The organism is Tenacibaculum ovolyticum DSM 18103, from assembly GCF_000430545.1.
Taxonomy (GTDB): Bacteria; Bacteroidota; Bacteroidia; order Flavobacteriales; family Flavobacteriaceae; genus Polaribacter; species Polaribacter ovolyticus.
Window position 1 is genome coordinate 1 of the sequence record NZ_AUMF01000018.1, and the last position, 57671, is coordinate 57671.

The 57671-nt window shown below is 29.1% G+C and carries 52 protein-coding genes and 1 tRNA gene (1 of these 53 running past the window's edge); 44 read left to right on the top strand and 9 right to left on the bottom strand.

What is annotated here, in order from left to right; all coding sequences use genetic code 11:
• Positions 1–118: 118 nt before the first annotated feature.
• The 25 genes from H518_RS0106665 (at position 119) to H518_RS0106790 (ending at position 23313) form a co-directional block, all read left to right on the top strand.
• Positions 119–577, top strand: coding sequence for a hypothetical protein (locus H518_RS0106665; RefSeq protein WP_028888335.1), 459 nt, complete (start codon positions 119–121; stop codon positions 575–577).
• Positions 578–672: 95 nt separating this feature from the next.
• On the top strand, positions 673–1083 hold the full coding sequence (locus H518_RS0106670; protein WP_028888336.1) for a hypothetical protein: 411 nt from the start codon (positions 673–675) through the stop codon (positions 1081–1083).
• 82 nt (positions 1084–1165) lie between these two features.
• Complete coding sequence (locus tag H518_RS19415; RefSeq protein WP_240472498.1) at positions 1166–1318, top strand: hypothetical protein; 153 nt, start codon at positions 1166–1168, stop codon at positions 1316–1318.
• A 13-nt stretch (positions 1319–1331) separates the two neighbouring features.
• The gene (locus H518_RS0106680; RefSeq protein WP_028888337.1) at positions 1332–2363 is read left to right on the top strand and encodes a hypothetical protein; all 1032 of its coding nucleotides are present in this window, start codon (positions 1332–1334) and stop codon (positions 2361–2363) included.
• Between the two features lie 11 nt (positions 2364–2374).
• On the top strand, positions 2375–3229 hold the full coding sequence (locus H518_RS0106685) for a leucine-rich repeat domain-containing protein (RefSeq protein WP_028888338.1): 855 nt from the start codon (positions 2375–2377) through the stop codon (positions 3227–3229).
• 1304 nt (positions 3230–4533) lie between these two features.
• Complete coding sequence (locus H518_RS0106690) at positions 4534–7770, top strand: hypothetical protein (protein WP_028888339.1); 3237 nt, start codon at positions 4534–4536, stop codon at positions 7768–7770.
• 8 nt (positions 7771–7778) lie between these two features.
• Positions 7779–8246, top strand: coding sequence for a hypothetical protein (locus H518_RS0106695; RefSeq protein ID WP_028888340.1), 468 nt, complete (start codon positions 7779–7781; stop codon positions 8244–8246).
• 88 nt (positions 8247–8334) lie between these two features.
• Positions 8335–8544 carry a hypothetical protein gene (locus tag H518_RS0106700; protein WP_028888341.1) on the top strand — a complete coding sequence of 70 codons (210 nt, stop codon included), beginning with the start codon at positions 8335–8337 and terminating at the stop codon, positions 8542–8544.
• Between the two features lie 41 nt (positions 8545–8585).
• Positions 8586–9548: a hypothetical protein gene (locus tag H518_RS0106705; RefSeq protein ID WP_028888342.1), complete on the top strand. Its 963-nt coding sequence runs from the start codon at positions 8586–8588 to the stop codon at positions 9546–9548.
• Between the two features lie 249 nt (positions 9549–9797).
• Positions 9798–10421, top strand: a complete 624-nt coding sequence (locus tag H518_RS0106715; RefSeq protein ID WP_155995176.1) for a hypothetical protein — start codon at positions 9798–9800, stop codon at positions 10419–10421.
• A gap of 204 nt (positions 10422–10625) precedes the next feature.
• Complete coding sequence (locus H518_RS0106720; protein WP_028888344.1) at positions 10626–10967, top strand: hypothetical protein; 342 nt, start codon at positions 10626–10628, stop codon at positions 10965–10967.
• Between the two features lie 356 nt (positions 10968–11323).
• Positions 11324–11539 carry a hypothetical protein gene (locus H518_RS0106725; protein ID WP_028888345.1) on the top strand — a complete coding sequence of 72 codons (216 nt, stop codon included), beginning with the start codon at positions 11324–11326 and terminating at the stop codon, positions 11537–11539.
• Between the two features lie 3 nt (positions 11540–11542).
• Complete coding sequence (locus tag H518_RS0106730; RefSeq protein WP_028888346.1) at positions 11543–12019, top strand: hypothetical protein; 477 nt, start codon at positions 11543–11545, stop codon at positions 12017–12019.
• Between the two features lie 20 nt (positions 12020–12039).
• Entirely contained in the window at positions 12040–12615 is a 576-nt protein-coding gene (locus H518_RS0106735) for a DUF6046 domain-containing protein (protein WP_028888347.1), read from the top strand.
• Positions 12608–13957, top strand: coding sequence for a hypothetical protein (locus H518_RS0106740; RefSeq protein ID WP_028888348.1), 1350 nt, complete (start codon positions 12608–12610; stop codon positions 13955–13957). Before H518_RS0106735 ends, H518_RS0106740 begins: the two co-directional genes overlap by 8 nt.
• Position 13958: 1 nt before the next feature.
• Positions 13959–14741 carry a hypothetical protein gene (locus tag H518_RS0106745; protein WP_028888349.1) on the top strand — a complete coding sequence of 261 codons (783 nt, stop codon included), beginning with the start codon at positions 13959–13961 and terminating at the stop codon, positions 14739–14741.
• Between the two features lie 5 nt (positions 14742–14746).
• The gene (locus H518_RS0106750; protein WP_028888350.1) at positions 14747–14995 is read left to right on the top strand and encodes a hypothetical protein; all 249 of its coding nucleotides are present in this window, start codon (positions 14747–14749) and stop codon (positions 14993–14995) included.
• Between the two features lie 4 nt (positions 14996–14999).
• Complete coding sequence (locus H518_RS0106755; protein ID WP_028888351.1) at positions 15000–15293, top strand: hypothetical protein; 294 nt, start codon at positions 15000–15002, stop codon at positions 15291–15293.
• Positions 15280–15723, top strand: coding sequence for a hypothetical protein (locus tag H518_RS19420; RefSeq protein WP_051263695.1), 444 nt, complete (start codon positions 15280–15282; stop codon positions 15721–15723). The genes H518_RS0106755 and H518_RS19420 overlap by 14 nt, the downstream gene beginning before the upstream one ends.
• Positions 15724–15791: 68 nt before the next feature.
• Positions 15792–16829, top strand: coding sequence for a hypothetical protein (locus tag H518_RS0106765; RefSeq protein WP_028888352.1), 1038 nt, complete (start codon positions 15792–15794; stop codon positions 16827–16829).
• Positions 16830–16841: 12 nt separating this feature from the next.
• Positions 16842–17642 (top strand): hypothetical protein, encoded by an 801-nt coding sequence (locus H518_RS20445; protein ID WP_155995177.1) that lies wholly within the window; start codon positions 16842–16844, stop codon positions 17640–17642.
• 38 nt (positions 17643–17680) lie between these two features.
• Entirely contained in the window at positions 17681–20257 is a 2577-nt protein-coding gene (locus H518_RS0106775) for a PKD domain-containing protein (protein WP_028888354.1), read from the top strand.
• Between the two features lie 369 nt (positions 20258–20626).
• Positions 20627–21079: a hypothetical protein gene (locus H518_RS0106780; RefSeq protein ID WP_028888355.1), complete on the top strand. Its 453-nt coding sequence runs from the start codon at positions 20627–20629 to the stop codon at positions 21077–21079.
• 11 nt (positions 21080–21090) lie between these two features.
• The gene (locus H518_RS0106785) at positions 21091–22041 is read left to right on the top strand and encodes a hypothetical protein (RefSeq protein WP_028888356.1); all 951 of its coding nucleotides are present in this window, start codon (positions 21091–21093) and stop codon (positions 22039–22041) included.
• 627 nt (positions 22042–22668) lie between these two features.
• Positions 22669–23313, top strand: a complete 645-nt coding sequence (locus H518_RS0106790; RefSeq protein ID WP_155995178.1) for a hypothetical protein — start codon at positions 22669–22671, stop codon at positions 23311–23313.
• A 127-nt stretch (positions 23314–23440) separates the two neighbouring features.
• Here H518_RS0106790 and H518_RS19430 read toward each other — a convergent pair whose 3' ends face one another.
• Together H518_RS19430 and H518_RS0106800 are read right to left on the bottom strand one after the other, a co-directional pair.
• The gene (locus tag H518_RS19430; RefSeq protein WP_051263697.1) at positions 23441–24199 is read right to left on the bottom strand and encodes a hypothetical protein; all 759 of its coding nucleotides are present in this window, start codon (positions 24197–24199) and stop codon (positions 23441–23443) included.
• Positions 24200–24233: 34 nt separating this feature from the next.
• Positions 24234–25301, bottom strand: a complete 1068-nt coding sequence (locus H518_RS0106800) for a hypothetical protein (RefSeq protein WP_028888358.1) — start codon at positions 25299–25301, stop codon at positions 24234–24236.
• 139 nt (positions 25302–25440) lie between these two features.
• Between H518_RS0106800 and H518_RS0106805 the strand changes: the two genes are divergently transcribed.
• The 17 genes from H518_RS0106805 to H518_RS19455 all read left to right on the top strand — a co-directional run bounded on the left by H518_RS0106805 (position 25441) and on the right by H518_RS19455 (position 44938).
• Positions 25441–25965, top strand: coding sequence for an RNA polymerase sigma factor (locus H518_RS0106805; RefSeq protein WP_028888359.1), 525 nt, complete (start codon positions 25441–25443; stop codon positions 25963–25965).
• Positions 25966–26016: 51 nt separating this feature from the next.
• Complete coding sequence (locus H518_RS0106810) at positions 26017–26922, top strand: FecR family protein (protein ID WP_028888360.1); 906 nt, start codon at positions 26017–26019, stop codon at positions 26920–26922.
• Positions 26909–29416 carry a TonB-dependent receptor gene (locus H518_RS0106815; protein WP_028888361.1) on the top strand — a complete coding sequence of 836 codons (2508 nt, stop codon included), beginning with the start codon at positions 26909–26911 and terminating at the stop codon, positions 29414–29416. The genes H518_RS0106810 and H518_RS0106815 overlap by 14 nt, the downstream gene beginning before the upstream one ends.
• 187 nt (positions 29417–29603) lie before the next feature.
• A complete protein-coding gene (locus H518_RS0106820; RefSeq protein ID WP_028888362.1) occupies positions 29604–29789 on the top strand; it encodes a hypothetical protein in 186 nt (61 codons plus the stop codon).
• The gene (locus tag H518_RS0106825; RefSeq protein WP_155995179.1) at positions 29786–30295 is read left to right on the top strand and encodes a hypothetical protein; all 510 of its coding nucleotides are present in this window, start codon (positions 29786–29788) and stop codon (positions 30293–30295) included. Before H518_RS0106820 ends, H518_RS0106825 begins: the two co-directional genes overlap by 4 nt.
• 83 nt (positions 30296–30378) lie before the next feature.
• Complete coding sequence (locus H518_RS20450) at positions 30379–31104, top strand: tetratricopeptide repeat protein (RefSeq protein ID WP_051263699.1); 726 nt, start codon at positions 30379–30381, stop codon at positions 31102–31104.
• 512 nt (positions 31105–31616) lie between these two features.
• Positions 31617–33134: a pyridoxal phosphate-dependent decarboxylase family protein gene (locus H518_RS0106835; RefSeq protein WP_028888364.1), complete on the top strand. Its 1518-nt coding sequence runs from the start codon at positions 31617–31619 to the stop codon at positions 33132–33134.
• Positions 33134–34456 (top strand): lysine N(6)-hydroxylase/L-ornithine N(5)-oxygenase family protein, encoded by a 1323-nt coding sequence (locus tag H518_RS0106840; protein ID WP_197474534.1) that lies wholly within the window; start codon positions 33134–33136, stop codon positions 34454–34456. The genes H518_RS0106835 and H518_RS0106840 overlap by 1 nt, the downstream gene beginning before the upstream one ends.
• Before the next feature lie 3 nt (positions 34457–34459).
• On the top strand, positions 34460–35635 hold the full coding sequence (locus H518_RS0106845; protein ID WP_240472499.1) for an MFS transporter: 1176 nt from the start codon (positions 34460–34462) through the stop codon (positions 35633–35635).
• 6 nt (positions 35636–35641) lie between these two features.
• Complete coding sequence (locus tag H518_RS0106850; protein WP_028888367.1) at positions 35642–38059, top strand: GNAT family N-acetyltransferase; 2418 nt, start codon at positions 35642–35644, stop codon at positions 38057–38059.
• A gap of 2 nt (positions 38060–38061) precedes the next feature.
• Positions 38062–38652, top strand: coding sequence for a GNAT family N-acetyltransferase (locus tag H518_RS0106855; protein WP_051263700.1), 591 nt, complete (start codon positions 38062–38064; stop codon positions 38650–38652).
• Positions 38642–40459, top strand: a complete 1818-nt coding sequence (locus tag H518_RS19440) for an IucA/IucC family protein (RefSeq protein ID WP_051263701.1) — start codon at positions 38642–38644, stop codon at positions 40457–40459. Before H518_RS0106855 ends, H518_RS19440 begins: the two co-directional genes overlap by 11 nt.
• 1 nt (position 40460) lies before the next feature.
• Entirely contained in the window at positions 40461–41045 is a 585-nt protein-coding gene (locus H518_RS19445; protein WP_043706669.1) for a nitroreductase family protein, read from the top strand.
• A gap of 4 nt (positions 41046–41049) precedes the next feature.
• Entirely contained in the window at positions 41050–42156 is a 1107-nt protein-coding gene (locus tag H518_RS0106870) for a heparan-alpha-glucosaminide N-acetyltransferase domain-containing protein (RefSeq protein ID WP_028888369.1), read from the top strand.
• A 3-nt stretch (positions 42157–42159) separates the two neighbouring features.
• Positions 42160–43209, top strand: a complete 1050-nt coding sequence (locus tag H518_RS19450; RefSeq protein WP_081411161.1) for an alpha/beta hydrolase — start codon at positions 42160–42162, stop codon at positions 43207–43209.
• Positions 43193–44017, top strand: a complete 825-nt coding sequence (locus tag H518_RS0106880) for a crotonase/enoyl-CoA hydratase family protein (protein ID WP_028888370.1) — start codon at positions 43193–43195, stop codon at positions 44015–44017. The genes H518_RS19450 and H518_RS0106880 overlap by 17 nt, the downstream gene beginning before the upstream one ends.
• Before the next feature lie 15 nt (positions 44018–44032).
• Positions 44033–44938 (top strand): sterol desaturase family protein, encoded by a 906-nt coding sequence (locus H518_RS19455; RefSeq protein ID WP_051263703.1) that lies wholly within the window; start codon positions 44033–44035, stop codon positions 44936–44938.
• Positions 44939–44972: 34 nt separating this feature from the next.
• Here the strand turns inward: H518_RS19455 and H518_RS19460 are convergent, their stop codons facing one another.
• The 7 genes from H518_RS19460 to H518_RS0106920 form a co-directional block, all read right to left on the bottom strand.
• A complete protein-coding gene (locus H518_RS19460) occupies positions 44973–45938 on the bottom strand; it encodes a helix-turn-helix domain-containing protein (protein WP_051263704.1) in 966 nt (321 codons plus the stop codon).
• A gap of 458 nt (positions 45939–46396) precedes the next feature.
• Positions 46397–49006, bottom strand: coding sequence for a M16 family metallopeptidase (locus tag H518_RS0106895; RefSeq protein ID WP_028888371.1), 2610 nt, complete (start codon positions 49004–49006; stop codon positions 46397–46399).
• A gap of 169 nt (positions 49007–49175) precedes the next feature.
• Entirely contained in the window at positions 49176–50408 is a 1233-nt protein-coding gene (locus tag H518_RS0106900) for a DUF4929 family protein (protein WP_028888372.1), read from the bottom strand.
• A 28-nt stretch (positions 50409–50436) separates the two neighbouring features.
• Complete coding sequence (locus tag H518_RS0106905; protein WP_028888373.1) at positions 50437–51795, bottom strand: RagB/SusD family nutrient uptake outer membrane protein; 1359 nt, start codon at positions 51793–51795, stop codon at positions 50437–50439.
• An 18-nt stretch (positions 51796–51813) separates the two neighbouring features.
• Entirely contained in the window at positions 51814–54900 is a 3087-nt protein-coding gene (locus H518_RS0106910) for a SusC/RagA family TonB-linked outer membrane protein (RefSeq protein ID WP_028888374.1), read from the bottom strand.
• A gap of 415 nt (positions 54901–55315) precedes the next feature.
• A tRNA-Ile gene (locus tag H518_RS0106915) sits at positions 55316–55392 on the bottom strand.
• 51 nt (positions 55393–55443) lie between these two features.
• Complete coding sequence (locus H518_RS0106920) at positions 55444–56415, bottom strand: polyprenyl synthetase family protein (RefSeq protein ID WP_028888375.1); 972 nt, start codon at positions 56413–56415, stop codon at positions 55444–55446.
• Positions 56416–56540: 125 nt separating this feature from the next.
• Between H518_RS0106920 and H518_RS0106925 the strand changes: the two genes are divergently transcribed.
• Positions 56541–57152 (top strand): TetR/AcrR family transcriptional regulator, encoded by a 612-nt coding sequence (locus tag H518_RS0106925; protein ID WP_028888376.1) that lies wholly within the window; start codon positions 56541–56543, stop codon positions 57150–57152.
• 5 nt (positions 57153–57157) lie between these two features.
• Positions 57158–57671, top strand: partial view of a TolC family protein gene (locus tag H518_RS0106930; RefSeq protein ID WP_051263705.1) — the start only. 836 nt of this gene lie beyond the right edge of the window; the window shows 514 of its 1350 coding nt (coding positions 1–514); it begins with the start codon at positions 57158–57160; the stop codon falls past the right edge of the window.

Consider the following 57671-nt stretch of genomic DNA (forward strand, 5'->3'; position numbering starts at 1 on the left):
AATGCTACACAAAGAGTCGGAGAAATAGGAAAGGGAGGTAAGTATGATTTAAATCTTATCTCCTGAGTAAGTAAAATCGTTAAAGGATGCTTTTAAAAATGAAAAAAGAAAAGTTGAAATGGGTACGTGGAATGATTTTGGGGCAGGATTGGAGAAAGGTAGTAAAAACCAATATAAAAAGTTTAGACCTGCTGAAATAGATTCTTTTATAGCAGTTGAGAATAAATTTAAATTAAAAACAGTTGAAGCACCTAAAGGTCAAAATGGAGATATAAAAGTTATATCTGGACCTAAAGAGTGGGAAGGGAAAATTATTGACACATCAGGTTTGCGTAAAGAGGCTATTTCAGCGTGGAAGCGTAAGCCAGGAAGATCTTTAAATAAGTTTAAAGAAGCAATAGATGATCATTTTATAAAAATGACTAAATCACCTCCTTTGGATATTTATATTTTATATTTAAAATACTTTGATGAAATTGACCCCCTGTTGAGGAAGAAAGTTTTAGAGTATGTTTATGATTCAAAATATAAGTTTAGTAAGTTTGTTAATGAAAAGCACTTTAAAATAATTAATTAAGTTATGAGAAGGGATATATATATATAAAGTATAAGAAAGGAAAGGGTTTCTGGCTGGAAGAAAGGTTTATAGAAGTGTTAAGTTATTATGTGTGTTTGGTTTTTGAAAAAAAAGGATTAGAAAATAAACCAGATTGGTATTTAAATGTTTATGACGATTTTTTAGTGGTTACTCATGGGTATAATACAGGAATACAATCATTCTTGTTCAAGGAAGACTTAGGGTTTAAAAAGGATAGAGAGCAAGAAATAATTAATATTTTAGAAGAAACAAAGAAAATTTTACTACAGAAAGGAAAGGAAATCAGTCTTGAAGAATTAAGAAATGTAACTGAAAGTAGAAAAGTAACGGAAGATTTAAAAAATGGATGGGATTTTCCAGTACAAGTAAAAAGTTTAATTACTGTTACAAACTTTATGATTCAATTATTTAAACACGAATGGGAGGAAGAAAGAGAAGTTTGGTTTGAAGGTTTTGATCATCCAGAGAACGCAGATGTTATATAAAAAATAATGAGCCACTTTTTGTGGCTTTTTTTTATGGTTATAAAACTTTATTATTCGATCTGCAGTATTACAAGCCTCAAAAATGGATGAGTTTAAAGCTTTAGAAGTGCTATTTAAAAATTGTTTTTTAGGAGGCGATCATGCTATTGAAGAAGAAGATGACTTGCGATTAAATATTACTACGTCATTTTCTGAATTTATTCAACCTAAACCTGTTAAGATAGAGGTTTTGTAATGCTGCATACTGTATGTATATAGAAAAGATACAGCTTAGAGGACGTACATTAGATGAGGCTATTCTTCGGTACAAAGTAGAATTAGAATCTAAAATGATTACTGTTGATAAATTTCCTATTAAAGTCGTTGATGGGGAAAAGTATATTAACATAGATGGTGTTGTTGCTCCGAGTACAGAAATTGTAGAAGAATCAAATTATTATCCATTTGGACTTAAACATAAAGGGTATAATAATGTTACAAACTCTTTAGGAAATAGCATTGAGCAGAAGAAAGGTTTTATTGGAAAAAAGCATCAAGAAGAGCTAGGGTTGGGTTGGAGAGATATTACAGCACGTAATTATGCGTTTAACAATCCTATTTATTTTATGAATCCTGATGGGATGATGCAATATGGTCCTGGTGACCTACCTAAAAAAAATCCAATAGGTAAAAAAATGATTAGCAACTTCAGGAATTCTAATAATAAAAGCCCAGGGGGTGATTGTTTTGCTGTCTGTAAAGGAAGGTTTGCTAAAGCGTATAAGCAAGTGATTGGAACATCGCTATATGGAGATTTACCAAAAAGCAGTAAATCTACTTATTATAATGCGAAGAAAACATTTAATAATCTTTTTGCAAGTGCTACTGGAACTCATGTAGGTTGGAAAGGCTTGCCTAAAAATTTAAGAGGCAAAGGAGGTGCTGGGGCTATTGTTAATGCAAGTATGGGAGAAATGGTGAACAAAGAAGGTATTTGGCGTGGAGAGTTGCAAGAAGGAGCAGTAATGCAACTTTATGCAACTGAAGAAGATTTTAATAATGTGGTTGAAGGTACAGATGAAGGAGCTTTTGGTCATTCGGTTATATTTCTAAATTATACATATAATGAAGATGGTAGTATATCTGGAGTGGATATTGCAGATCAATATGGATTAAATGGATATGCTGTTACTAGAGAAGAATTTGCTGTTTGGTTTGAAGCTAACATAACAGTAGGAGAGTCTAGAGAAGAAGTAAAACCTATTAATTTACCTTCAAATGGTATTCAATCTGTTAATTAAAAAGAAACAAAATGAAAATAGATATTAAAAACCTAATCGTTATTATAACTTTATTTCTATTTACAAATAAAATTATTAGCCAAAATGATGGATACTATAGTACATATTTTAATGCTAAAAAAGAAAGTAATAAGGTCAAAATTTTAGATATTACAGATGAAGTTATTGATAATAGTTTATATACGTTTACAAACCTTAAAGAGTTACGATTAATTGATTGTAAAATAGATAGTATTAAGGACGGTATTATTAACCTATCTAATTTAGAGGTTATAAGCATAAGAACAAGTCAATTAAAATTTATAAGCGATAATTTATCAGGCTTAAAAAAAATAAAGAAAATTCAAATTACAGGAAGTCAATTAGAACTTTTAGATTTTTCTAATAATAATATCAGTAAATTTAAATTAAACTTGTCGAATTCTATAGAATATATAAATTTGTCAGGTAATGATATGAATTATATACCTAATGAAATATTTGATATATGTAATTTAAAAATATTGAATCTTAGGTTCAATAAAATTAAAACTTTGGATTCTAATATTAGAAAATTGACTAAGCTTCGAAAATTATTATTAGGAAAGAATAACATATCTTTTTTACCAAACGAATTATATTTAGTAAAACAGCTAGAAGAACTTGAATTAAGAGACAATTCTTTAAGTCAAGTATCAGAAAAGTTAACTAAAATGGAAAGTTTAAAGTATTTAGATCTTTCAAGAAACCCTTTGGAGAGTTTACCCTCTATTAATCATTTTGAAAAAATGGATTTAAGGAAGATAAACCTTATAGATACAAATATAAATCTTAAAGTTTTGAACTCTTTAAAAAGAGAATTAAATAACACTAAAGTTATTTTTTAAAAGTTAAATTGTGAAAGTTTTTTCACTCTTTCTAAATTTTTTAAAGGATAATTGAAAAGGAAGTAGGTAATAACCACTCCTTTTCTTATATGGAAAAAGTATCATACAATTCGTATTTTTTTTAGATGGAAGTGTTAATATCAAAGATGTACTTCCCCCGTACCTTGACATTTTAGCGCTAGCGCTAACGGTAAGTTTTTAAAGGTATATTAAAAGAAACGAGAATATTATTAGCCATTTGTAATGGCAAAACGAAAAGCTTCAATAGTAACATGTTGAAGTTTTTTTGTGTTTTAGAAAACGATGAGTAAATGAACCACGCTAACGCTAGTGTTCTGGTATTGATAGTGTTAGTAGACTCTTTGGGTGTGTTAATAATAGAGAAAGTACGAGCGAGACGCTAGTATTAGCGAGCAAGAAATAGAAGTGATAAATATGAGTAGAAAATAAAGATTTCATAATGAATTGGCAGCATGTTTTATAAGTTTTGCTACTGTGTATTGGTTAGATATTTTTACTTATCAATGTTATTTTGATGTATTAGAAGGGAGTATATATTATTGCAAAAAAGAAAAAAGAATGGAAGTATCTATATGTTGTTTTATGTTAAGTCATATATATGATTTTTAGAGCAATAAATGAAAATCCTTCAGATTTAATAATAGGTTTTAAAGGATTTAGAACAAGAAAATTAATAGAAAAGAATGGCTGTTTTGAATGCTATAAGGAATTGGAACCAAGAATAGTGATGTTGAAAAACGTCAATTTTGGCAACAGCATAATAAACCCGCTCTGCAAAGTCTCCTGACTTAGCGAAAAACCTTAAGCTAATGTTTGTGTAAAAAAGAGGAATATTAAGTGTTAAAAAGTATTTTTTTTAATTAAGATCCAAATTGGAAAGAGAGAATAAAGAAAACTCAAACTGTAAGTCAATATAGTTTAGGTTTTATTTTGGTTGAAAAATAAAATTTATCTTGTCTTTGCAGTAGATAAATTTTAAAAAAGGTTTAAAAAATAGGTGAATTACTAAGTTTGTTAGTGAATATGTGTAACCTTAAGTATCTAAGGTGATTAAGGTGAGCTTTAATAAAAAAAAATGCTAGGAGATACCGGTAACTATAAAAATAAAAACTTTTGATATAGCTATAGAAGAATGGGCGCCTCACGAATCTAAAGAATATGTACAGCAACGTATTATTCAAGCTACTGAAGAAGTTTTAGATAAACTGGAAAGAAGAAAAGAACTAGAAGCATATTTAAATAGTGATGAGGAAGAGGTGACTAATAATTCATCTTCACAATTTTTGGAGTCTAATAAAAAAGAAAAAGCAAATATAAAGAGGAGTTCTTCTAATTATTCAATGAGTTCAAGTACGCCAGCTATTTCTAATTTTTCAGAAACAAACACTTTTAATTTAAATGAAAAGATACTACCTGTTGAGGCGAGGAGGCAGGTAAAAGAACTAAATAATTTAACAAGTAGTATTAGTGATATTGATACTGGCAGTAGAAGTTCAACTAAAGTGACTACTAAACAGCAGTTATTTAATACTGTTCAAGAGTTTAGTCATGTAAGTAGTAGTAATGATTCTATTATTTCAGTAATAAAAGAGAAAATAAAAACGCTTAATGTTGAGTTAATTTCTAATCCTTTTGATGTAGTATTAATAGAAGAAAAAACTTATTGGTATTCAGTATTAAAATCACTAGAGGATAATGAATCCATAGTTAAGTTTTATAATAAGCCAACTCATGAACGTTTTACTGAATTGTATGATACATTAAAAAAAACACAAAGTTTTGATATAGAAAGTTACAGAGAAGTGTTAGTCAAGCAATTTAGTAAAATTACTACAACTAGCAATTATCCACATATTACCAAAGAGCAGTTAACGCATTTATTAACTATAAAAGAAAAATTACAAAAGAAAAATTTTAGCATAAGTAATTTATTGAATGAATATCCTGAAATTTTTGAACTCTTAGGGTTGTTGGATTTTTCATTTGACGAAGTTTTTGAAACATTAACTAAAAAAGGGATATATCCTACATTAACTAATATATATCAAAAAACGCAAACCTATCCAAGTAACTTAGGTGTTAAAGCTATATATGCGTTATACAAATCCAATACAAATAATTTACTTGAAGAAATTATAGTGTATGCAAAGCCTAGTTATGTCATAGATATTGGAAAACATCGAATAGGGCAACATAGTATATATGCTGAGCATATTATAGAGTTTTTAACTATCTTTAAACATCAGCGAAGCATTAGTTTCAAAGAAGTATCAACTGTAAAAGATCAGGTTAATCCATTATTGATTTATGATACGGTAAAGAAAGCTGTACCTAGCCTTACAATTGTGTTAAATAGTTCTTTGGGGCATAGTAGTAATGTAACTGAAATTCTATCTAAAAAAGTAGATTTAATTCCTGAAAACTATATTTTCAGTGTTAAAACTAAAGGTCTTTTTAGTACTACAAAATTTGAATACACCTTAACAATTTTAGATAAAGAAGGTAATGAATTTGTACAGTTTGAAACTTCCCATTATGAAATGTTTGAAGAACTTATAACAGCCTTTGACTATAAAATACCAAAAGCTCAAAAAGAACAAGTTATACAACAATTTTTAACAGGAATTGGTAAAGGAAAAGATAAAAATACTATAGATGCTTATTATAGTAGTTTGCCATCATTTTTGTATGTAAATGATAAAGGCTATCAATTAACGGGAGCTAATGAACTATTAGCTGCCAATAATTTAGAAACTGATTTAAGAGAGTTATTAAATGGTTCTGTTAATGACAGTGGTAGTAGTGAAGAACTCGCTATTGTAAATATTATAAAAGCAATGCCTTATGATAAGTTGTATAGCTTATTGTATAAGGATACTCAATTGCTATATCAAATTTTTGACCAATTAGATGGTGATGAATACAAGGCTTTTACAACTTATCTTACTACAATAATAAATCATCTTAATAAAAAATCAAAAGGGACTATCTTATTTAGTAACGAATATTGGATGTTTAGAAATATTCATGTTAGTACATCTAATTGGAGTGGCGGAAATAATATAAGTTTTGAAACTTTCCAAAATATAAGAAATGGATTTGAAGATGATGGTAAAGGTGGCACAAAAGTTAATTTTGATAAAAGAGTTTTAAATAGTATTCAAAGATGCCATCCTTTAGATATCGTAACATTATCTACGAAATACCCAAATAAAAATGAAGTGCCTTCTATGAATGTGTTGGCTTTTGAGCTGTATAGTAAAGTATATAAGCAAAAAGTATGGGATTGGGTTAATATCACTACAGACGTTATTGGTGTATTAACCATTGTAGGCGGTACAGCTACTTTAATAGGAAAAGGACTTGCTGTAGGTACACGTATAGCTATAGGAGCTGGTATTGCAAAAGAGATAAGTTCTATTCTTATTCAAAATCAAAAATTAACAACTTGGTTGAAAAAAGACCATAAAGAAGTTTATAAAGTTTGGTCTACGATGGATACCACTGGTAATGGGGTTTATCTGGCAATGTCTTTACCACAACTAGCAAGATTTATAAGCAAGGGAGGTAAGGCTATTGCAGGAATGACAGCTAAAGGTTATAAATCTGTAGCATTATTCTCTAAAAGCTTAGCACAAGCTATTAAAACGTTTTACTATAGATTACGTTTTATAGCGACTGATATTGTAAATATTTCTAAAAATTACTCATCAGTCAATAAAGTTATTGATGAAACGGAGTTGATTATTAAAGAGCTTAAAAATATTGAATCTGTAAAAATTAAATGGAATACAGGAATAAATAAGACAATAGAAGCTTTTCATAAAAATCAAAATTCTGTTAAATCTTTGATTAAGCAGTTAAAAATCAGTACGAATATTATTGAGGTAAACTTGAAAGAGTTAAAATCTATTAAGTCAAATTTAAATAATAATTTAATAAACAATGATTTAATAAAGAAAGTTGATAAGCATATCGCAAAATTATCGAATCTTAAATTTCAGAATATAGAGTATCTAAAAAAGCTAAATAAGATTCATGACAATATCGAAAATAAATATGTCAGGGTTGTTTCAAAAATTAAAACATCAATTGTTTACAGAGTTCAAGGAGGAGTGTTACCAAATGCAAGTAGGACTAGAATACTACCAATTGGAGATGGAAGTATTAGTATATTAGGAGATAAAAAATTGTATATAACTATTGATGATGCTAAATATCAGATATATTATTATAATAAGAGAGGAGGTCAAGCAAAAGGGGCGGAAATTATTACATTTAAGGTTCCCAAAAAGTTTTTAGATGAAATTAAAAGAACCGCAGTTACTCAAGATCAATTATCAGAATATAAAAAATTAGTAAATAATAAAAGTAAGTACGATGCTTACAGAAGTAAACATCCAGAAGCGGCTGATTTAACTAAAAGTAAAAGTGCTTATGGTCTATATGGAGAGGAGTGGTTTAATAAGTTGAAAAATAATATGATTAAAGGTACTTTTGAAATTAAAAAACCTAAATAAAATATCAAATGACTAAATATAAAATTAATAATATTCAGGAAGTACAAGATAGAATTGATATGGATGATTTACTAGGATGTATAAAATATAAAAATAAATATCATTTTTTTTTAAGTGATATTACATCTTGGGTTTTAAATTATAGTAAATATGATCCAACAATTAATATTAGAAATAAAAATTTTAAAAATGGAATATTAAATGTTGAACAAGAAAATAAAACTTCATATTTAGAGTACTTAAAAGATGATTTTTTTAAAAAAGATTTGTTAGATGAATATCAATCTAAAATGAAGTTTATGGATTTACACCTGTATTTTTTCATAGATTTTGATATAAATTTTTATGTAAATGGTTATCCAGAAAATTTAAGTCCAGAAGAGTATTTACCAAATGAGAGTTGGAAGAGCGTAATTAATGATCCTGTTCTTTATTTACCTGAATCGCTAGCTAGATATTGGGGAAAGGATAGTTAAATAAAAAAAACTCAGAAATATATTTTCTGTTATCGTGTTTTTATTCATCCTTTCTTTTCATGAGAAGGAAGGATAGAGATGTAGATTTATGAAAAAAAAAGCTGAACTAGAGATTATAGCAAATATAGAAGCCAAGAATCTTGTCGGAAAATCTATTGAAATTCCTGTTGAAAAAGCAAGAGCTATTATAAAATATATATATGGATATGATATGCCTACCATTGTTGATGTTAAAGAGATAAATTATATACTCAAGAATGAAGTACCAAAAATCAATCTACAGGAAGGAGTCTTATAAGCTTTATTTATAAGTATTTAAAGGGTTATAAATTATAATACATGAAAAGACCATTAATATTAAGAATTTTATCTCTCTTATTGGAAAGATCATCTGGGAATATATTTTTAGATGTGCATTTTCGAATCCATAAAAATGATTTTAACAGGCTTTGTTTAAAAAAAGAGAAGTTTGAAAAAGGAAAATTTGAGTTTATATATGTATATGTTACGGATATTAATATTCCCAAAGGACAAGAATTTAATTTTGTTTTTTTAAGAGAAAATCCATTAAATTACGTTAAAACCCAGATGAAAGTTTTAGAAATTTATGACTCAAAAACAGGTAAGGAAAGATTTAATATTGAAGGTTTTCATAATAATTGCTTAGTTGAATTTACAGAAGGAGTTCCTAGTAATTGGAATAGAGTAGCTTATGTTAATTCTGATTATGTTGCTCCAAAAAGAATGGAATATACATTTACTAATCAAGAAACGATGTCTCGAATTGTAAAAATGTATAAGATTTTTCTGTTTTTTAAAAAATTAGAAGAAGAATCTTCTGATAATATTATTGTTGCAATAGATAGTATTGCAACAAATGAAAATAATAAACTTCCTGAGAATCTTTTACAAAAAGAAAATAATGCTTTTGTATGTATAAAGGATATAAGAGGAATAGAAGTGAATAAAGGTACCATGTTTGATGTCATTTTTACACTGAATGGTATTTATGATTTTATAGAATGTAAAACCAAAATTATTGATTTTTATAAAGAAGATGGTACTACTAAGGCTAGTATTCCTAAAGATATTTCTACACTAGAATTTTGTCATTTAGAATTTAAAGATGAAAGGCCTGTCATTTGGAAAGAATTGTGTTTAGAGACAGACCTTAAAGAAGTCAAAGCTAAAAAAGAAGTACTATACCTTGCATCAAATCATACAATGCTAAGACTACTAGAGTTATTAGAAGAGGGTGGTTTTTTAAACATCAGAATACTAAAAATAAGATTAAATAACTAAAAACAAATATCTATGCTCTCGTCTTTACTTTTTGTAATTATAATGTTTTTGTTTTTCACAATAATATTACCATTGTTTCTTTTGTGTTTTCTTACCATATCAAACAAGCTTATACAAACGAAACTTAAAAAAGGAAATTCAGTTTTTGAAGCGTCTTTTAAGTTTGCTTATCAGGCAAATTTTGTTGTGTGGTTTGGTATTTTTATACTTATCAATTTTACCGGTATTAAAGATATACAATTTGATTTCTTGGATGGATTATATGTCTTTTTAATCATTTATGTAATAGGAACATTCATTACAACATTTACAACGGGGCTTGTATTAGGGGCTTTAGCAAAAGCTAATTTAAAAATTAAGAAAGAAATTAAAGCAATTATTACGCCAGAAGAAGATCATGAACTAATAGAAAAAGATGAAGAAAAATCACCATTATTAGATAAAAAATACTCAGGTGCTTTTATTCTAGAAAACGAAGAAGAAAGGTTTAATTATATTGTAATTCAATATATAAAAGATTTTGTAGCTTCTAAAAATGGTAAATATATAGGAATTATTTTATCGGTAATCTATGGTCTTATTTATCATTTTTCTTTTAAAAATTTTCAAGGTTATGACTTTTTGTATGTAGTGTTAACTGTTGTAATTCCTTCTTTAATAGCTGTTTTACCAGGTTTGTTAAATCAGAAGGAATTTTTAAAACGGACATCACTGCAACTATTTTTTCCTTTTTTTAGTAATTTAATTTTTGTAATGTTTGCTATAAAAAAAAAGGAAGAAATAGTTGCACTTTTTCTTTTTGGTTTTCCTTATTTTATTCTTGTAAGCATAGCAAGCGTTATTTTGTGCATCATAAGAAAAAAAACGAACTAAATAAATTTTCCTAGATAACGTGAGTTCGATGTAAGCAAAACGTGTCAGTTCGAGTGAAATTCTGGAGGAATTTAGTATGGAGAACAGCATTTTTTGTTTTTTAAATATATAGTTTTCTAAGGAAATCCAATCGAAGGGATAATGTATAATAGTTTGAAAAGAAATTGGTATGTTTTTTGTTGCAAATAAATTAAAAAATAATAGATGAAAATAGCTAGTATCATAGTAGGTTTAGTAATGACACTCTCATTACTATTTGTTAATAAGACAACAACAAGAATCGTAAAATTAGAATCTTGCTATTATAAAGGTAAAAAGTTATACGGTAAAATAAAACTGGTAGAAAACCAAAATGATGCAGATCTTAAAGTGAAAATAGTAAATAGTTTTCCCGATTTAAAAGTGAAGTTTGTAGAGAACTTTGCAGATGAATGTGGTGAATGGCAAATTGTAGAGAACAATGAAGATTTAAAAGTGTACATCACCGAAAGTTTTCCAGATATTAAAATTCAACCAGTAACATCTTCGCCTGGCTTGGTTAAATAACATTTAGTATAAAATAGTAAAGAGATATATACGCTCTCGATATTTATTCATTTCGGATACATATCGAGAGCTTTTTTTTGAACCTTTCCTAAAAATTTTAGAGACTTAAATTGTGAAAAAAATGTAAGTTGGTTTGTCTTTTACAGATATTACAATTCGAACAGTATACCCGATTAATGTGGTTGTTTTATGTAAGGGGAGATTATTAACTAATAATTGAAACTCAAAAAAAGACAAATAAACAAAAAATGACTGACCTATAAATTTACTGCAAACACAGGAAATGGAGCCTCTAAAAATTCGTGTTACAAAATCATCTTTTTATTTTTATAACTCACCAAAGAAGAAGATGAAATATGAGTTTACTTACAGATAATGATAGCTTTTTTGACTTAAATGAAAATCCAAAAATACCAGATGTTTCGGTTGTAGGTAAGGCATTCATGAATATTCAAAATCAACAGCCAAAAGTAGTAATAGGTAGTTTAACAGTAGCGCAAGTGGTGAAAGAAACGCCACGTAAAACGCTAAGAGAAGAGTTAGAAACAATACGAAGAGATACTCAAATATAATTTATGGCAGAAATAACATTGAAAATAGCAGAGTGGAAAAAACAATATAAAGAGGTAATAAAAATAACATCAGAAGAAGAGGTTGCCTATTTAAAGAAACCAACAGTAGCTACTGTACAAAAATTTAAGGAGTTAAAAGAAGAAGATCAATACAAAGCATTAGCTTTTCTTTTTAAAGAATGTGTGTTAGAGAATAAAGAGTATGAAGATGAATTTATGCTATCGGCAAGTAAATCGTTATTAGAAAAAATACCACAGGCGGTTGAAAGTACTATAAATAAAGAAGCAGGAGTAGACGAAATTAAAAAATCGGCAGCTTTAGTTCGACATTATTTTAATAAAGACCCGTACGCTTTACCAATAGATGAATTTCATCAATTAGTAGGAGAAGCTTTGTGGTTACAAGAGTATAAAAACAAGCAATTAGAAATGACATTATCAAATGTATTGGTAAAAACTTTTGCAAATAATTCATTTTAAAAAAAGAAAAGAAAAAGAAAATGGCTTTTAATATAAAACTAAAAAATGCATTAAGTCAGTACGAAACCCTTATTGATTATGCAGCACAAGAAGTAGTTGATTTAGGTATTACAGAATTTAAGGACTTTATAATCGATAAAAAAGGAGGAGAATTTAACTTGCCTGTATTTGCTCCACTAGTATTTGAACCACTAATAAAAAAGGATTTAGTACTTCCTTTTTTACGAATAGACGCTGTAAATATTTCAACGAGTAGGTCTAAAAATATAAAAAAAACAGCAATTGAAGGTAGAGATCACACAGTAAAAGAACATATTTCTAACGGAGATTTTAGTATTTCTGTTGAAGGATTAATTGCAGACGATGGATACGCAAAAGAATACCCAAAAGGTAAATTATTTTTATTAAAACAATTTTTAAATGCACCTTATGCATTGCGAGTTACACATGCCATTTTAAACCGATTAGGAGTATACGAAATTGTAATAGATAGTTACAGTATACCATCTATAGATGGGGTGAAAAATATTCAGAAATTTTCATTTCAAGCAACTTCAGACGAACCTATAGAACTAATTATTAGAGATAATGCTTAATTTAAATTGCAAAATAAAAGTATATGAAACGAAGGGTTTACAACCTTCAGGAAAAGTATATCAATTTACACATGTAAAAAATATAGTTATAAATTCATCGTATAAAAATTTTACAGACACCGCTACTATAACAATACCAAAAGCTATTGTAGCCAATAAATTAAACGATACACTAGGTATTCAAATAGCTAGAAGATTACCTGTTGATTTGAAAGAAAGAAGTGTTCATGAATTTTTTAAGATTGATTATTATGTCGAAATTTTTTTAGGATATAATGGAGAGTCTAAACCCGCTTTTCGAGGATATATTAGAGAAGTAAAAGGAGATGCACCTGTGCAAATTGAATGTGATGACATGATGTATTATTTAAAAAAGTACAAAATGGTTGCGACAGGTAAGGCTAAAGAGGAGGCCGATGAAGATGAAAAAAACCAAATTCCAAAAAACAATTCCAAAACTAATAATAAGCTTAAAGAAACTTTAGAAAAAAGGTTAAAAGAAATAAATATTCCTTTTTTTGATGCGACAAAGATAACAATTGAAAATGTTGGAGATATCGTAATTGATAGGAGTTGGAATATTGTTAAGTTTTTAAAAGAACTTAGAGAAAAATATGATATTTATTCTTATTTCAGATTAGAAAAAGAAAAAGATATTTATAAGAGTGTACTACACATAACTAATAACCCTTGTTTGTATACAGAAGAGGAAATTAACACTTTGTTAGAAAAGCATAAAAATGTTGAAGTAAAAACTCCCCTGCCGAAAGCATTATTAAAAAGAGCTATCTCTTTAACTGGAGTAGGAGATGTATTAAATTTTTTTAAAAAAGATGATACTTATATAGGTGAAGGACGATTACGTTTTCATTACAATATCATTAACGATAGTTTAAAACTAGCAGAAGAGAAAGTAAAAAAAGTACGTTTAAGAGCAGAAGAGTATTATGTTAACTCAAATATACCCATTGCTTCAGAAATTGGAGACCTTGATGGAGCGCTAGAAAAAAAGTATGTTTTTCATAATAACAAAGAAGAACTAGATTTTGAAGATCCTATTAAATATAAAAAAAAGACAGAAGAAATTAAAGCAAAACTAGAAGTGATTTCTGGGTTACGATTAGCTAGGTTAAAACAAAAAGGGCTTACTGGTACTATTACAACTTTTGGAGAACCTTTTATGAGGCCATTAGATAAAATAGGTCTTGAAAATTCTGAAGATCCTGAAAAAGAAGGTGTTTTTTTAGTCGAAGAAGTACAACGTAGTTATGGAACTCAAGGATATAGACAAAAAATAACTGTTGGTAGATTGCTAAAAAAAGAAAAGAAAAAAGAAAAATAGGATGGAGGGAATAGATATTATAATGGAGCAAATAGCGAATAAACAAGGAACCATACAAACCTATGCCGCTAAAGTAATCGCTATAAATAGAGAAGAAAAATCAAAACATAATTCAGAAGAAGCTTTTACGGTAAATGTACTACGGTCAGATGGAGCAGAAATAAACAATGTGCGCTTAAAAGCATCTATACAAGATAAAGAACAAGGAGTTGTATGTGTACCAAAACTAAATAGCTGGGTTTTTATATCAATTATTGAAACTACAGAAACTAGAGCCTTCATTTCTCAATATTCTGAAATAGAAAAAATATTTTTACGTATCAAGGATAATGAAAATAAGTTTTTTGAATTACAATCAGATGTAAATTCGACAAGCCTGTTATTTAAGAAAGAAGAAAAAAAAGGGAAAGAAACAACATATAAAAATAGTACAAGCTTAGAATTTAATGGAGTAGAAAAAGCATTAAACGTTAAGTTTTGGAATGAAGAAGAAAACAAAATAACACATCAAACTACAGTAGCTCAAGATAAAGTAACGGTAAACTTTGAAGAAGGTGAAGGGTATCAATTATTGGTTGATAAAGATAAAGTTTTAATAAATAAAGGAGACTTGAACTTTAAATTAGAATCAAAATTTAATATTCAGGTTGGTAGCTTTAATTTGTTTAGTGAACTAGAAAGTTTAATTAATGAGATAAAGAAAATAGTGGTAGTACAAGGTGTCAGTCCAGATGTTGGAGCACTTACAACCATAAGTAAAAATATAGAACAGATTTTAGAATAATAACTATGGCATTAAACGCAGATACTTTAGCGGGAAAGATAGAAAACGTACTAAAAGAAAATGTAAGTGTAGGAGGAGAAGTACCAACAGATAATAATAAAGCAAAAGAAATAATTGACGAATCTGTTAAAAAAATGGCATCAGCAATAGCGGGAGCTGTAGTAAAACATATAACCGAAAATTTGGTCGTAGTTTCAACAGGAACAGGTAATAAAGGAGCGCCAGTAAGCTCTACATCTACATCAATATCATAAATATATGGAAGATTTTAAATTAAATGAAGAAATGGATTTGGTCTTTGAAAATGGAGATTTTTCTATTGAAGATACAGATCAGCAAAACATAGAACTTATTTTATTAACACATAAAGGAAGTTTTAAAGAATATCCAATACTAGGAGTTGGAATTACCGACTATTTAAAAAGTCCTGAGATAATTTCGAGGCTTCGATTAGAAAATGAAATAAACAATCAGTTAGAGTACGACAACTTTACAATAAAGGAAGTAGATGTTAATAATCTTGAAAATATACATATAGATGGGAATTATTAAACTACAAGAAAACCAAAATCTATTTGACGCAACTATACAAGAATATGGAAGCATAGAAGGATTATTTGAATTATTAGAGGCTAATGAAATAACCAACATAGCTCCTTTGAAAAATGAAAATGAAATTTCGATTTATAATGATATCGTAATAAAAGGAAAAGTAGTAAAAAGAGATGTTGTAGAATATTATATAGCTAGAGGCAAAAAACCAGCAACTAAATTATCTAAAACCGAATTAGAGCTGTTAGTAAAATTTAAAGATTGTGAAGGAATAGGGTGTATGGAGGTTGAACACGACTTTATTGTATATAAAGAACCAGCGTTGAAACCTAAAAGTTGTATAGAAGAGATAATTTACAATCAAAAAAATGAAGGTATTGGGTATATGGAAGTATCGCAAGACTTTTTAGTGCATAAAAAAGAAGAATAAAAATTACATAGATGTTTGTTTTGGTAAATAGTACTATAAAATATCTAGGATAAAAAAGAAAAATAAAAATGGCTCGTACAATTGCAGAAATACAACAAGAAATATTAGTAGAAAAAGAAAAACACAGTGAATTATCAGCTTTAACAAGTACTTCAAAAACCGCTATATGGCGATTGTGGGTATATGTTGTGTCTACCGCTATTTGGTTACACGAAAAAATAGTAGAAAGAAATGCGCTACTATCACGACCACACACGCTTAATTGGTATAAGGAACAAGCTTTAGGTTTTTTATATGGGGTAGGAGATGATAATGTAGCTAAAGAAGCTTTAGATTTAGAATGGAGAGATGGATATTTTCAATACCCTAAACTATCTGAAGAAAAAATAAAAGAGTTGAGTATTATAAAACACTGCGCTATTTCTGAACGATTATTTGATGAGATAGAAAAAAAAGAAGGTGGAGAGATAAATAGTGAAGACTTGTCAAATATAATAAGTGAATATTACTATAACCAAGTAGGAGTGTTAACGCTAAAAGTTGCAAAAGAAGGGCCAGGTGGTGAAAAAACGTTCTTAACACCTCAAGAAAAGAGAGCTTTTCGTGCATATATGAATCAAATAAAAGACGCAGGTACTCAAATACGAGTAGTATCAAATAAAGGAGATATTATTTTTATTGAGTTAGAAGTATATGTAGATCCTTTAGTAATTTATACAGAAGATGAAACCGAAGCAGACAAACAGAATGTGGGTAAATTACTTAATAATTTAGCTATTAGCCCTGTGGAAGATGCGATACATAAATACGTTTCTACTTTAGAGTTTAATGGAGCTTTCGTACCTACTTACTTAATCGATAAAATTCAAAAAGTACCAGGAGTAGCATTACCCCTTTTAAGAAAAATAACAATAAAAGAAGAAAGAGAAGATGCCGAAGGAAACATTACATATGTTAACAAAGGAGTGGTATATGATGATGCAGACAGTAAAAAAGAAACTCCATTTTTTGTGGCAAATGCAGGATATTTTAATTTAAAATCAGACAGCTTAAATATTGTATATAAACCATACAACTTGCAAACAAACCCTAACTTTAACGTTTAGAACCCCATAAAAATGATGTTAAAAAAATATACAGAAATACATTGGGGTAAAACATTACTAATGTTAATGCCACCTTTATTACGTAAACAAAAACAAGCTATTTGGTTGCAGGTTTTATCAACTCCATTGCAAAATTTATATAGAGATACATTATATAAAATGCAACATAATGGGCAAGTAATGTACTTAGAAAAAGTACTCAATGACTTATTTAACCCTGGGGTAAAATATGTTTATAGCTCATCAATTGATGATAAAATTAACAAAGGCTATATTTTTATAGAAGACGCTTTTAGGCCAAGTGCACAATATTTATATACACATACTGAAATAGTAAATAATGGTGATGAGCCTATTATAGTAGCAAATAATGGAGAAATATTAAAAGATGAAACAAGGTATAAAAACTTTTTGTACCTGTCTGGAGCTTCAGATTTTGATAGTACAGAGTTTTTTAATTTTAGAATATATATACCAAGTAACCTAATTGTTTCTTATGAAAAATATAAACAAGTTCTCTTGTGTTTAAATAAAAAACTAAGTGACGAAGAAATTACAGTTAAAGAACAATCAGAGCAAATGCAAGAATTAGCAGCAATGTTAATAGGTAAAAAAGATAGTTCATTTAGCAAGCACCCTGATGCTATTAAAATAACTAGCCCGAAGTTTCATAAAGTAGTTAACTATTATAAGCTAGCAGGAAAAAGTTATGAAACACATACTTATAAACACTTTAAAACACAATCTTTAAATACAGTTCGAAAAGATAAAGAAGAAAAGCCGTTTTTAAAGAAGTACATGTACGTTAAATAATAGTTAGGATTGATTTAAAATAATAAAAAAATAAAGAAATGAAAAGAGTTGTATTTGGTTACGGAGGAGGATTTCCTTTAGAGCAAGAAACATTAATGCAGATACAAGAAGCATATTCAGAAGATATGTTAGAAGCATTATTTGCACTTTGGGGATTAGAAGCTGATAAAAAATATTTAATAAAAAGCGCTACTGAAAATGAAGAAGGTTGGCTTATAGTACCAGTTAAAATATTGGTTGAAGGAAATGAAGACAGTAGTATAGGTAAAGAAGCGATAAAACCTCAATTAGTAAGGTTATTGTATAATGCGGGTGGTACGAGAGTAAGTATTGAAGATGCTAAAGCAGGCGCAGTAGGTGAGTTGCAGTATGCAACTGGTGCTAAAAACAAAGTGTACGAAGAATTTGTAGGTAAGTTGGTGGTATCTGGGGGAGAGTATAACTTCTCTGATTTTATACCGTTAAAAACAATTAAACAAATAACCAATGAGGTAGCTAGTAACGAAAGCCAAATAAATAACATTAAAGAAGATTATTTACCTCGTAATGGGGCTAAACCAATGACTGGTGATTTACATCTTGGTGTAGACAAACCAACTTTAACTAATGGCGAAGATGGAACCAAATTGGTTTTTAAAGGTACTGCTAATAATACCGACAATGTTTTTATAAATAAACATACCCCTAGTTCTGACACTACAGAGCTAAGAGTGAGTATCGGAGACAATGCAGACCAGGGAGGCAGAGATGCTTTTGTAATTGGAGGAGCAGTAGCAGGTCAGGAAGCTTGGAGAGAAAAATTTAGGGTTCAAACCGATGGTAAAGTTGGTATTGGGGTTACTAATCCTAGTAAAAGTTTAGAAGTAGATGCTAAAGGAGAAAGTTTAAAATTTAAAAATTTAAAAACCCTGCCTAGTCAAACACCATTGGTTATTGATGAAGAGGGTAATGTAGGTAAAAACACTACTGGTATTACTAGTGCTAACTTTTCAACAGGTATGGTTATGATGTGGAGTGGTGATCCTACTACTGTACCAATCGGTTGGATACTTTGTGATGGAAGAACAGGTATTAACGGGATTAGAATACCCGATTTAAGAGGTCGGTTTGTGTTAGGGTACGATTCAAGAGAAGTTGCTAGACCCATAGAAAATATCTTTACGGGGGATAATGATGTGCCTAAAGATGTAAAAAATTATGGTGCAATACATAATACTGGAGGTTTAGGTAATGTTACATTGATTGTAGATGAAATGCCTTCTCATAATCATGATTTAACCATAGGGGTACATGCTAGGTCTTTTGACGGGGCAAGTGATATTGATCGACCATATAAAACGAATGCTGGTGAACATTTGATATTAAAAAGTTCACCAACTGGTGGTGATAAGCCTCATGAAAACCGACCACCATATTACGTCTTGGCTTTTATTATCTATGTAGGAGATTATAATCTGGTACCAGTAGTAAGTGGAGGTAGTTCGCAAACAATTACGTTGCCTACAAATAGTGTAACACTTTCGGGTAGCGCAAGTGATCGTGATGGTACAATTTCTTCAATTAAATGGAGTAAGGTTAACGGTGGTGCTGCTGTTATTGTAAATAAAAACGCTTTAACAACTCAGGTTACAGGATTGGCTAAAGGGAATTATGCGTTTAGGCTTAAGGTTACAGATAATGAAGGCGCTGCGGTAAGTCATACAGTTGGTGTACTGGTGCGTGCAGCTGTGAAATTTAGTGTTTCGGGAGCTCTAAGGTTTAAGTTAAATGGTACACCTCAAAATGGCGTTCCAATTCATACTGATGGAGAAGTGAAAGCTTTTATTTCATCAGGCTATAATTGGCAATTGGAAAATAAACCAGATTTTATAACAATTACTCCTAGTAGTGGAAGTGGAACAGAAGTACTTACTGTAACAATACAACCTAATAGTTTTAAACGGAGTGGAACTATATCTTTTTTAAATGAAAATAATGAACGAGCTTCTTTAGCTTGGAGTCAAGAGTCAACAGTTATCGGTCCAGGAGGCGGAGGCGGTGGCGGAGGTTGCTTCGACCTTGAGTCTGACGTTTTAATGGCTAATGGCAGAAGTAAAAAACTTAAAAATATTATAGTAGGTGATGAATTAAGAATATTTGATTTTGCTAAGAATTTACCTGCAGGAAATGAGGAGTTTGAGTTATTGAGTGAGTTAATGAAAGGTGCAACTAAAGAAGTAAGTAAAGTAGTAGATTTTGGTACTAAAAAAGTAAGTGAGTATCGAAAAATAACATTGTTAAATGGCGGAATATTACAGATTACTCCTTCGCACCCAATATTAGCAAGTAGAGATAAAGAAGAAGTAGCTTGGTTGTTACCAGATGATTTAAGAGGTGGCTATTATATCGTTGATAAAGATGGTTCTCTAGTTGAAATTGAGTCGAAAAAAACGGTGAAAGAATCTTTAGAAATAGGAATTCTACAATTAGAAAAAGGAGATAATTATTTTATAGAAGGTTGTATGGTACACAATGCACAAATTGTAAGAGCAGAAGCTAGAATTGCTGGAGATATTGCAGCAAGACCAATAGATGAATTTGTTGTTTTGGATAAAGAAGGACCAATTGAGCACTAGGAATAATTTAATAATATCAAATTAAGTTAAGAATGCTGTACTAATGAAAATAACAAATGGAATAAGTAGTGTTTACTAGTTTTATTCCATTTGTTACTTTTAAATATACAGAGGTTAATAGTTAAATCCCCGATCAAAAGATGCATTATTTTAAGAAGATTAATGTAATTTTTATTGTCTGTTTGAGCATTACTGAAATTAAATGAATATTTGATTGAAAGTTGCAAACGAAGTTTTAAGAACTATTATTTTATTTAAGGTAAGTTTCGACTGCGCTCAACCAGACATTTTTAAAGTATATAAAATATAAATAATTATCTACCTACCTCTATAAATAAAAAAAGAAATAAAAAGTTAATATAAAATGATATGAAGAAATCAAAAAAAGTACTTAAATCCTATTTTGAATCAGGAGATAAGCCAACACAAGTGCAATTTGAAGATTTAATTGACAGTCTGGTACATCAAGACGATGAAACTAAAATATATATAACTAAAATAGAAACAAATGATGATGGAGATACCATTGTAGGGCTATCTAATGGTCAAACTATTAAAGTTGAAAAACCAAAAATTTCTCAAGACAATAAAATACGGGTAGTAGATTTAGGAGATGTTCGAATTTTTGCTGGTCATTCAGAAAGTATACCTACTGAAGGTCGAGTTACTAGGTCAATTGAAGGTGAAATTCCTCTCCCTCCTCCACCAAGAGTTGAGCAATTATTGGTGAAAATTTTAAACCGATCGACCCCCCCTATAACTATTTTAGAAGATGAAATAGTAGTTTTTGAATATAATTTAGTTGAATTTGGACCTAGTTAATAAAAAAAGATATGAGTAAAAGAAGATTTTTAATAAAAGGAGGAAAGGGAAAAATTGGCGTTGGTGAAAGACAAGTTCGGTTAGAAGAAATTATTCCTATTTATGAAGATAATTCATTGTTGTTTGCAGAAATGAATATCAGGTTGCGAGGTATGGAGTTTTTAGGAAGTAGTAATAGGAGTATTATTAATTATAATAACGTTCCTCTTATTCAAATGAAAAATGATGATTTCTCAAATTCAGTATTGTTTTTTAATCCAAACCCATACGCGATCGTTAAAAACACAAAAAATGAATTTTTCTTTGGAATAGATAAAAGCAAACCAAACACTCGATTTAACCCACAAGGTACAGTTATTAAGTTAGATGCAAACCTGTATGATAATCCATATAATCCAGTACCAGTTTCTTTTTATTGTTTGGCTAATGAAAAAATAACGTTTCAAGATAATAAGCGAATATTTTACAAACTCAACCCAAGTAGTACTGCTGTAGCATCATTTAATTTTAGAAACGGAAGTTTTTATGGTTTTTCTATTGTAAGAGAGGATATTAACTTAAAAGATGATACTGTTACAAGTGAATTTAAAACAGTAAAAGTGTCTTTAACTTCAGCTCAGTTAATAAAAGGAGAGGCAGTAAGTTTAATTCCTGCGCAAGGAAAAGATACTGTTATAGAGTTAGTTTCTACTGTATATAGGTTTAATATAGGTAGCTCGGTATTTAATAACGAAGCAGGTTTAAAATTACAACTAGGAACAGAAGATATGTTTAGAGGTTCAGGAGTAGTTTACATTTCTAGCACTACAAGCTTTATAGAGAAGTTTATTTATCCAGGAAGTAAATTACAGCAGAAGCTATTGGAGAATGCTCCTTTAACAGTAGTACCATTTAGTACACCACCAACATCTGGTAATGGCTCAGTTGATTTTTATTTAACTTACAGGGTTATTAATTTATAAGATAAGCACATTTAAAACACCTATTTTTAAGTAACTAGGAAAAGGTATTTATATAGATCTAAGTATTTTATGATAAAAAAATCACAAAACAGTAAAGTAATTCATCATTTGTTTTAAATGTAATCTTTTGTTGTTTTAAATATATCTGTTTATAATTTGATATTTTGCCTGTTCTTGTAAATATTACTAAACAAGGAGTATCTAAAAAGTACCAAGGTATTTTATATTAATACAGGTTTACTGTCATTGATTTTACCTTAAGTATTAGTTGACTGTTTTTAGTTACTAAGTAATAAAAAAGAAAGAGAAGTTCTTTTTTATTAAAAAATTTTAAAGTAGGAAGTAGAATTAATCTTGAATTTGATGTAATTGGTAAATATGTTGCGCGATTAACTCAGTTAAAATAAACAGATTATTTTAAATATTTGAATAAGAAGAAGCGCTAATTTTAGCGCTTTTTTTGTTTTATAGCTGCTCATTACTATTGTTGTTTTAATATAAAAATGTTTACTATTAATTGGTAATGATAAATGTCATAAAAATATACGAGGTATAATTATACCTTTAAAGTGATAACTCTAAGAATAAGTTTTTAGAGGTGTAAGACTAATTTTTAAATATATTATTATGAGCATGTTTATAAGATATATATTATTGCTAATTTCAGTAGTAATTTTTAATAACTGTACAACAACTCAGTTAGTTCAGCAATGGAAAAACCCTGAAATAGATACTTTAACAATATCAAAGGTATTAATTATTGGAATGACTCCTAATATTGAAGTTAGAGATCAATTTGAAAAATTATTAAAAAAAGAATTTGAGTTACGAGGTGTTGATGCCGTAGTTAGTTTGGATATTTTTGAGCCTGATTTTACAACAGAGAAAAAAACGAAGAAAGAATTAAAGGTGATAGAAAACATTCTTACAGCTAATTTTTTTGATGCTGTACTTTTCACGAAAGTGGTAGGAATAGAGGATAAAGAAGTTTTTTTAGAGGAATATAAAGAGAAAAAATACTTAGATGTTAAATTTAAAGAGGATTATTATAACCATCAAGATATTTTAGAAGATTCAAGATATTATAAAAAATATAAAATTTATAATGCAGAGTCATCTTTGTATTGTATTTGCCCTACAAAAGATAGGGAGTTAATTTGGAAAGGATATATTGATGTTGTAAATCCTACTTCCTTGAAAGAAACAGTAAATGATTATGTTAGTTTATTAATATTAGTGTTAGAAAAACAAAACTTACTAAAAAAACAATAATGCTTTTTGAATAAGATTGTATTTCGTGAAACTAGATACTTAAAAAGTGAATTTTATTTTGAGTATGTATAAAAACAGAAACAGCTGTAAGATACAGCTGTTTCAAAAACTAAATTAAGGTTGGGGATTAATCGTCTAATAAATCTAACGCAGTAGTAATTTTATTTTTAATGATATCAGCAAGAGCTTTGTTTCCGTCAATATCTTCGTGGTTTATTTCAATTACACCATCGTTGTTTCCGTCGATTGCCTGAGATAAATCTACTCCGTTTACGCTATTAAAAATTTGATTAAGGTCAAAGTCAATTACAATACCGTTATCAATTTCAGAAATAATAATGTCGAAAGTAGGATCTTCAAAATCAATTTCTATTTTTTCACTAAACTTGTTAGAATAAATAAAAGGAATGTTATCTATTGTTCCTTCAATTAAAATAGATTTACCAAATAATTCACTCTGTTCATCAGTACTTGGCCCGAATTTAAATTCTAATTCTTCATATTTTCCAACAGGAATTGCTACATCTAAAAAAGAAATTTGACCAGATAGTAAATCAATTTCAAAAGGACCTTCTAGTTCAATTTCGTCTTCAAAATCTAATTTACCATCATCATCCCAGTTTTCATTGTTTTGTGATAAGTCTTCTGTTTGTTCTTCTACATCAAGTTCTAGTTCAAACTCTTTTAAATTTAAAAGTAATTTAGTTATTGCTAGATTAGGAGTGTTTGCTGTTTTTTTAGCTAAACCATTTGTTATTGTGCTTTTAGCACTTAATTTTAAATTTCCTTTTCCTGAAAGAGTGTCGTTGTTAGAACAGCTATAAGAAATGGCGGCGAAAGTTGTTAAAGCTAAAATTGTTTTTGAATTAAGCATTTTAAAAATCATAGTTTAAAAATTAAGGATTGTATATTTATTTTAATTATAGTGTCTTAGTGAATTCTAATTCGTCTTCTCCTTTTGTGAATTCGATATTAACTTTTCCTGAATTTGTTTTAGTTTCATGCAATGTCCAAGTGTCATTAAAATCTGTTAAATCAGGTATGTTAATTGTAAATGATATCTCGTTACCAGAACCAGAGGCTTCCCATGTTCCTGATAGTGTAGTTCCTGATTTGTAAATTGTTATTGTCCCGTCTACTCCGAAAAGAAATAGATAATCTGTATATTGATTATCTAGATTTGTTCCATTTCGTTCTAAATCATCAACATTGAATTTATTTTGACTGTCAAATAAGATTTTTAACTTATCAATAGAGCACTCATTGCAATCGTCATCGTTATAATCGTTGTCATCATCTTCATCACATGAGTTTTCTGCATCTTCTATAGTATCTTCTAAAGCATCTATGTTTTCTATTTCAGTAAAAGTGCCATTAGTCTGAATAAGTTTTACTGGGAAATTTATGGTAACAATACTTGAGTTATCGATGTTATTAATGAAATTATATAGTTGATTATCATTTTCAATTTTAATAATAGTTACTAGTTCGCTATTTGTATTGAAGGATGATATTTCTATTGGAAATTGAAAATCGATACATTCAATATCATCATCCTCCTCGTTTTCATCTTTACATTCTTTAGAAAATTCAATTAATTCAGCGTTTGAGTTTACTGTTTTTACAGTGTAATCGCTAAAAATTACTTCAATAGGATATTTAATAAGGATTGAATCTGTGTCCGTTTTAAATTCATCAAAAATTTCCTCAATTTTATCGTAGTCACTTTCTCCGTTAATTACGAGATCTTCTCCGTTAACGGTTATGTTTACAGGAAGTTTTACCGTTAGGCAGCTTGCTTTATCTATAATGTTATCTATTGACCCGTCTTTTAAAGCAGTTCTACTCATTAAATTAGCAGCTCTAGAGTTTGCTTTAATTGCATTTTTTGTAGGAGGGTCGATAACTATCGTTTCTTCAGATCTGCAAGAACTCAAAAGAATAATACTGCTTAAAAATAGCCATGAAAAATATTTTAATGTTTTCATTAATCTTTAGTTTTAATAATTAATTTTTAAGCCGTGTTTTTAAATAATATTAATGGCTTTATTATAAAACAACCTCGATTTAAAATATCCCGTTTTTATTTTTTTATTTATACATTTGAAAAATATTTTTACAAAAAAATTGAAGAAATCATTGCATAAAAATGTTTGCGACAAGTTGCGTTTTTCTAAGCTGTACGATAAGTATGCACAGGAGCTTAGCAGCATATTTCGTTATAAATACGGAGCGCTTTTAAATCCATCAGATAGGGTGCAAGATGCTTTTGTTAAACTTTGGGAAAATTGTTCGAAAGTTACTCCAGAAGCAGCAAAATCATATGTATATACAGTAACAAATAATTTATTATTAAATGCGATAAAACATAAAAAAGTGGTTCTTAATTACAATCAAGTTAAGCCAAAAGATTATACAAATGAGTCTCCAGAATTTTTAATGAGAAAGGAACAATTTTTAGAGCGATACGAAAGAGTTTTATCAAATTTAAAACCAGAACATCGTGAGGCTTTTTTGTTAAGTAAAGTAGAGGGAAAGACTCACAAAGAAATTGCAGAAATGCTTGGAGTTACCAAAAAAGTAATTGAGCATAGAATTTATGCCGCATTCAATATTTTAAAAGATAAACTTGAAGAATTTAGATTGAAATAAATTTTTCGGGATAATTGTCTGTTTAGTTGTTTTATTAATATAACGTTGAGAATGAAGAAAGATGAATTAACACAAAAATGGCTTAATAATGAGCTTTCACCTGAAGAGCAAAAAGCTTTTGTAGAAATGGAAGAGAGTGCTTTTTTTAAAGAAATAATTGATGAAGGAAAGCGTTTTAAAATAACAAATATTAATAAAATTAGTAGCTTTAGCGATGTAGAAAAACGACTAGATGAAAAAGGTACACTAAAAACGAATAACTGGTTTCGATTTGCTGCGAGCATTGCAGCTGTATTTGTACTAGGGCTGTCAGTCTTTTATTTTTTTGATAAAAGTTCATTAAAAACATTTGATACTCAGTTTTCACAAAAAGAAGAAATTATACTTCCTGATAATTCTATTGTTACTTTAAACAAAACGTCAAAACTCTCATATAATACAAGTAAATGGAAAACTAAAAAGAGTTTAACTCTTAAAGGAGAAGCTTTTTTTGATGTAACGAAAGGAAAACGTTTTGATGTTGAAACGTTACAGGGAAAAGTTAGTGTTTTAGGTACTGAATTTAATGTTGTAGCAAGAGATAGTATTTTTAAAGTAATTTGTTATGAAGGTTTAGTTGAGGTGGCTTATAACGAGCAATTAATAAAACTCCCTGCTGGTAATGGTTTTAAAGTTGTAAACGGTAAAACTGAAAAGTATGCAGTAGTAGTGGCTAAACCAACATGGTTAAATAATATGAGTGTTTTTAATCAGGCAAAAATAACAGAGGTTTTAGATGTTTTATCTAGGCAATATGATGTTTCTATTGATTATAGTGCTATAGATGATAAGATTCTTTTTACAGGAGCATTTGAACATAATAATCTAGAAAACTCACTTATAGCGACTTTGAAAACGCTTAACTTAACCTATAAAATATCTAAAAATAAGGTTGTTGTAATAAATGCGAAAAAGTAAGCTTTTTTATGTTGCTAAATTATTGCTGTTTTTCTTTGCTTGCGTAAGTGTACATAGTCAAGTTGCAGAAGAAAAAGTAGCTTTGCAATTGGTTATTGATACTCTTAAAGAGCAGCATAAGATTCAGTTTAATTATGAAAGTAATTTGTTAACTGCTGTTTTTGTTGTTCCTCCTTCAGAAAAACTTTCTTTAAATAAAAAAATAACGATATTAGAAACTCAAACATCTTTAAAGTTTTCTAAAATAAGCGCTAAGATAATTTCTATTAGTAAGGTTGTGAAAATCTGTGGTTATATTAAAAGTGAAGTAAATGATGAGGTCTTAGAAGGTGCTACGGTAGTAGCTGATGATGTTAATATCGTAACAGATAAAGAAGGGTATTTTAATTTGGTTGTAAGCAGCTTAACAGGATCGCTTTCCATTCGTTTTTTAGGATTTAAAACGTTTACGATAAAGTTAGCGGAGTTAAATGTTGAGAATTGTAATACTCTTTTTTTAGAAGAAGAAAGCGAATTTATAGATCCTATAGTTATAACAGAATACTTAGTTAGTGGTATTGATAAGAGTAAAGATGGAGGTACTACTATAAATTTCTCTAAATTTTCTTCTTTACCAGGTGTAATCGATACGGATGTTTTACAAACAATTCAGGCATTACCTGGTATTCAAAGTACAGACGAAACAGTTTCTAATATTAATATTAGAGGCGGATCTCATGACCAAAATTTAATTATGTGGGATGATATAAAAATGTATCAATCAGGGCATTTTTTTGGTCTTATTTCTAGTTTTAATCCGCAAATAACTAAAAAAGCGTCTGTTATCGCTAATGGGACTGATGCTTCGTATACCGATGGGGTTTCTGGAGTTGTTAGTATGAAAACTGATGAAAAAATTGAAACAGTTTTTAATGGAAATATAAGTGTAAACTTTATTAGTGCAAATGCTTTTTTGGATATTCCTATAAGTGAAAAATCATCTCTTCAATTAGCTGGTAGAAAGTCGATAAATAATTGGGTGAAAACACCAACTTATCAAGTATATTTTGATAGAGTAACCCAATTAACGGAGGTGGAAACGAATAGTGGAAATGTGTTAAATTCAAATCAAAATTTTGATTTTTATGACACTTCTCTTCGTTGGATATATCATCCTTCTAAAAAAGAGATATTAAGGTTAAATTTTATTTTAATAAATAACGGTTTATCTTTTAATGAAACAGCTGAGGTTAATAAGGCTATTGAGTCTAAAAAAAGTAGTTTGTTTCAAAATAGTATTGCTGCTGGGGTGAGTTATGAGCGAAAATGGAATTCTAAGTTTTCTACCTTAGTGCATCTTTATGAAACAGATTATAAATTACAAGCTGTAAATGCTAATGTGTTGCAAAATCAGCGTTTTTTACAAGAGAATAAAGTTTCAGAAACAGGTATAAAATTTTCTGGGTTACATCAATTTAAAGAATGGAATCTAAAAGTTGGATATCAACTAATCGAATCGAAAATTACTAACTTAAATGATATTGATAATCCTCGTTTTGTTAGATTAAATTCTAATGTAATCCGCGAACATGCAATTTTTGCTCAAGCGAATTATCAGCATAAAAAAGGATTTTCTGCAAGACCAGGAATTCGAATAAACTACAATAGTAAATTCTCAAATTTTCTTTTAGAGCCAAGATTACATTTAAATCAGAAAATAAATAATGCACTGGCTATAGAGTTTCTGGGAGAATTTAAACATCAAAATTCAACCCAAATTATAAATTTCCAAAATGATTTTTTAGGAGTTGAAAAAAGAAGATGGCAATTAGCAAATGAACAAGATATTCCTGTTTTAAAAAGTAAACAAGCTTCATTGGGGTTGCTGTATTCTAAAAAAGGTTGGTTATTTGATACTAAAGCATATTATAAAAAGGTTGATGGTATTACAGCCCAAAGTCAAGGATTTACGACTAAATATGAGTTTAAAAAGGTAATAGGAGCATATAATGTTTTAGGGGTTGATTTTTTATTTAGAAAAAAGATTAAAAATTTAAGTACTTGGTTTAGTTATTCGTTTCTTAAAAATGAATATGAATTTGATGCACTTACAGAAACTAAATTTCCAAGTAATTTTGATAATACACATAGTGTTGCTTTTGGTAGTACTTATACTAATGAGTCTTTAAAATTTTCAGCAGGATTTAATTATAGAACTGGTAAACCAACATCGGTACCAATAAAAGGTAACGAAATAGTTGGTAGTGATATTAATTTTGCTGAAGCGAATGAGAGTCGAGTTAAAGACTTTTTTAGAGTTGATACTTCAGTCATTTATAATTTTAAGATCTCAGATGATTTTCGTTCTGAGATAGGAGCTTCTATTTGGAATTTATTAGATAGAGAAAATACGATTAATAATTACTATCGAGTTGGTGAGGATAAGCTAGCTAATAAATTTTCTCGTCTTTCATTAGGTGTAACTACCAATTTTATTTTTAGAGTGCACTTTTAGTTAATAATCTTTTTTATTTTTGGACTCAATTGATATTTTTCTAACATTATTTAATTAACTAAGAGTTTTGCTTTTTTTTTATAAATGTTTACTGAAAAAACAACGAGTAATTTTTTTAGAAAGAGGTAATAGATGTTGTCTCTTCTAAATTAATCAATAGACCTTGGTTTATATAAAACTTAATTACGTGGTCTTATATTTAAAGAGATTTATAAAACGTAAAGTAAAAGAACTTAAAAAAGAGCTAAATATTAATGATAGTCGCTATGTTTCACTTATTGCTCGTGAAAATTATTTAAAAGATGGAATTGACCATGTTTTAGTAGGGATGCGAAAAGAAAAAAATATTAAAAATTTAACGCCATTATTGTGAAAAAAAGAATAAATATAATTTTAGGTTTAAGCTTTTCAGTATTGTTATTTATGATTATTTGGATTTATGGTTTGATAAGTCATAATGTAGGAGAAATTAAGTACGATAAAAGCATAAATAAGTTAACTTTTAAAGTTTGTAACGAAAAAAGAATTTTTGAATATTATTCGGTAAGCACATCCTACCAAAAAGGTAGGAAACAAATGCGAAAAGATCTTTTAAATATTCTTAACAAAGAAAATTTAAAACTAGAAAATAAAACGGGATATATTACTTTTCGATTTGTAATTAATTGTAAGGGAGAATCGGGATGGTATAGAGTTAATAGTACTACTGAAGATTATAAAGAAGCGGTGTTTAAAAAAACTGAAATAAATAAGTTAAAAGGTGCTATTTTAAAGTTGAAAAATTGGAAAGTTGGACGCTTGAAGAATAATAAAAAAGTTGATAGTTATTATCAGATTAATTTTAAAATAAAGGAAGGAGTAATCGAAGATATTTTTTAGTTATGAAAAAGTTTTTTTTAATAATAAAAGTGCTGTTGTCATTGTTTTTTATAGCATGTATTTTGTTTATAAGTTATCTGTTTTTGTTTGGACCAAAAGAAAAGCGATTTAGTTTTGCAGAGCATTCGCAAGAGAGTTATTTATCCCAAAAAATATTTGATATTTTAATTTTTCAATACCCAAATTACTCTAATGCTTATTTTGAAAAATCAGTAGTTCATAACAAGAGGGGGGATTATAAAAAAGGATTTCAGTTGTTAAATAAGGCTGTGCAAATTGCTCCGAAAGATCACTTAGGTTATAGAGGTTGGTTGAAGCTAACGAAGTTAAAAGATTACCAAGGATGTATTGAAGATTTAACTAAATTAGATTCATTAACACCAGATGTAGTAGATGCTCCTTGGGGAGAAAATGTACATTATCTTCTAGGTCTCTCATATAAAGGGCTCAAAAAGTATGATTTAGCAATAAAAGAGTTTAATAAAAGTATTATTTCTCAGAAAGATTCTTCTTGGGTTAATCATAATTTGTTTTTACATAAAGGTATTATTCTTAGTAGGCAAAGTAAAATTAAAGAAGCACTAGACAATTTTAATGCATGTTTACTAAATTGTTATGATAAATCACCAGAAGCATATTTTCAGAAAGGAGTTCTTTATGAAAAATTAAATTTACAGGATAGTTCGAAAATTAATTTCGAAAAATCATTGGTTTTGTTTAAAGAAGGGTATGCAAAAAAAGATGTTTATAATGAAGTTCAAGATGAATTATATGAGGAAGATATTGAAGATGCATTAAGTTCTTTTTAAACAAAGTTCTTAACTTTGAAATCAGATCCTAATTTTGTTAAGCTTGTTTTTTACATTGATTAATAATAGTAGCTATCGTTTCTTAAAAATGAATACAAATTTAGAGTCTCAGATGATTTTCGTTCTGAGATAGGAGCTTCTATTTGGAATTTATTATATAGAGAAAATACGATTAATAATTACTATCGAGTTGGTGAGGATAAGCTAGCTAATAAATTTTCTCGTCTTTCATTAGGTGTAACTACCAATTTTATTTTTAGAGTGCATTTCTAATTGAAGAAAGCTTTATTAAATACACTATCATTTTTATTATAAGGCTTTTATTTTAATTGTTGTTTGATTTAATATTTTTTTATTGTATAGTATTTGTGCTTTAAGTGGCTTTAACACTATACCTGTTTTTGAGTTGTTTTATTCTTTTTTACGTCTTTTAAAATCCCAATTACGTCATTTTTTTTATGAATCACAATATATTTTTGTAATCTATAAATTATTAAGACTAAATAAAAATAATGATTCTTAAAGAAAGTCCCTCACTAAAAGAATTGTCATTAAATAACCATTTGTTTAATGATGAGTCAGTTAAAATGTATGAAGAGTACACATTAAAAACACTCACTTATATTCAAAAATTTTTATCCAATAGAAAGTTTTACAAAGGTGATGAGTTAGTAGAAATACAAAATGATAAACTTAATGCAAAGCTAGATGATATTGAAGAAGTACATTCTTTAGATGATGCTTTAGAACAGTTAAATGATTTGTATATAAAGAAATCGATTGCTTTTCATAACCCAAATTATGTAGCTCATTTAAATTGTCCAATAACATTACCATCAATTGTTGCAGAAATGATAGCTACGACTATTAATACAGCGGTAGAAACATGGGATCAAAGTACTTCGGCAACTTTTATAGAGCAAGAAGTTATTCGTTGGATTTGTAATGCTTTTGAATTTCCTGAAAACTCAGATGGAGTGTTTACGAGTGGAGGAACACAATCTAATTTCATGGCATTGTTAATGGCTCGTGACGATTATGCTTTTGAGAATTTTGGAATCAATATTAAACAAAATGGATGGTCTGATGAGATAAGTAAGTTTCGAATTTTTTGTTCGGAAAAGGCTCATTTTAGTATACAAAAAAATGCTGCTTTATTAGGGATGGGTTATGATGCTGTAATTCCTGTAAAAGCAGATGCTAAAATGCGAATGGATGTTAATGAATTAGTTTTAGCTATTGAGAAAACAAAACAAGAGGGCAATATTCCTATTGCTGTTGTAGCTACTATGGGTACAACAGACTTTGGTAGTTTTGACCCGTTAGAAATCATAGGAGATGTTGCTAAAGAGCATAAAATGTGGTTACACATTGATGGGGCATATGGTGGATGTTATGTGCTTACAGATACTCACAAGCATTATTTTAAAGGATCGGAAAAAGCAGATTCAATTACTGTAGATTTTCATAAAACGTTATTTCAGCCGGTAAGCTGTAGTGCTTTTTTGGCTAAGAATAAAGAACACTTTAAATATGTGTCTTATTATGCTGATTATTTAAACCCTCTTGAAAATAAAGATCAACAACGCCCTAATTTAATAGAAAAATCAATTCAAACCACTAGAAGGTTTGATGCTCTAAAAGTTTGGTTAACTCTTAAAACATTAGGAACAAAAACAATAGCGTCTTACTTAGAAGAAGTACATAATTTAACTAAGCGTGTGTATGAGAAAATGAGTATTAATCCAAATTTTGAATTAGCACACGAACCAGAATTGAGTACTGTTGTTTTTAGATATAAAAACTCACAAGCAGCACACGAACCCACTCATGATATGGTAAACTTACATATTAAAAATACCTTATTTGCAGCAGGAAGAGCGTCAATAGCTAGCACAAAGTTAAATGGTAGTATTTATTTAAAGTTTACATTATTAAATCCAAAGAATACCATAAATAATCTTCAGAATATTATTGAAATGATAGAAGAAACTGGAAAGAAATTTCAACCTAAAACCGAATTATTATAATGCAAAACGCAATCGCAGATTTTATAGCAATAGGAGTAGGACCTTTTAATTTAGGTTTAGCATGTTTAACAGAACCAATTGAAGGTGTAAATGGTGTTTTTTTAGATAGAAAAGAAAAGTTTGATTGGCACCCAGGCATGTTGTTAGAAGATACAACATTACAGGTTCCTTTTATGGCAGATTTAGTAACGCTTGCAGATCCAACAAACCCTTTTAGTTTTTTAAATTATATAAAAGGACAAGGAAGAATATATTCATTTTATATACGCGAAAACTTTTTGTTATTACGTAATGAATACAATAAATATTGTCAATGGGCAATTAGTAAATTACCTAACATTCATTTTAATACAAATGTTACCGATATTAATTATGATGAAAATAAAGGAATTTATATTGTAACAAGTATTTGTACAAAAACAGATGAGCTTAAAATATATAAAGCAAAAAAGTTGGTCTTAGGAACAGGAACCCAGCCTTATATTCCTGAATGTAGTAAAAAGCTAAAAGGAAAAGCAATACACTCATCAAAGTACCTAAGTTATAAGGAGAGTTTACAAGAAAAAAAGAAAATTACCATTTTAGGAAGTGGGCAAAGTGCTGCTGAAATATTTTTTGATTTATTGCAAGAAGTAGACACTAAAGGATATGAATTAAACTGGATTACACGTTCTCCACGTTTTTTTCCTTTAGAATATTCTAAGTTAACTTTAGAAATGACTTCACCTGAATACGTAGATTATTTTTACAATCTGCCATCTCAAAAAAGAGACGACCTTATTAAAAATCAAAAGCATTTATATAAAGGTGTAAATCAAGATTTAATAGGAGCAATTCACGATACATTGTATGCCAAAAGAGTGGTAGCAACCGAACCTTTAAAAGTTTCGTTACGTACAAATACTGAGTTGAAAGAAACTGAATTAAAAGAAGATTCAATTAGTTTAGAGTTGCATCAAGTAGAGCAAGATAAATACTTTAAACATGAAACAGAAGGGTTGGTATTAGCTACAGGATATAGTTACTATTTACCAAAATTTATTGAAGGAATTTCAAATAGAATTCAATGGGATGAGCAAAGTCGTTTTGATGTAAATAGAAACTACAGTATTGATAAAAATAATAATGAAATTTTTGTGCAAAATGCAGAACTACATACACATGGTTTTGTAACTCCAGATTTAGGAATGGTTGCTTATAGAAATTCTTATATAATTAAAGAAATAACGGGAGTAGAGCATTATCCTATCGAACAAAAAATAGCATTTCAACAGTTTGATGTTACGCAAGACGAAGAAATTAAATTAAATGTTTTAGTATAAGAGATGAAGCTAAAAACATTTTTAATAGTAATGACATTGGTTGCAGTAGTAAGTGATTACTTACTGCATCCATTTTATCCACAATTTTTTGAGCTTCGTTTTGGTATGACCAATCCCAAAAATGTAGGATATTATTTTGCTGCTATTTGTTTTATGGTAATGATTGCATTTCCATTCTGGGCATACATTTCTAAAAAAGTATCTGAACTAAATATTTTAATTTATACGCAAGCAATAGCTGGTGTTTTGGCATTGTACTGTTATTATACAACGTCTTATATTAATTTTTGGATAGTGTCACTTATTATGGTACTATTTAAAGGGAGTTATTTATTAGTTTACCCTTATATTTTAAAAATCATAACAAAAGAAGAGCATCCAAGTACTATCGGACTACTTTCGGTTGTGGTGCATTTAGGAGGAATATTAGGTGCTGTACTAGGAGGAATAACTGTAGATTATATTGCACCAAGTAGCATTTTTTTAATTATGGCAGCTGGAGATTTTATTCAGATGGCTATGAGTACTTATTTATTAAAAAGTAAAAAGTATGCTACCGATTTAATTATTTCAGAAGAACCAGAGAGCACAAATAAGAAATTTATACCTAAAGGATTTATTTTAAAATTAGGCTTAATAACCTTGATTCTTTATTTCAGTGATTTTTTGATACGACCTTTCTTTTCCTTGTATTGGGAAAGTATTTCAGTTTATAAAAGCAAATTAGCATCAGGAACTATATATGCGATACCAGGTTTTGTAGCACTACTGGCTTTGTGGATTAATAATAAACGAAAATCGAAAGGACACGAAGGAATTATAAACGCTTTATTTATTGGGTTAATAGGTCTTTTATTACAAGGAATTCCAAATGAAGCTGTAGTTATTTTAGGACGATTTATTTATGGATGGGCAATTTTTCAGGGAGTAGTAAAATTTGATATTTTATTGTTCGAGTTAAGTACTCCAGATTCATATTCGATCGATTATAGTAAAATACATTTCTTTCAAAATTTAGGTGTCTTACTAGCTTCTTTAAATATTGGAATTATAGTAGATAGTTTTGGTTTACGTATGCCTTTTGCAATTGCTTTAGGAGGATTTACGTTAACCTTAGTTTTATACTTTTTTGTGTTTAAGTCGGTAAGAAAAGTTCATAAACAACTAGTAAAAGCTTAAGAAAACATGTCGATAACACAAACCACCTTTTTTTCAAAAGAATACAAAGATTTTGGAACAATAAGCATTCGACCTTTTCGAGTAAAAGAAGATAGTGTTTTTTTACAAAAATGGGTAACTAAAGAATATGCTATTTTTTGGGGAATGCCAAATGCTACATTAGAAGATGTAGCACAAGAATATACGAAATTAACCACTCCAGAATATTATGATGTTTTTGTAGGGATGTTCAATAACGAACCAGCATTTGTTTTAGAACGTTACAACCCTAAACTAGATGTTATAAATAATTTTTATAAAGCAGAAGAGTCTGATTGTGGAATACATATAATTATAGCGCCACCTAAAGCGCCAAAAACACCGAATTTTACCTGGTTTATGTTTCGTTCAATAATGGATTTTGTTTATACAAATTCAAACATAAATAGAATTGTAGTAGAGCCAGATATTCGAAACAAAAAAATGTTTGCATTGTGTCAGCGAATTGGCTTTCAATTAGCAAACATAATAGAACTACCTAATAAAACTGCCCAACTAGCATTTTTAACAAGAACCAATTATCAACAACAAATTCAAACTTTTTCACCATTAAAAAGAAGTGCCATGAACACCTTAGATAATGTGGTATCACCACAACAATCAACGCAACATATACAACCGAAAGTTTGGGAGCAAGCAAATATATTATTAGTAAAAAAAGCATTATGTGAATTTTCACATGAGTTATTAATAAAGCCTGAAATAGTTAAGGAATTAGGTAATGGCTACAAACAATACAAAGTTTATACAGATTCATTAGATATACGTTATGAATTTAATGCAAAACCAATGGCATTAAATCATTTTATGATTGATGAAAATTCAATTAAAAAATATGTGAAAGATATTATTAGTGAAATAGATGCCATTTTTTTTATAAAAGAGTTTAGAAAAGTATTAGGTATTGCTGATGAAAAAATGCCTGTATACTTAGAAGAAATTATTAGTACACTATATGGGAGTGCATTTAAAATAACAAAAGGAAACCCTAAAGCAAAAGAATTGGCAACTGCCGATTTTCAAACCATTGAGCAATCAATGACTGAAGGGCATCCAGGTTTTGTTGCAAACAATGGAAGAATAGGTTTTGATAGTAGCGATTATCGTTCATATGCACCAGAAGCAGGGAATTCGTTTTCTTTATTATGGATGGCAGGACATAAGTCGAAAGCTATATTTTCAGCTATAGAATCGCTTCCTTATGAAAAACTAATACATCAAGAGTTAGATGCTGATACGATAGCACAATTTAATAAAGTAATAGAAGGAAAAGGATATAAAGCAGAAGATTACTTATTCTTACCTATTCATCCTTGGCAATGGTTTAACAAATTAGCAAACATTTTTTCTCCAGAAATAGCCAAAGGAGATTTAATTTGTTTAGGATACGGACCAGATCAATATTTAGCACAACAATCTATAAGAACATTATTTAATATTACAAATCCACAAAAATTCTATACAAAATCGGCTTTGTCTATTTTAAATATGGGATTCATGAGAGGATTGCCTTTATATTATTTGGGTACTGCGCCTAAAATGGCAGTTTGGCTAGAAGATTTGTTATACAGCGATAATTATATTCAAGAAAATGGATTTAGAATGTTAAGCGAAATAGGATCTGTAAGTTATGTAAATCCATATTTTGATGAATTTGGACCACATAATGATTATAACAAAATGTTAGCATCATTATGGAGAGAAAGCCCGTATTCAGCAGTAAAGGGAAATCAGAAGCCTTTAACAATGGCGGCTTTACTTCATATAGATCATCAAGGAAAAGCATTATTACCAGAAATAATAAAAGATTCAGGAATTTCAATTGATAACTGGCTACGTAAATATTTACAAGCATATTTAAGTCCGATGTTACATTGTTTTTATTACTATGATTTAGTGTTTATGCCACATGGAGAAAACATTATTATGGTATTTGAAGATAATATTCCTGTGTATGCTTTACTAAAAGATATTACCGAAGAAGCGTGTATTTTAAGTTCAGAAGTAGAATTACCAACACATTTAAAGAGAATGTATGCTCCAGTACCAGAAGATGTAAAGCTATTATCAATATTTACTGACATGTTCGATGGTTTTTTCCGTTTTTTAGCTCCGATTTTAGAAGAACATGCTGCTTATAGCGAAGAAAATTTCTGGGAATTAGTAGCTGAAAATATCCAAGAATATCAAGATGAATTCCCGCAATTAGCTCAGAAATTTGAAAAGTATGATTTGTTTGCAGGAAACTTTAAACTATCATGTTTAAATAGGTTACAGTTAAATAATCATAAACAAATGATTGATTTAGATGATCCAGTAGCATTATTGCAATTCGCAGGGAAATTAGAAAACCCAATAGCGGCTTTTAAAACTCAAGAATTTTAGTAATGGTAGAAGTTAATCAAGAAGTATTTAGTAAAAAAATTGATGGATTAGGTACAGTAAGTATTCGTCCTTTTCAAATAGATACAGACATATCAATGTTGCATAGTTGGGTTACGCAACCTTACGCAAAATATTGGGGAATGTTAGATAAATCTTTAGAAGAAGTGCAGACTGAATATAAAGAGATTGAAGATAGTTTAAATCATCATAGCTATATCGGAATGTTAAATAACGTGCCTGTATTTTTAATGGAACGTTACAAAGCTTCTAAAGATGTGATTTCTGAACATTACGATACTCAGGAAAGCGATTATGGGATGCATATTTTAATGGCACCAGTAGAAAAAAGAATTCCTCAATTTACTTGGCATGTATTTTCAACTATTATAGATTATTTTTTCAGCTTACCACAAGTAGAAAGAGTTGTAGTAGAGCCAGATGTAAATAACGAAAAAATTCACATCTTAAATAAAAAGGCAGGTTTTATTTATCAAAAAGAAATTGTGTTGGCTAATAAAATAGCAGCATTGGCTTTTTGTACAAAAAAATCGTACAGATTAGCCTTAAATCAATTAGAAAAAAATGGAAAATAATATAGCGCACTTACAACCAGAAGTATGGGAGTTTGCAAATCGTCAATTAGTAAAAAAAGGAATAAGTGAGTTTGCCCATGAACTTATTTTAAAACCTGAATTTATAGCTAAAGAAAACGATTGGAATAGGTATCAAATTGTTTCAGATAACAAAGAATTTATTTATCGTTTTAAAGCAAAGAAAAACTTTTTAGACCATTGGCAAGTTGATACGAGTAGTATTGTAAAAAGAAGTAATTCTGGTAAAAAAATATATTTAGATGCTTTGCATTTTATAACAGAATTTAGAACAACTTTGGGTATTCCTGATGGTTTTTTAGGAACATATTTAGAAGAGATTACCAGTACATTATCGGGAATCGCTTATAAATATATAAACGAAACGTTCTCTGCTAAAGAATTAGCAGAACAAAATTTTCAAACGATAGAACATGCTATGACAGAAGGACATCCTTGTTTTGTAGCAAATAATGGGAGAATTGGTTTTAATATAAATGATTATCATAAATATTCGCCTGAAACAAATAAACCGTTTAAGGTATTATGGATTGCAGGACATAAAACACATACGACCTATACTGCCTTAGATGATTATAAATATGATAAATTATTGTTGGCAGAATTAGGTGAAAAGAAGATAACTGAATTCAATAATGTGCTAATTGAAAATAAGGTTTCTCCTGAAGATTATGTTTTTATGCCTGTACATCCTTGGCAATGGAAAAATAAAATAATAGGAGTTTTTGGTGCTGATATAGCTCAAAAGAACATTTTATTATTAGGAGAAAGTGATGATTATTTTTCAGCACAACAATCTATTAGAACCTTATTTAATACCTCACATCCAGAAAAGTTATATACTAAAACAGCCTTATCTATTTTAAATATGGGCTTCATGCGAGGGTTGTCTCCATATTATATGCAAAGTACTCCATATATAACTAAATGGATAACTGATTTGTTGGCAGAGGATTCATATTTACGAGATAATGGGTTTACTATGTTGGGTGAAATCGCTACTGTAGGATATCATAACCATTATTATGAAGTATTAGGAAAAACAAATCCACATAATAAAATGTTATCAGCATTGTGGAGAGAAAGCCCATTTACCAAAATATCGTCAAATCAACGAGTGTTTACAATGGCAGCTTTGCTACATGTAGATTATAAAGATAATTCGTTACTAGCTTCACTAATAGAAGCTTCACCTTATGGAGCAGAAACTTGGGTTCAACGATATTTAAAAGCATATTTAGCCCCATTATTGCATTGCTTTTATAAATACGAATTTGTATTCATGCCACACGGAGAAAATCTAATTATGGTATTAGAAGAAAGTACTCCTGTATATGTGTTAATGAAAGATATAACAGAGGAGGTTATTGTTTTTAACGAAACAATGTATTTACCTGAACATGCCGATAGGTTATTTACCAAAACATCTGATAATATGAAGATATTATCAATTTTTACAGATGTTTTTGATTGTTTCTTTCGTTTTATGGGACAGCAGTTAGATAGTTATGCAAATTTTTGTGAACATGATTTCTGGAAACTAGTAGCCGAATGTGTGTATGAATATCAAGAGCAATACCCAGAATTCTCAGAAAAGTATAAGCGCTATGATTTATTTACGAATGAGTTTGATCGTTGTTGCTTAAATAGATTGCAGTTAGAAAACACGAAGCAAATGTTAAGCTTGGCTGATCCTATTGAAAGTTTAAAACTAGAAGGAACTTTAGCGAACCCATTAGCTCAATTCAAAAAAATAACTAAAGAAAAGACGACCATACAAGCTTTTTAACATGAATTTTGAAGAAATAACAGAAGTTATACAAGGGCGTAAAAGTACATATGCGTATGATTATATCGATAAGAAAATTGATAAAAAAACAATAGAAAACATTGTAACAAATGCACTGTGGGCGCCAACACATATGGTTACGCAACCATGGCGTTTTGAAGTATTAGGTGGAAAACATCAAGAAGATTTAAGTGAATTTATGGCAGCATATTATCGAAAAATGTATACTGAAAAACAATTTTCTAAAGAGCGCTATGAAAAAACTAAAACGTATGCTAATAATGCCACATTAATAGCCATTGTTTTTGCACCAAATAAGAAAGCTAAACTACCAGAATGGGAAGAGTTAGCTGCAATTTCTTGTGCAGTACAAAATATGTGGTTAAGCTGCACATCATTAAATTTAGGAAGCTATTGGGATTCTTCTTTAGCAACTATAGCATATGGAAAACAACATATTAGTTTAAGTAAGGAAGAACAATTTTTAGGTTTTTTCTTTATGGGGCATATAAAAGAAGATGTACTACAAGTTAAAAGGAAGAGAAAAGCGTTGTCTAAAAAATTAAGTTGGAACTTTAAAGAGTAAAAAAATGAAAGCAAATAAAAGAGTAGACGCTATAGATTTTGTGAGAGGAATAAGTGTGTTGTTAATGATACCTGTACACTCTATGATTGTGTATTCGACTATGGACACATGGAACAATACTTTATTAGGTAAAATAGCACAAGTACTAGAAAAAGGAACCCCAATGTTTTTGGTAGTAATGGGACTTTCATTTGTGTTTTCTAGTCGATTGAGTATGAAAAGCATTATTAAACGAGGATTAAGTGTATTAGCTAAAGGTTATGGTTTAAATATTCTTCGATTTGTAGTTCCTATGATTTTCTTCGGAGGTTTTCCAAGAGCATTTATTGAAGGAAATGGGTTAACTCCAGGTGATTCATATAATTTACTGTTTTTTACCTTATTAGGAGATATACTTCAGTTAGCAGGGTTCTCGCTAATTATAATGGGAATTATTATCAAGTTTATTAAAAATAAATATGCAGCATTAATTTCAGCAATGTTAATTGTTTTCTTCTCAAGAGAGTTAAGTGGGTTTAGATCTGGTATTGTTGGCTTAGATTATGTATGTGATTTATTGTGGGGGAAAACCTACAATGTTTACTTTCCTATATTTCCATGGATGTCGTTTATTTTAATAGGATTATTTTTTGGAATGTGGTACCAAGAACGTGGCAATGATATTCGATTTATGTTTGGCAAAATGTTACCTTTTGGTATAGCGTTTTTATTTATAGGGGCAGGGTTATGTTACTATAATTATGAATATAATTTTGGAGATTATTATCATTTAGGTCCTGGAGGTACTATTATTCTGATGGGAATTAATTTATTAATTGTTTGGTTAGGGCATATCACTGTCAAACACTTTCCAAAATATAAACTGTTTTCTGTTTTTTATTACTCAAGTAAAAATGTAACCTCTTTTTATTTAATTCAATGGGTGTTAGTATACTGGGGTGTGTTGTTTTTTGGATTTGGATCTCAAACGAGTCAAGTAAAATTACTTTTAATTATTACAGGAATTACATTATTAACCTTTGGTATTCTTTGGTTAAAAGAAAAGGGAGTACTCTTATTTAATAAGAACAAGAAAGTTTTACCAAAAATTATTAAAGAAGCAACAACGTAATTTATGAAACACATACTTATTGTACTATGCTTGCTTTTAGGAATAAATAATTATGCACAAGTAAAACTTGCAGGTAGTTATGGGTTAGATCCAGCAGTTCAAGAATTTTTAGAAGTTATACATTCATATAACGGACCACCATTACAAGAATTACCACTTGATATAGGAAGGGCTGCAATGGAAAATCTTCAGAAAGATTCTACGCTAATTTATGATAAAGTAAACTTTACGAACATAAAATTTAAAGAGAAAAGTAAAGAAGTAAGTGTTGTAGTTGTAAAGCCTAAAGGAGTAAAGAAAATAATACCTACATTTATTTATTTTCACGGTGGAGGATGGGTATTTAATGGTTTTGAAACGCATAAACGATTAATGAGAGATATTGCGTTAAAAGCTCAAGTGGCGGTGGTTTTTGTTGAGTTCTCAAGAGCGCCAGAAGCTAGTTATCCAGTAGCAAATGAAGAAGGATACTTAGTCGCATCATTTATATCGAAATACGGAAAAAAATATGGGTTAGATTCAAATAATATTGTGGTTGGTGGTGATAGTGCTGGTGGAAATATGGCAACAGCAGTTGCTATGATGGCCCAACAAAATGGTTTTCCCAAACTAAGAGCCCAAATATTATTATATCCAGTAACAGATACAAACCTAAATACCCCATCGTATGAACGATTTTCTAAAGGACATTACCTTACCCGAAGTACTATGAAGTGGTTTTGGGAAGTATATGTGCCAGATAAAAATATACATTCATTAGTAACCGTGGCACCGTTAAAAGCGAGTTTAAATGATCTTAAAAACCTACCTAAAACACTTTTAATTACTGCTGAGTATGATGTGTTAAGGGATGAAGGTGAAGCATATGCTAAAAAATTAAGAATGGCAAAAGTACCAGTGGTTTCAACTAGATATGGAGGTACAATACATGATTTTTTAATGTTAAACCCCTTACGAGAAACTTTTGCGTCGAAAGCAGCTTTAGAGCAAATATGTAGCTTTTTAAAAGAAAGTTATAAAAAAGAAAAAAAATCAGATGAAAAAGAATTATAAAAACTTTGAAGTAGCTTATTATCCAGAACATGAAATGGTTTTATGGAGAATAAAAACGACTGGAATTCCTAATTTCTCATTAGAAGGATTAAAAGAATTTAAACAGTTTTACGAAGATTTATATATGATGTTTTCAGACAAGAAATACCCATTAAAGTACATTGTATCAGCTTCGTCACATGATGATGTCTATAATATGGGGGGAGATTTACCATATTTTTATAAAAATATTCAAACGAAAAATAAAAAAAGACTTTTAGAATATGCTAATTTATGTTTTGAAGCTATATATAATATTCATAATTCATTTAGTTTACCTGTATTAAGTATTGCTTTGGTAGAAGGAAACGCTTATGGTGGAGGGTTTGAGTGCGTGATGGCTCATGATATTATTTTAGCAAAAGATTCAGCTAAGTTTTGTTTGCCAGAAAATAAATTCAATCTTTTTCCTGGTATGGGAGCTTATAGTTTTTTATGTAGAAAGATAAACTTAACATCTGCTATAGAAATTCTGTATAGCGGAAATGTTTACGATGCAAAAAACCTAGAGCAAAAAGGGTTGATCAATACTACTTTTAATAATAAATCTGGATTTAAAGCGCTAACGGATTACATAGAAAAGAATAGTTTTAATTTTATGTATAACCATTATAAGTGTTTGAAAAGAGTGTTTCCGTTACAGAAAAAGGAATTATTTGATATAACAAATATGTGGGTAGATGCGTGTATGAATATGGAAAAGGATAGTTTGAGAAGAATGGAACTAATTATTAATGCGCAGTTAAGAAAAGAAAAGTATTACAAATAGTATAAAAAAAGCATTATGAATATAGCGTCAATTGAAGAAATAATGAAGCAATTGCAACACATGAGTGTAATTGTACTAGCATTAATGATTGTTGAATGGGGAATATTGATTGTAATAAATTTTGTAGAACGTAAAAAAGAAGGTGTTGTTAGTATAGTATCGTATTTACTACAGAGTATTCCCTATTTTTTATTGTCAAAAGTAATGATTGTAGGAACAATGTTTTTATTATATGATAATAGATTCTTTGATTTAGGTTTTCAGTGGTATGTTTGGATTTTGGGATACATATTATATGATTTCACTGTGTTCTTTGTTCATTATTTGGGTCACAAAGTTAGAGTGTTATGGTGTATTCATGGCGTACATCATACGGCTGAAGATATGAATTTAACGGTAGTTGCCAGAGGATCTATATTCGATGTTTTTCTTACTCCTTTTAATTTTATTTGGTTACCTATTATAGGGTTTCATCCTTTCATGATTTTCGTTATTGAGCCTATTGCAAGATTATATGCCACTTTAACACATATAAATGAAAAAGTTATAGGAAAACAAAAATGGTTAGATAAAATATTAATAACTCCTTCTGTTCATAGAGTACATCATGCAAAAAATCATATTTATTTAGATAGGAATTATGGAGAAACTTTTAGTGTTTGGGATCGTATTTTTAAAACTTTTCAAAAAGAGTTAGATAATGAGAAAATAATGTACGGAATAATGCATGATAAATTGAATAGTGAGAGTTTCTCAGATGTACAATTTTTGATGTGGAAAGAGTTATGGACCGATGTTAAAAACGCGCCTACTTTTTCTGATAAGATAAAATATGTTTTTATGCCGCCTGGATGGAACCATGTAGATGGAGGTGTAATGGCAAAAGAATATAGAGATAAAGCTCGATTAGAGCGGAGTTAATTAGCACAAAAAAAGCCTCGTTTATGAGGCTTTTTTATAATCCAATTTGGATTTTTCTATATTTTTTTGGTGTTTTTTTTTCAGTTTTCTTAAAAGCAGCCGTAAAATGTGTTGGGTTTTTATATCCTACCATATCTGCTATTTCGTAAATAGGTTTTTGAGTATGAGTAAGCAGCTTTTTAGCCTTATTCATCCTTAATTTTTTTGTGTAATTAAAAATAGTATCACCGAATAATTTTTTAAACTCGTTTTTTAAAATATTCTGATTTAACAATACCCTACGAGCTAATTGCTCTATTGATATTTGTTCGTGTAAATTAGTTTGAATTATGTTTTCTACTTTGTATGCTTTCTTTAAAATATTATCAGAATTGTATTTTTTTTTAGTTTGAAAGTCTAATTCTAGATGTAATAATTCGAGTGTTTTAGCTTCAAGAAAAATACGTTTTAGTAAGCCTTTTTGAGAGTTAATGAGTATTTCAGTTACTATTTCTTCCATTTTAGTAGTTAACTGTCGTGTGAAATTTTTGTTTGTTTTTTCTAAGCAAAGTATTTTGTCTTTAGATAAAAGAGTTTGCATTTTGTGCTTCTTTATGAAATCATCATACATTCTAATTTTAACTTCTTTGATAGGTTTTTCTTTATGGAAAATTATTTGCTTAGTTTGATTATCATCATATATAAAATAACTTTCATTTTTTTCAAGAACTAAGTCGCTTTTAAAACTAGAGACTCTAATTATTTTTTCACCTTCTATCAATATTGAGAGTTCTAGCGCATTTAAATTTTGTTTTGAGGTGAAAGTCATATCTTCTTTAAATCTGCCATTATTTATGTTGATTAATAAACCATCAAAATAATAGCTAGTTATAGATCCTTTACCATGACTAGAATTAATTGTATATACTGATGTTTTTATGCCACAGTCTATACTTTTATTTTGTAGCTGAAGTATTTTTTGTAATGGTGTTTTTTTGTTGTTTACTATAACAATTTCCATAAGCTTGGGGGACTGTGGAAACAGGTATTAAACCATGAGTTTTTAACCTTTATTCCACTTATTAGTATTAATAATTAATAATGATTTACTGTGCGTTTTTTGTAAAAAGTTTTGCATTTCTGATGTAGTTTAATTTTAAATCATATTATCATTGTTATAAAACAATATTTATTTAGATTAAATAGTTTTAGTGAGAAGCAAATATATCTAGAGATAAGTTAATTAAAAAACTTATTTAGATTAATTTTAAATAAAGAATTATTGATCTTCTCAAAAAAAAGAAATTTTTTAATTTGTAACAATATAATATGTTGGTACAGTGCTATTTTAAAATTAAAACTAATTTTAAAAATATATTACGCTCAGTTTTGGAGCTGGCGAAAATAATTACACTGTACAGAAGAGGGAAAAACAGTTTTAATATTATTTTTCTGAAGTAAACAAAGAAAAAGTACTTCTTATGGTTGTTGACTGATAACTTGGACTGTGTTTTTTTTAGGTTCTTTAAAATAAGCCTTTAAAAAGTTTTGCAGATTCTTTATAGTTAAAGACTCTAAAGTTTTTTTATAGTTATTTAGTTCATGTATAGAAATGTTGTTCGATAAGCTTTTGTGTAGACTAAATCCCCATGTATGAGTACTGGTACTATTAATAATAGTATTGTATTTTAGGATTAATTGTTGTTTGTAGCTATTAAAATCGTGCTTAGATAATGTTGTGCTAGCAATAGAAGATAACATTTGTTTTAATTTGTCTTTAGAACGTTTAAGAACAGAAGGGTTGCATTGCCAGTTTATCTTTAAAATAGCTTGTTGATTTAAAATATCTTTTTCAATACTTACAAGAGGTGTATATACAAAACCTAAATTCTCTCTTAATAAAAGAGTTATTTTATCACGTAACATTCGCTCGCTTAGAGAGAGTAATAAACTATTTTTTAAGTTAGCTTTATAGGGTAAATAGTAAATTTGTGTAACATCAGTATTGGTAGTAGTACTTTTTTTATTGTAAGTATAAGTGCTATCAGTAGTTTTAAGTTTAAATAAAGATTTGTTTTTTATTGATTTTGGATTTCTTTTAAGGTTACCAAAATAAGTATTGATTAAAGGTAGTATTTCTTCATTTTTAAAATTACCTGTTACAATAAATTGCCAATTGTTAGCAAAAGCGAAACATGAGTTATACCAATTTTTCATTTGATTTATGTCTAGCTTTTTGAATTCTTTTTCAGTAGTAGCACTTTTTCTATTTGGGTAATACATTCCTGAAAGTTCTGCAATTTTAAAATCAGATTTTATAGAAAAAGGGCTTTCGTATGTTGAGGATAAACTTTTAATCTCATCTGAAACAACTGATTTAAATTCTTTCTTATTAGAACGTGCAGCTGTCATTTTTAAATATAGGAATTTAAAAAAATGATTTATGTCTTCTGGGGAAGAGAAACCATAAATAGCGCTGCTTTTTTCAGTGGTAATTTGAGAAGCCCCCATTTTTTTATGTTCCATGAATGCTTCTAAATTTTCATAATTTAAGTTACCAATACCGCCTAAATCCATATATGAAACTGTAGATTCTAGCTGATAATAAAGATCATCGGGAATATTTGATGTCCCTTTATTAGTAAAACCAAGTATGCGAGTTTCATCAGTAGTTGTATTTATGGGTTTTAAGAATACTTTTACTCCATTTTTATATTCAACTTCTAAAATACCTAAGTTTTTGTGTTCTTTTTTTTTAATAGGGATTTTGGGAAATAGTTTACCTGCTTTTAAAATAGGAGTCTTTTTTTGTTTTTTACTTTTTTTTATAGGTGCTTTATAGCTGTAATCTTTTAATGATAGTTGGTTTACTTTTGTTATAATGTTTTTTAAATCCTTTGTAGTGATACTTTTTTTCTTTTTTAAAGAATCGGTTATATAAACTCTTTTAATAGATGTTTTCCATAACTTTTTAGCAACTTTTTTAATGGTAATAGGTGTAATTTCTTTGGTTGAAATTAGGGATTTCTTTTTTATACCTAATTGAATATCGAACCATTCGTTGGCGTAAAAATTATTGGTCTTTGAAACTCTTCTAGTAGTATCCTTTTTAAGGTAATTTTTTAATTCTTCATTGGTAATGCCATAAAGAGCTAACCGTTTTAATTCGGTAAATACTTTAGTTAAATCAATTAAAGGAGTTGATGTTAAATTGCATTCAACAGAGGTATAGTATACATCTCCAAGAAAGTAATTACTACGAACAATCGGGTTTGTTTTTAAAGAAAGAATGGTGTCTAGTCGTTTAGAAATAACCTTAGTTAAAATATTTTTTACCTGTACTTCTTTTTTAGATTGAGGAGTGTGTTTTTCAGCTAAAGTTATAATCAGTTGAGGTTTTTTAATTTTTTCTGATATATTTAAAGCTGCAGTAGTGTTTAAGCCTTTAAAAAAGTTTTTTGAGACAGAGTTTTTGTGGGTGTTTTTAATGTTATAGAATGTAGTCTCTATTGCTTTTTTTGCTTTATTGATAGAGATATCACCGATAATAAATAGACTAGAAGCATGAGGTTGATACCATTTTTTATAAAATTTATTTAACTTTTTAGAAGTAATTTCATTTATGCTTTTAGAAGTGCCAATGGCTAATCTTTTAAGATACCTAGATCGCCCAAGTTTAAATAAAAATAAAGAATCAGCTTTGACAGCAGCTTCTTTTTCTGCCAAAACAATTTTTTGCTGTGTATAAATATCTTTTTTACTTAAAGATAAATCGTTTAAAATATCAGCAAAAAAATGAAGTGTTTTCTTTATAGTGGTTGCTGAAACAACTTTAGGGAAGTTAATTTCGTATAAGGTGTAGTTGTAATTTGTTGTAGCATTAAAATTTACCCCTATTTGTAATCCTTCAGATTTTAAAAACTGAACAAAAGAATCGTTTATAAAACGTTTGCCCCCATTAAAAGCCATATGTTCTAAAAAATGGGCATAACCTAATTGTTTGTCAGTTTCATTAATTGAACCTGTTTTTACTAAAAAATAGAAAAGTGTTTCATTAACGTTTTTGTTTTTTTGAATGGTGTACTCCATTCCATTTTTTAACTTATTGGAAAGTAAAAAGTTTTCTTTTTTTTGGAAAGCGTGTGTTTTTATACTTGTAAAGCATAAGAAGATGAACACTTCTATAAATATTAGTAGTAGTTTGGTTGATTGGCTAGAAGTGCTCATCTTAAAAAATAATTGTTTGTTATTAGATATTTTAGTTAGGTTGTGTAAACTTAACAGTTACGATATCATAACCTCCTGAAGAATTATGATCTGTATTAAATTTAAAGTTCATCTGTTCGGTAGAATAACTAGCCTCTGGTTTAATCCAATTGTTTTCACCCCAATCATCCGACAAAATAGTGCTATAACCTATGTAAAAATTAGGATGTATTGATTCATAAGATAAGTTCTCTTTCAATTCGGTGTTATTCTCAGATAATTTAACCAATTCATTCCATAAAGGAAATTCATATTGAAAATCTACAGCGGCTAAAGTTTTAGTTGTATTAGGGTCTAATAAATTAGTACGAATTTCATATGTATTGTTTTCACGTACAAAATCAATATTACCATCAGCTTTAAACTCTAATTCATCAACTTTTACATTAAAAGGGTATTCTTTATTCTTCCATTTATTTACTTTTTCATCACCTAAAGCTTTTAAAATTATTTTTGGTGCCGGAACATAAATTTGATCCCAAGTTTCAGTATTTAAAATAGTCTCATTTCTAAAAACATACTGTAAATATTCTGATAAACCCAAAGCATTTTGTGTCATAACTAATAAAGGCTTGTCTTTAGTTGCTTTCTCACTTAAAGTAATATGTGTAATACCTTTGTAAGTTAAATTTTGTGAAGTTTCGAATACAGAAACACCTCCATTTCCTGCAGTAATTACCTCTACTTCAACAGGAATTTTACCAATCCATTTAGAAATATCAATACCTTGTGATTGATAATGCTTGATTAACGCTTGTTGCTCAGTAGTTAAAGGGGTGATTCCTTCTTCTGCTTTAAGAGTTACGATATAATTATCGGCTAAATATAACTTATTAGTTATTCCTTGATAATCTTTTATAGCAAACGTTAGGTTTAAATTATCTGCTAATACATTTTCAGCATCTGGCTTTTGTACAGCAGTTACAGTTAAGATTCCTTTAGTTTGATTTTTAGTAATAATTACTGGATCAATACTTAATAAATTAGGATAATTTACTAGTTCCTCTAGGTCAAAATTAATAGTGATATCTTGTTTAAAAGCGCTACTTAATACTATGTCGTATACAAAAGTAGCTGCTTCTCCTTCTATTACCTCGGTAGATCCTTTATTTATTAAAGTTACACTTACATCACCTGAAAAACTAGGTATAGCATCATCTTCACTACAAGATGTTAATATGGTACTTGCTATAAGTACAAAAAATAGGGATTTAAAAATTCTCATGATTATTTAATTTTACTTTATTTATTAATTACCAATTCGGGTTTTGTTGATTTTGAATGGCCTTGTTATTCGATATTTCACTTTGGGGGACTGGTAATAACCACCTGTAATCGTCAGGTTGTATCGTAAATAAATGGTTATTGTTGGTGTCATTTACTTTCGGGAGTTTTAACGATTGTTGTTTTAAATCGAAATAACGATTACCCTCACCTACAAATTCTTTTTGTTTGTCTTTTAATAATTCGCTCAGAAAAACAGTTCCAGAGCTTATTATAGGGTTTGCTTTTCGGATTATTAAAAGATTATTTATAGTTTCTTTTGCTTCAATTTCTTTATTTAAGGCTGCTAAACTTTGAGCTTTTATATAATATAGCTCAGCTGTTCTAAGCATAATAATTGGTGTATTGGTTTTTTCAACCGTATTATTTCTATATTTCTTTAAGAAATTAACTTTAATAATTGAATTGTCAATTAGTCTAAAATCTTCATTGATAAAGCTATTAGCTAAACGAGTATCGTTAGTATTGTAGCTAATTGATGATTTTACGTAAAACTCATCGTTATGTTTAGTAGCATCATAAATAGCACTATAATAAAAAGATTCACCATCAAAAGTTAATAAAGCTTCATTATTGTTATTTGGTGCTAGCCAAACGGTATCTAAATCATCATTTTTTAAAGGTAAGTTGGTAATTACTTGAGAGCTTAAATCAATAGCTTTTTGATAGGCCCCCCAGTTAAAATAAAGTTTAGTTAATAAGGCTTTCGTACTGTTTTTTGAAAAACGTAAATTTGTACTATTCTCTTCTGGAAATAAATTAATTGCTTTTAGTAGTAATTTTTCAACTGCCAAATAACTAGCTTCTTGTGTACTTCTTGGAAGTTCAGCTGAAGCTATTTGGTCTTTTAATACAATTCCTAAACCATTTGAATTATAGTTTGAGCAGTATAATTGTATAAGTTCAAAATAAGCATAGGCTTTTAAGCATAAAGCTTGTGCTTCAATGTATTTTAATTGATTAGAATCGTCAGTATTGGTCGTTTCTATAAAAGGAATTCGACTAAGTAATACGTTCGATTTTGTATTTACATCATAATAAGCAGCCCATAAAGAATTAGATAAAAGAACCAATTCTTTTGCATTCCATTTATATAAATTGTAGCTAGATAAGTTGTCGTCTATGGTGTGGTTTGGATATAAATCGTCTGCTAATTTTGAGAAAATGACCCTTTCGGTAGGAAAAGCATTGTAAATACCAGATAAACTTTCGTTAGCTGTTGCTACGTTATCTATGGCATCTAATCCAGTTATTTGGTCTTCTACAGGCAAATCTAAACTACACGCTATGTTTACTATAAATAGTAATAAATAAATTATTTTTTTCATTGTTATCTTATTTATATCTTAAAAAGTAATATTGGTACCAAAGGTTAGAATAGGCTGTGAAGAGCCTTGTAGATTTCCTGATTCTGGATCACCTCCACCAAAATTAGTCCATGTGTAAACATTGCTTACCTGAGTATAGATTCCCCAGTTTTTAATAAAACCGTTGCTTATTTTTTGAAGCATTTGATTGTCAAAATTGTAGCGTAACATTACGTTGTTAAGTCTAATGAAATCTGTGCTGCTAATATTTTGTGTATTGGCTAAGTTGTTTAACCCACCAAATTGATTGGTGTGTAAATTTAATGTTGGGTATGTTTTATTTACATCTCCAATGGTAAACCAAGTTTGATTTAATTGCCCTGCATTAAGATTTTTATGTACATCTTCTTCACTATAGACTTTACTTCTATTAGTATGTACTGCTTTACCGCCAAAACTGTAATAAATATCAAGACCTAATTGCCAATTTTTATAACTTAAATTATGAAACCATCCACCTGTAAATGGAGGTGTAGCTCTACCTAAAACAATAAAGTCTTCTTTGTTTGGTTTTTCGGTATTTCCATCAAAACTATTCCCATCTTTTCTTTGGAATAAAGGGTGTCCATCTGCTGGATTGATTCCTAGAGAAACTAAGCCGTAAATAATATCTGTTGGTTGTCCTTCTTGATAATCAGGATATGAATAACCATCTTCTTTATTCGTTACATTAAGTGTTGGGCCGTCATATAAATCGACTACTTTATTTCTATTATAAGAAAAGGTAGCTGAAGTATTCCAGTGAAAAGCACTGTTTTTTATAAGCGTAGTATTTAATGATATCTCTAATCCTTCATTATCCATAACGCCTACATTTTTTAATTGCTGTGTAAAACCATTAGAAGGAGGAATAGATACAGTTAGTAACATATCTCTTGTTCTTCTGTGATATACTTCTGCTGTTAAATTAAAAAGATTAAATAATTGTAAGTCAACTCCAAAATTTATAGAGGTGTTTTCTTCGGGACGTAAATCTTTATTAAATAAATTTAGTAATGAGAAATCACGAATTCCTAGATAGCTGTTGGTTGTATAACTGAAGGTAGGAATAGCTAAGGAAGGAGAAATACCCGCCAAACTAGCCGTGACACCATAACTAGCACGTAATTTTAATCTATTTAACCATGAATTATTTTTTAAAAAAGATTCATTACTTAAAGTATATCCAATACCCGTTGCCCAAAAGGTGTTCCAACGTTTATCGCTAGGTAATAGGGATGAAGCATCTCTTTTGTAACTACCATAAACATCTATTTTATCATTCCAATCATATAAAGTTGAAAAACCAAAACCTAATGTAGCTTCCTGTATTTTAGAAGAAGAAGTTTTTGCTCTAGTAGCTCCAGTTAAGCTATTATTAATACCTGCACCAGAAAGTAATTTACTAGGTAAACCATGCCCACTAATTCCAATAAAATCATTGGTAGACTTATAGTAATCCATATTGGCACTAAAAGAAAGATTATGTTTGCCTAAGTTTAAGTTATAATTTAAACGAGTATTAGTGTTTAAATTAGTATTCACCACTTTTGTTTTAGAGACTTGCCCTCGTTCATTAACAGGAGTTCCTTTTATTATTTCTGAATAAGCAGTAGGAGGTATTATAGATAAACTTTCATTCACTAAATAATCGATACCAACTACAGTAGCGATGTTTAAATTTTTAGCTAGTTTGGCTGTTATATTAGCTGAAAAATTAAAACGATTATCGTCTGAAGTTTTATTGTATTGGTTAATTAATTCTTTAAAGGTATATCCGTTGTAAGAGATTAATTTTCCAACATTTTTTTGTTCATAAGGATTTAATTGGTAAATCAAATTAGTAGGTGAATGAGTAGAGCCATGAGGCGTTTTGCTTTCAGAAAAACCAAAACCAGCATTAAACATTGAGTATATGTTTTTTGAAACGTTGTATTCGTAATTTAACCTACCCGTAAATCGGTTAATTTCATTACCGTCAAATTTACCTCCGTGATTAGAAAAATTACCAGAAACATAAAACTTACTAGTATCATTACCTCCACGTGTACTAATGTTGTAAGATTGATAGGTGCTAATACGAGCCAGTTCATTAAACCAATTTGTGTTAATATTTTTTATTGAATCAAGCTTTTGTTTTCCATTAATAACTAACTGTTCAATATTAGGATTGCCACTAAATGTTTTTCTTATAAACGCTTCAGATAAATAATATCCAGGAGTAGCTTTATTCTTAGATAAACGCTCAAAAGCTAATTTTTCTTCGGTTGCCATCATAGATCTATTTGGTTTTCCTTTAAATGTTATTCCTTGTTGAAAAGAAAAAGCATATTGAGTGTCTCCATTAATACCACGTTTACTAGTAATTTCTATAACTCCATTAGAAGCCTTTACTCCGTATAAGGCATTTGCAGTAGCGTCTTTTAATACTTTTATTTCATCAATATCATTCACATTTAAAGTAGCAAAAGCATCAGCAGATATTATTTGTCCGTCCAATACAAATAAAGGTTGATTGGCTTTATTGTCTAGCAATTCACGCTGTTCATCGGTTAATTTGCTATTTGTTGGTGTTTTTATTGGGAGTGTAGAAGTACCTCTAATTCTAATTTTTAAAGGTTTGCCTAATTCACCACTAGTTCTTATTGTTAAACCTGCTACTTGCCCTTGTAAAGGTTGTAATGCATTAACGGTAGGTTTATTTATTAATTTTTGCGATTTAATTGTAGTAATAGCACCTGTAGCTTTACGTAAATCGATATCGTTAATGTTTTTTTTAGCAATTATTTCAACTTCATTTAATAATTCAGCAAGTGGCTCTAAAGTTATAGTTAAAGATTTGTTGTTATTAGGAAGGATAAGTGTTTTTGTTTTGTAGCCTATATAACTAAAAGTTAATTTAGAGGTGGCTATTATTTTAAAATGACCATTTAAGTCTGTATATACACCTGTTTTTTTGTATTCGTTAACAATGGTTACGCCAATTAAAGGTTCTTTATTGTAAACGTCAATTACCTTACCTGAAATCAATTTTTGAGCTGTAATATTAATTGTAATAAACAATAATATAAGAAACACTTTGTTCATTTATTTAGATTTAATAAAAATAGAGCGCAAAAGTATTATTTATTCAGTTAATAAAGAGTATATGTATTTAAAAAAAGAATCTTTAAAGTGTTAAAGTTTACTGAGTGTTATTGGTTCTTTAGTCTAGGGTGTTGATAAGTAGTTGATTCGTGTTGTTTTAGTGTTAGCTCAATAATGATGCATATTATGGGGTATTCTTTGGAAAACATGTGAAAAATATATGTTTTACTGATATTAATGGACTTTATAAATAAATTTCTCAATTTTTTTAGATGCTAATAGAATAGTATTTTTTCTGTTTTGAGATTTATAAATAAGTTTTGGGTTATCAAAAATCATCTTTTTTAGATGACATATAAGAGGTGTGAGTAAGTGTATAAAAACAAAAAAGCATCAACAAAAGTTGATGCTTTAATGGTGGTCCCACGAGGACTCGAACCTCGGACCACCTGATTATGAGTCAGGTGCTCTAACCAACTGAGCTATAGGACCGTTAAATTAGGACTGCAAAAATAGTACTTTTTTTAGAATAAAAAAGTTTTTTTACACTTTTCTACTCATTAAGTTTTCACCGAATAAACGAAGACCCTTTTTAGCAGTTTCACTAACGTTTAAAGGAGTTAAGCTTTCAAAAGCCTTATTTGTGTAGTACTCAATTAGTTCGTGTGTATGACTAGGTATTTTATTCGCAGAAAAAATAGCAGAAACAGTATTTATTTTTTCTGAAATATTTTTTTGATCTTCATTGTAAAGCGTGTGTAATTTTTCTTTGTCAGCATCATTTGCGACTTCTAGAGCTTTTAAATAGAGAAAAGTTTTCTTGTTTTCAATAATATCTCCACCAACTTGCTTTCCAAAAGTTTCAGGATTACCGTAAGTATCTAAATAATCATCTTGTAACTGAAAAGCAATTCCAAGATTTAAACCATAATTATACAAATGCTGTGCCTGGTCTTCTGTTGCTTCTGCTACGATTGCACCCATTTTTAAGGCTGCAGCAACTAAAACAGATGTTTTTAGCGTAATCATTTTAATATACTCATCAATAGTAACATCGTTTCTAGTTTCAAAATCAACATCTAATTGCTGACCATCGCAAACCTCAAGAGCCGTTTTACTAAATAATTGTGCTAGTTTTTGAAAAACAGTAGGACTGTAGTTTTCAAAATATTGATACGCTAAAATTAGCATAGCATCACCAGATAAAATACCCCTATTAATATCCCACTTTTCATGAACTGTTTGATTACCTCTTCGTAGAGGAGCATCATCCATTATATCATCATGAACGAGTGTGAAATTATGAAAAACTTCTACCGCTAATGCGGCAGGCATTGCTTTGGTGTAGCTTCCTGAAAAAATATCAGAAGCAATAAGTGTTAAAACTGGTCTAATTCTTTTTCCTCCTATTTGAAGAATGTAGTCAATAGGTTCGTAAAGGTTTTTAGGTTCTCTTATAATTTTATTAGAATCTAAGTAAGATAAAAAGTCTGACTGATATTGTAGTATGTCCAAATCTTAAAATTTTTGTAAAAATACGTTAAACAAAAATTTTAGAAAGAAGAGAATGTTAAAAAAACATTAAAACGCAGGAAACTTTTTTTGTTTCTAAAGTTTCCTGTTGTACATTTGCCACGATTATGAGAGATAAAATTATAGATAAGGCAGGTGAAATGTTTTTAAACCTAGGGTTTAAAAGTATTACGATGGATGATATAGCAAGAGAGCTTGGGATATCAAAAAAAACTTTGTATAAACATTTTTCAAAGAAAACTGAATTAGTAGATGCAAGTACAGAGGCAGTTCATAATACCATAAATGAAACGATTATTAATATTAAAGAAAAAAAATATAATGCCATTGAGGAGGAGTTTACTGTAAAAGCCATTTTTAAAGAAATGTTTAAAAACGCGAAAACTTCACCAATGTATCAACTAAAAAAATACTACCCAGAAACATATACCAAGTTAATGGAGCGAGAAGTATGCATGTTTAGAGATTGTAATATAGATAATCTCGAAAAAGGTATTGAACAAGGTCTTTATCGTGAAAATTTAGAAATAGATTTGATAGTAAATTTTTATTTCACATTACTTTTTGGTGTTTTTGAAAGTGAAATGTACGGTAGTGAAATGCAAGAATTAATTAAGGTAGAATATAAAATTTTAGAATACCATATAAGAGCAATTTCAACTGAAAAGGGATTGCAAGAATTAGAAAAACAATTAAAAATAATAAATAAAAATAATTAAAATAAATGAAAAGGCACCTGCATATTTTATATATATTCTTTGTTGTGGGAACCATGAGTTCTCAAGAAAAACAAATAGAATTATCAATGAATGAAGCCATTGATTATGCTTTAAAAAATAGTTATGATAATAGAGTTGCTAACAAAAATATTGATGCAGCTAAGCAAAAAAAATGGGAAACAACTACAATAGGTTTACCGCAAATAGATGCAAAAGTAGATTATCAGAATTGGTTAAAACAACAGGTTTCTTTGTTACCTGCAAAATTGTTTGATCCAACAGCACCAGCTGACGCTTTTGCTCCAGTTACTTTTGGAACGAAACAGAATTTAAATGCAACAATTACATTAAAGCAATTACTTTTTGATGGTTCGTATCTAGTAGGATTACAATCTGCAAAAACATACTTGCAAATTTCTAAACAAGCGAAACAAAAAACAGAATTAGGTACAAGAGAAGCTGTAATTAATGCTTATGGTAATGTTTTAGTTACTGAAAAGAGTATTGAAATATTATTAA

Bases quoted from the DNA above. Each gene is read 5' to 3' on its own strand.
- H518_RS0106850 (WP_028888367.1), top strand. From the start codon at position 35,642: ATGTCGATAACACAAACCACCTTTTTTTCAAAAGAATACAAAGATTTT.
- H518_RS0106895 (WP_028888371.1), bottom strand. From the start codon at position 49,006: ATGGAGTACACCATTCAAAAAAACAAAAACGTTAATGAAACACTTTTC.
- H518_RS0106735 (WP_028888347.1), top strand. From the start codon at position 12,040: ATGGCTTTTAATATAAAACTAAAAAATGCATTAAGTCAGTACGAAACC.
- H518_RS0106880 (WP_028888370.1), top strand. From the start codon at position 43,193: ATGAAAAAGAATTATAAAAACTTTGAAGTAGCTTATTATCCAGAACAT.
- H518_RS0106835 (WP_028888364.1), top strand. From the start codon at position 31,617: ATGATTCTTAAAGAAAGTCCCTCACTAAAAGAATTGTCATTAAATAAC.
- H518_RS0106680 (WP_028888337.1), top strand. From the start codon at position 1,332: ATGTATATAGAAAAGATACAGCTTAGAGGACGTACATTAGATGAGGCT.
- H518_RS0106790 (WP_155995178.1), top strand. From the start codon at position 22,669: ATGAGCATGTTTATAAGATATATATTATTGCTAATTTCAGTAGTAATT.
- H518_RS0106775 (WP_028888354.1), top strand. From the start codon at position 17,681: ATGAAAAGAGTTGTATTTGGTTACGGAGGAGGATTTCCTTTAGAGCAA.
- H518_RS0106785 (WP_028888356.1), top strand. From the start codon at position 21,091: ATGAGTAAAAGAAGATTTTTAATAAAAGGAGGAAAGGGAAAAATTGGC.
- H518_RS19415 (WP_240472498.1), top strand. From the start codon at position 1,166: ATGGATGAGTTTAAAGCTTTAGAAGTGCTATTTAAAAATTGTTTTTTA.
- H518_RS0106730 (WP_028888346.1), top strand. From the start codon at position 11,543: ATGGCAGAAATAACATTGAAAATAGCAGAGTGGAAAAAACAATATAAA.
- H518_RS0106905 (WP_028888373.1), bottom strand. From the start codon at position 51,795: ATGAAAAAAATAATTTATTTATTACTATTTATAGTAAACATAGCGTGT.
- H518_RS0106845 (WP_240472499.1), top strand. From the start codon at position 34,460: ATGAAGCTAAAAACATTTTTAATAGTAATGACATTGGTTGCAGTAGTA.
- H518_RS0106755 (WP_028888351.1), top strand. From the start codon at position 15,000: ATGGAAGATTTTAAATTAAATGAAGAAATGGATTTGGTCTTTGAAAAT.
- H518_RS0106695 (WP_028888340.1), top strand. From the start codon at position 7,779: ATGACTAAATATAAAATTAATAATATTCAGGAAGTACAAGATAGAATT.
- H518_RS0106780 (WP_028888355.1), top strand. From the start codon at position 20,627: ATGAAGAAATCAAAAAAAGTACTTAAATCCTATTTTGAATCAGGAGAT.
- H518_RS19450 (WP_081411161.1), top strand. From the start codon at position 42,160: ATGAAACACATACTTATTGTACTATGCTTGCTTTTAGGAATAAATAAT.
- H518_RS0106665 (WP_028888335.1), top strand. From the start codon at position 119: ATGGGTACGTGGAATGATTTTGGGGCAGGATTGGAGAAAGGTAGTAAA.
- H518_RS0106810 (WP_028888360.1), top strand. From the start codon at position 26,017: ATGAAGAAAGATGAATTAACACAAAAATGGCTTAATAATGAGCTTTCA.
- H518_RS0106870 (WP_028888369.1), top strand. From the start codon at position 41,050: ATGAAAGCAAATAAAAGAGTAGACGCTATAGATTTTGTGAGAGGAATA.
- H518_RS0106740 (WP_028888348.1), top strand. From the start codon at position 12,608: ATGCTTAATTTAAATTGCAAAATAAAAGTATATGAAACGAAGGGTTTA.
- H518_RS0106910 (WP_028888374.1), bottom strand. From the start codon at position 54,900: ATGAACAAAGTGTTTCTTATATTATTGTTTATTACAATTAATATTACA.
- H518_RS19430 (WP_051263697.1), bottom strand. From the start codon at position 24,199: ATGATTTTTAAAATGCTTAATTCAAAAACAATTTTAGCTTTAACAACT.
- H518_RS19440 (WP_051263701.1), top strand. From the start codon at position 38,642: ATGGAAAATAATATAGCGCACTTACAACCAGAAGTATGGGAGTTTGCA.
- H518_RS0106765 (WP_028888352.1), top strand. From the start codon at position 15,792: ATGGCTCGTACAATTGCAGAAATACAACAAGAAATATTAGTAGAAAAA.
- H518_RS20445 (WP_155995177.1), top strand. From the start codon at position 16,842: ATGATGTTAAAAAAATATACAGAAATACATTGGGGTAAAACATTACTA.
- H518_RS0106925 (WP_028888376.1), top strand. From the start codon at position 56,541: ATGAGAGATAAAATTATAGATAAGGCAGGTGAAATGTTTTTAAACCTA.
- H518_RS19460 (WP_051263704.1), bottom strand. From the start codon at position 45,938: ATGGAAATTGTTATAGTAAACAACAAAAAAACACCATTACAAAAAATA.
- H518_RS19445 (WP_043706669.1), top strand. From the start codon at position 40,461: ATGAATTTTGAAGAAATAACAGAAGTTATACAAGGGCGTAAAAGTACA.
- H518_RS0106855 (WP_051263700.1), top strand. From the start codon at position 38,062: ATGGTAGAAGTTAATCAAGAAGTATTTAGTAAAAAAATTGATGGATTA.
- H518_RS0106900 (WP_028888372.1), bottom strand. From the start codon at position 50,408: ATGAGAATTTTTAAATCCCTATTTTTTGTACTTATAGCAAGTACCATA.
- H518_RS19455 (WP_051263703.1), top strand. From the start codon at position 44,033: ATGAATATAGCGTCAATTGAAGAAATAATGAAGCAATTGCAACACATG.
- H518_RS19420 (WP_051263695.1), top strand. From the start codon at position 15,280: ATGGGAATTATTAAACTACAAGAAAACCAAAATCTATTTGACGCAACT.
- H518_RS0106700 (WP_028888341.1), top strand. From the start codon at position 8,335: ATGAAAAAAAAAGCTGAACTAGAGATTATAGCAAATATAGAAGCCAAG.
- H518_RS0106705 (WP_028888342.1), top strand. From the start codon at position 8,586: ATGAAAAGACCATTAATATTAAGAATTTTATCTCTCTTATTGGAAAGA.
- H518_RS0106685 (WP_028888338.1), top strand. From the start codon at position 2,375: ATGAAAATAGATATTAAAAACCTAATCGTTATTATAACTTTATTTCTA.
- H518_RS0106800 (WP_028888358.1), bottom strand. From the start codon at position 25,301: ATGAAAACATTAAAATATTTTTCATGGCTATTTTTAAGCAGTATTATT.
- H518_RS0106815 (WP_028888361.1), top strand. From the start codon at position 26,909: ATGCGAAAAAGTAAGCTTTTTTATGTTGCTAAATTATTGCTGTTTTTC.
- H518_RS0106750 (WP_028888350.1), top strand. From the start codon at position 14,747: ATGGCATTAAACGCAGATACTTTAGCGGGAAAGATAGAAAACGTACTA.
- H518_RS0106745 (WP_028888349.1), top strand. From the start codon at position 13,959: ATGGAGGGAATAGATATTATAATGGAGCAAATAGCGAATAAACAAGGA.
- H518_RS0106725 (WP_028888345.1), top strand. From the start codon at position 11,324: ATGAGTTTACTTACAGATAATGATAGCTTTTTTGACTTAAATGAAAAT.
- H518_RS0106720 (WP_028888344.1), top strand. From the start codon at position 10,626: ATGAAAATAGCTAGTATCATAGTAGGTTTAGTAATGACACTCTCATTA.
- H518_RS0106840 (WP_197474534.1), top strand. From the start codon at position 33,134: ATGCAAAACGCAATCGCAGATTTTATAGCAATAGGAGTAGGACCTTTT.